The organism is Asanoa ishikariensis, from assembly GCF_900107455.1.
Lineage (GTDB): Bacteria > Actinomycetota > Actinomycetes > Mycobacteriales > Micromonosporaceae > Asanoa > Asanoa ishikariensis.
In genome coordinates, this window is sequence record NZ_FNQB01000004.1 from 403701 (window position 1) to 457590 (window position 53890).

61 protein-coding genes and 1 pseudogene (2 of these 62 only partly in view) are annotated in these 53890 nt (G+C 71.4%); 29 read left to right on the plus strand and 33 right to left on the minus strand.

The window, feature by feature from the left end:
* The 3 genes from BLV39_RS34425 to BLV39_RS34435 all read right to left on the minus strand — a co-directional run.
* On the minus strand, window positions 1–52 hold the 5' end (the start) of the coding sequence (locus tag BLV39_RS34425) for an FxsB family cyclophane-forming radical SAM/SPASM peptide maturase (protein ID WP_239083535.1). The gene continues 1160 nt to the left of window position 1, outside the view; the window shows 52 of its 1212 coding nt (coding positions 1–52); it begins with the start codon at window positions 50–52; its stop codon lies beyond the left edge, outside the window.
* 65 nt (window positions 53–117) lie between these two features.
* Window positions 118–390, minus strand: coding sequence for a hypothetical protein (locus BLV39_RS34430; protein WP_090801518.1), 273 nt, complete (start codon window positions 388–390; stop codon window positions 118–120).
* 109 nt (window positions 391–499) lie between these two features.
* Window positions 500–1852, minus strand: coding sequence for an ABC transporter substrate-binding protein (locus tag BLV39_RS34435; protein ID WP_090801521.1), 1353 nt, complete (start codon window positions 1850–1852; stop codon window positions 500–502).
* Between the two features lie 175 nt (window positions 1853–2027).
* Here BLV39_RS34435 and BLV39_RS34440 point away from each other — a divergent pair, with 175 nt between their 5' ends.
* On the plus strand, window positions 2028–2918 hold the full coding sequence (locus BLV39_RS34440; protein WP_090801525.1) for a M15 family metallopeptidase: 891 nt from the start codon (window positions 2028–2030) through the stop codon (window positions 2916–2918).
* A gap of 6 nt (window positions 2919–2924) precedes the next feature.
* Here BLV39_RS34440 and BLV39_RS34445 read toward each other — a convergent pair whose 3' ends face one another.
* Genes BLV39_RS34445 through BLV39_RS34455 form a run of 3 tightly spaced genes read right to left on the minus strand, consistent with a single transcriptional unit; the run spans window position 2925 to window position 4818 of the window.
* The gene (locus tag BLV39_RS34445; protein ID WP_090801528.1) at window positions 2925–3536 is read right to left on the minus strand and encodes a DedA family protein; all 612 of its coding nucleotides are present in this window, start codon (window positions 3534–3536) and stop codon (window positions 2925–2927) included.
* The gene (locus BLV39_RS34450) at window positions 3533–4054 is read right to left on the minus strand and encodes a phosphatase PAP2 family protein (protein WP_090801531.1); all 522 of its coding nucleotides are present in this window, start codon (window positions 4052–4054) and stop codon (window positions 3533–3535) included. Before BLV39_RS34450 ends, BLV39_RS34445 begins: the two co-directional genes overlap by 4 nt.
* A 32-nt stretch (window positions 4055–4086) precedes the next feature.
* Entirely contained in the window at window positions 4087–4818 is a 732-nt protein-coding gene (locus tag BLV39_RS34455) for a class I SAM-dependent methyltransferase (protein WP_090801534.1), read from the minus strand.
* Window positions 4819–4923: 105 nt separating this feature from the next.
* Here BLV39_RS34455 and BLV39_RS34460 point away from each other — a divergent pair, with 105 nt between their 5' ends.
* From BLV39_RS34460 to BLV39_RS44495, 3 genes and pseudogenes are all read left to right on the plus strand, one after another.
* Window positions 4924–5301 carry a BlaI/MecI/CopY family transcriptional regulator gene (locus BLV39_RS34460; protein WP_090801537.1) on the plus strand — a complete coding sequence of 126 codons (378 nt, stop codon included), beginning with the start codon at window positions 4924–4926 and terminating at the stop codon, window positions 5299–5301.
* Window positions 5298–6170: a M56 family metallopeptidase gene (locus BLV39_RS34465; RefSeq protein WP_090801539.1), complete on the plus strand. Its 873-nt coding sequence runs from the start codon at window positions 5298–5300 to the stop codon at window positions 6168–6170. The genes BLV39_RS34460 and BLV39_RS34465 overlap by 4 nt, the downstream gene beginning before the upstream one ends.
* Before the next feature lie 68 nt (window positions 6171–6238).
* Window positions 6239–6481: pseudogene (locus tag BLV39_RS44495) on the plus strand (ATP-binding cassette domain-containing protein); the annotation flags it as partial.
* A 134-nt stretch (window positions 6482–6615) separates the two neighbouring features.
* Here BLV39_RS44495 and BLV39_RS44500 read toward each other — a convergent pair.
* Window positions 6616–9180: a DUF4062 domain-containing protein gene (locus tag BLV39_RS44500; protein WP_239083534.1), complete on the minus strand. Its 2565-nt coding sequence runs from the start codon at window positions 9178–9180 to the stop codon at window positions 6616–6618.
* Window positions 9181–9291: 111 nt separating this feature from the next.
* Between BLV39_RS44500 and BLV39_RS34480 the strand changes: the two genes are divergently transcribed.
* The 4 genes from BLV39_RS34480 to BLV39_RS34495 are packed head-to-tail and all read left to right on the plus strand — an operon-like array spanning window position 9292 to window position 13424.
* Window positions 9292–10185 carry a hypothetical protein gene (locus BLV39_RS34480; RefSeq protein ID WP_090801546.1) on the plus strand — a complete coding sequence of 298 codons (894 nt, stop codon included), beginning with the start codon at window positions 9292–9294 and terminating at the stop codon, window positions 10183–10185.
* Between the two features lie 19 nt (window positions 10186–10204).
* Entirely contained in the window at window positions 10205–11698 is a 1494-nt protein-coding gene (locus BLV39_RS34485) for a serine/threonine-protein kinase (protein WP_090801549.1), read from the plus strand.
* A complete protein-coding gene (locus tag BLV39_RS34490; protein WP_090801552.1) occupies window positions 11695–12282 on the plus strand; it encodes an FHA domain-containing protein in 588 nt (195 codons plus the stop codon). Before BLV39_RS34485 ends, BLV39_RS34490 begins: the two co-directional genes overlap by 4 nt.
* Before the next feature lie 41 nt (window positions 12283–12323).
* Window positions 12324–13424: a threonine aldolase family protein gene (locus BLV39_RS34495; RefSeq protein WP_239083533.1), complete on the plus strand. Its 1101-nt coding sequence runs from the start codon at window positions 12324–12326 to the stop codon at window positions 13422–13424.
* Here BLV39_RS34495 and BLV39_RS34500 read toward each other — a convergent pair.
* From BLV39_RS34500 to BLV39_RS34520, 6 genes are all read right to left on the minus strand, one after another.
* Entirely contained in the window at window positions 13411–13593 is a 183-nt protein-coding gene (locus tag BLV39_RS34500; RefSeq protein ID WP_090801555.1) for a hypothetical protein, read from the minus strand. The two genes, BLV39_RS34495 and BLV39_RS34500, sit on opposite strands and share 14 nt — an antisense overlap.
* A 39-nt stretch (window positions 13594–13632) precedes the next feature.
* The gene (locus tag BLV39_RS42640; RefSeq protein ID WP_143050017.1) at window positions 13633–13842 is read right to left on the minus strand and encodes a hypothetical protein; all 210 of its coding nucleotides are present in this window, start codon (window positions 13840–13842) and stop codon (window positions 13633–13635) included.
* A gap of 135 nt (window positions 13843–13977) precedes the next feature.
* Window positions 13978–15024, minus strand: a complete 1047-nt coding sequence (locus BLV39_RS34505) for an alpha/beta hydrolase (protein ID WP_090801558.1) — start codon at window positions 15022–15024, stop codon at window positions 13978–13980.
* Between the two features lie 18 nt (window positions 15025–15042).
* Complete coding sequence (locus BLV39_RS34510) at window positions 15043–16239, minus strand: MFS transporter (protein WP_090802826.1); 1197 nt, start codon at window positions 16237–16239, stop codon at window positions 15043–15045.
* A 26-nt stretch (window positions 16240–16265) separates the two neighbouring features.
* A complete protein-coding gene (locus BLV39_RS34515) occupies window positions 16266–16820 on the minus strand; it encodes a TetR/AcrR family transcriptional regulator (protein ID WP_090801561.1) in 555 nt (184 codons plus the stop codon).
* Entirely contained in the window at window positions 16817–17395 is a 579-nt protein-coding gene (locus BLV39_RS34520; RefSeq protein WP_090801564.1) for a sugar O-acetyltransferase, read from the minus strand. The genes BLV39_RS34515 and BLV39_RS34520 overlap by 4 nt, the downstream gene beginning before the upstream one ends.
* A gap of 64 nt (window positions 17396–17459) precedes the next feature.
* Here BLV39_RS34520 and BLV39_RS34525 point away from each other — a divergent pair, with 64 nt between their 5' ends.
* Window positions 17460–17795, plus strand: coding sequence for a cupin domain-containing protein (locus BLV39_RS34525; protein ID WP_090801567.1), 336 nt, complete (start codon window positions 17460–17462; stop codon window positions 17793–17795).
* On the opposite strand, the gene BLV39_RS34530 is transcribed toward BLV39_RS34525, so the two are convergent.
* Window positions 17792–18361, minus strand: a complete 570-nt coding sequence (locus tag BLV39_RS34530; RefSeq protein ID WP_090801570.1) for a TetR/AcrR family transcriptional regulator — start codon at window positions 18359–18361, stop codon at window positions 17792–17794. The genes BLV39_RS34525 and BLV39_RS34530 overlap by 4 nt on opposite strands.
* Window positions 18362–18466: 105 nt before the next feature.
* Between BLV39_RS34530 and BLV39_RS34535 the strand changes: the two genes are divergently transcribed.
* Complete coding sequence (locus BLV39_RS34535; protein ID WP_090801572.1) at window positions 18467–19189, plus strand: MBL fold metallo-hydrolase; 723 nt, start codon at window positions 18467–18469, stop codon at window positions 19187–19189.
* 141 nt (window positions 19190–19330) lie between these two features.
* Here BLV39_RS34535 and BLV39_RS34540 read toward each other — a convergent pair whose 3' ends face one another.
* The gene (locus tag BLV39_RS34540) at window positions 19331–19954 is read right to left on the minus strand and encodes a hypothetical protein (protein ID WP_204082696.1); all 624 of its coding nucleotides are present in this window, start codon (window positions 19952–19954) and stop codon (window positions 19331–19333) included.
* Between the two features lie 113 nt (window positions 19955–20067).
* Here BLV39_RS34540 and BLV39_RS34545 point away from each other — a divergent pair, with 113 nt between their 5' ends.
* The 5 genes from BLV39_RS34545 to BLV39_RS34565 are packed head-to-tail and all read left to right on the plus strand — an operon-like array spanning window position 20068 to window position 24501.
* On the plus strand, window positions 20068–20763 hold the full coding sequence (locus BLV39_RS34545; protein ID WP_090801575.1) for a 4-carboxy-4-hydroxy-2-oxoadipate aldolase/oxaloacetate decarboxylase: 696 nt from the start codon (window positions 20068–20070) through the stop codon (window positions 20761–20763).
* Window positions 20760–21803 carry a PrpF domain-containing protein gene (locus tag BLV39_RS34550; protein ID WP_090801578.1) on the plus strand — a complete coding sequence of 348 codons (1044 nt, stop codon included), beginning with the start codon at window positions 20760–20762 and terminating at the stop codon, window positions 21801–21803. Before BLV39_RS34545 ends, BLV39_RS34550 begins: the two co-directional genes overlap by 4 nt.
* Window positions 21800–22771 carry a VOC family protein gene (locus BLV39_RS34555; protein ID WP_090801581.1) on the plus strand — a complete coding sequence of 324 codons (972 nt, stop codon included), beginning with the start codon at window positions 21800–21802 and terminating at the stop codon, window positions 22769–22771. Before BLV39_RS34550 ends, BLV39_RS34555 begins: the two co-directional genes overlap by 4 nt.
* Window positions 22764–23531, plus strand: coding sequence for an NAD(P)-dependent oxidoreductase (locus BLV39_RS34560; RefSeq protein ID WP_090801584.1), 768 nt, complete (start codon window positions 22764–22766; stop codon window positions 23529–23531). Before BLV39_RS34555 ends, BLV39_RS34560 begins: the two co-directional genes overlap by 8 nt.
* Entirely contained in the window at window positions 23521–24501 is a 981-nt protein-coding gene (locus BLV39_RS34565) for an amidohydrolase family protein (RefSeq protein ID WP_090801587.1), read from the plus strand. The genes BLV39_RS34560 and BLV39_RS34565 overlap by 11 nt, the downstream gene beginning before the upstream one ends.
* Here BLV39_RS34565 and BLV39_RS34570 read toward each other — a convergent pair.
* From BLV39_RS34570 to BLV39_RS34580, 3 genes are read right to left on the minus strand one after another with little or no spacing between them, the layout of a single operon-like run.
* The gene (locus tag BLV39_RS34570; RefSeq protein WP_090802830.1) at window positions 24485–24769 is read right to left on the minus strand and encodes a DUF427 domain-containing protein; all 285 of its coding nucleotides are present in this window, start codon (window positions 24767–24769) and stop codon (window positions 24485–24487) included. The two genes, BLV39_RS34565 and BLV39_RS34570, sit on opposite strands and share 17 nt — an antisense overlap.
* A 10-nt stretch (window positions 24770–24779) precedes the next feature.
* Window positions 24780–25493: a DUF4386 family protein gene (locus BLV39_RS34575; RefSeq protein WP_090801590.1), complete on the minus strand. Its 714-nt coding sequence runs from the start codon at window positions 25491–25493 to the stop codon at window positions 24780–24782.
* Window positions 25490–25819 (minus strand): hypothetical protein, encoded by a 330-nt coding sequence (locus BLV39_RS34580; RefSeq protein ID WP_090801593.1) that lies wholly within the window; start codon window positions 25817–25819, stop codon window positions 25490–25492. The genes BLV39_RS34575 and BLV39_RS34580 overlap by 4 nt, the downstream gene beginning before the upstream one ends.
* A 65-nt stretch (window positions 25820–25884) precedes the next feature.
* Here BLV39_RS34580 and BLV39_RS34585 point away from each other — a divergent pair, with 65 nt between their 5' ends.
* Complete coding sequence (locus BLV39_RS34585; RefSeq protein WP_090801595.1) at window positions 25885–28761, plus strand: AfsR/SARP family transcriptional regulator; 2877 nt, start codon at window positions 25885–25887, stop codon at window positions 28759–28761.
* Here the strand turns inward: BLV39_RS34585 and BLV39_RS34590 are convergent.
* Genes BLV39_RS34590 through BLV39_RS34605 form a run of 4 tightly spaced genes read right to left on the minus strand, consistent with a single transcriptional unit; the run spans window position 28736 to window position 32011 of the window.
* Window positions 28736–29617 carry a hypothetical protein gene (locus BLV39_RS34590; protein WP_090801598.1) on the minus strand — a complete coding sequence of 294 codons (882 nt, stop codon included), beginning with the start codon at window positions 29615–29617 and terminating at the stop codon, window positions 28736–28738. The two genes, BLV39_RS34585 and BLV39_RS34590, sit on opposite strands and share 26 nt — an antisense overlap.
* A 52-nt stretch (window positions 29618–29669) precedes the next feature.
* The gene (locus tag BLV39_RS34595; protein ID WP_090801601.1) at window positions 29670–30113 is read right to left on the minus strand and encodes a hypothetical protein; all 444 of its coding nucleotides are present in this window, start codon (window positions 30111–30113) and stop codon (window positions 29670–29672) included.
* Between the two features lie 9 nt (window positions 30114–30122).
* Entirely contained in the window at window positions 30123–31382 is a 1260-nt protein-coding gene (gene aroA / locus BLV39_RS34600; RefSeq protein WP_090801604.1) for a 3-phosphoshikimate 1-carboxyvinyltransferase, read from the minus strand.
* Window positions 31383–31393: 11 nt separating this feature from the next.
* Complete coding sequence (locus BLV39_RS34605) at window positions 31394–32011, minus strand: TetR/AcrR family transcriptional regulator (RefSeq protein WP_090801607.1); 618 nt, start codon at window positions 32009–32011, stop codon at window positions 31394–31396.
* Between the two features lie 120 nt (window positions 32012–32131).
* Here BLV39_RS34605 and BLV39_RS34610 point away from each other — a divergent pair, with 120 nt between their 5' ends.
* Complete coding sequence (locus BLV39_RS34610) at window positions 32132–33172, plus strand: aldo/keto reductase (RefSeq protein ID WP_090801610.1); 1041 nt, start codon at window positions 32132–32134, stop codon at window positions 33170–33172.
* Here the strand turns inward: BLV39_RS34610 and BLV39_RS44900 are convergent.
* Complete coding sequence (locus tag BLV39_RS44900) at window positions 33169–35559, minus strand: family 20 glycosylhydrolase (protein ID WP_090801613.1); 2391 nt, start codon at window positions 35557–35559, stop codon at window positions 33169–33171. The two genes, BLV39_RS34610 and BLV39_RS44900, sit on opposite strands and share 4 nt — an antisense overlap.
* A 70-nt stretch (window positions 35560–35629) precedes the next feature.
* Entirely contained in the window at window positions 35630–36505 is an 876-nt protein-coding gene (locus BLV39_RS34620; protein WP_090801616.1) for an RNA polymerase sigma-70 factor, read from the minus strand.
* 169 nt (window positions 36506–36674) lie between these two features.
* On the opposite strand from BLV39_RS34620, the gene BLV39_RS34625 reads away from it, so the two are divergent.
* Window positions 36675–37160, plus strand: coding sequence for a carboxymuconolactone decarboxylase family protein (locus BLV39_RS34625; protein WP_090801618.1), 486 nt, complete (start codon window positions 36675–36677; stop codon window positions 37158–37160).
* A 39-nt stretch (window positions 37161–37199) separates the two neighbouring features.
* Here the strand turns inward: BLV39_RS34625 and BLV39_RS34630 are convergent, their stop codons facing one another.
* The 3 genes from BLV39_RS34630 to BLV39_RS34640 form a co-directional block, all read right to left on the minus strand.
* Window positions 37200–38705, minus strand: coding sequence for a flotillin family protein (locus BLV39_RS34630; RefSeq protein WP_090801621.1), 1506 nt, complete (start codon window positions 38703–38705; stop codon window positions 37200–37202).
* Window positions 38706–38717: 12 nt separating this feature from the next.
* On the minus strand, window positions 38718–39242 hold the full coding sequence (locus tag BLV39_RS34635; protein ID WP_090801623.1) for an NfeD family protein: 525 nt from the start codon (window positions 39240–39242) through the stop codon (window positions 38718–38720).
* Window positions 39243–39314: 72 nt separating this feature from the next.
* Window positions 39315–40079, minus strand: a complete 765-nt coding sequence (locus tag BLV39_RS34640; protein WP_090801626.1) for an SDR family oxidoreductase — start codon at window positions 40077–40079, stop codon at window positions 39315–39317.
* A 69-nt stretch (window positions 40080–40148) separates the two neighbouring features.
* Here BLV39_RS34640 and BLV39_RS34645 point away from each other — a divergent pair, with 69 nt between their 5' ends.
* A complete protein-coding gene (locus BLV39_RS34645) occupies window positions 40149–40727 on the plus strand; it encodes a TetR/AcrR family transcriptional regulator (RefSeq protein ID WP_090801629.1) in 579 nt (192 codons plus the stop codon).
* Window positions 40728–40740: 13 nt separating this feature from the next.
* Window positions 40741–41268: a GNAT family N-acetyltransferase gene (locus tag BLV39_RS34650; RefSeq protein ID WP_090801632.1), complete on the plus strand. Its 528-nt coding sequence runs from the start codon at window positions 40741–40743 to the stop codon at window positions 41266–41268.
* Here the strand turns inward: BLV39_RS34650 and BLV39_RS34655 are convergent.
* Together BLV39_RS34655 and BLV39_RS34660 are read right to left on the minus strand one after the other, a co-directional pair.
* Window positions 41255–41911, minus strand: coding sequence for a Type 1 glutamine amidotransferase-like domain-containing protein (locus tag BLV39_RS34655; RefSeq protein WP_090801635.1), 657 nt, complete (start codon window positions 41909–41911; stop codon window positions 41255–41257). The genes BLV39_RS34650 and BLV39_RS34655 overlap by 14 nt on opposite strands.
* A 14-nt stretch (window positions 41912–41925) precedes the next feature.
* Window positions 41926–42888 (minus strand): golvesin C-terminal-like domain-containing protein, encoded by a 963-nt coding sequence (locus BLV39_RS34660; RefSeq protein WP_090801638.1) that lies wholly within the window; start codon window positions 42886–42888, stop codon window positions 41926–41928.
* A gap of 129 nt (window positions 42889–43017) precedes the next feature.
* Between BLV39_RS34660 and BLV39_RS34665 the strand changes: the two genes are divergently transcribed.
* The 7 genes from BLV39_RS34665 (at window position 43018) to BLV39_RS34695 (ending at window position 47989) form a co-directional block, all read left to right on the plus strand.
* Entirely contained in the window at window positions 43018–43452 is a 435-nt protein-coding gene (locus BLV39_RS34665) for an SRPBCC family protein (RefSeq protein WP_090801642.1), read from the plus strand.
* A complete protein-coding gene (locus BLV39_RS34670; RefSeq protein ID WP_090801645.1) occupies window positions 43439–43777 on the plus strand; it encodes an ArsR/SmtB family transcription factor in 339 nt (112 codons plus the stop codon). Before BLV39_RS34665 ends, BLV39_RS34670 begins: the two co-directional genes overlap by 14 nt.
* A gap of 2 nt (window positions 43778–43779) precedes the next feature.
* Window positions 43780–44454: a DUF899 domain-containing protein gene (locus BLV39_RS34675; protein ID WP_204082695.1), complete on the plus strand. Its 675-nt coding sequence runs from the start codon at window positions 43780–43782 to the stop codon at window positions 44452–44454.
* 27 nt (window positions 44455–44481) lie between these two features.
* Window positions 44482–45183, plus strand: a complete 702-nt coding sequence (locus BLV39_RS34680; RefSeq protein ID WP_090801651.1) for a DUF6891 domain-containing protein — start codon at window positions 44482–44484, stop codon at window positions 45181–45183.
* A complete protein-coding gene (locus BLV39_RS34685; protein WP_090801654.1) occupies window positions 45180–45503 on the plus strand; it encodes a nuclear transport factor 2 family protein in 324 nt (107 codons plus the stop codon). Before BLV39_RS34680 ends, BLV39_RS34685 begins: the two co-directional genes overlap by 4 nt.
* Before the next feature lie 74 nt (window positions 45504–45577).
* Window positions 45578–46495, plus strand: coding sequence for a CDP-alcohol phosphatidyltransferase family protein (locus tag BLV39_RS34690; protein WP_090801658.1), 918 nt, complete (start codon window positions 45578–45580; stop codon window positions 46493–46495).
* Between the two features lie 51 nt (window positions 46496–46546).
* On the plus strand, window positions 46547–47989 hold the full coding sequence (locus BLV39_RS34695; protein ID WP_090801661.1) for an MFS transporter: 1443 nt from the start codon (window positions 46547–46549) through the stop codon (window positions 47987–47989).
* Here BLV39_RS34695 and BLV39_RS34700 read toward each other — a convergent pair.
* Entirely contained in the window at window positions 47976–49370 is a 1395-nt protein-coding gene (locus tag BLV39_RS34700; protein WP_090801664.1) for an FAD-binding oxidoreductase, read from the minus strand. The genes BLV39_RS34695 and BLV39_RS34700 overlap by 14 nt on opposite strands.
* A 107-nt stretch (window positions 49371–49477) precedes the next feature.
* Between BLV39_RS34700 and BLV39_RS34705 the strand changes: the two genes are divergently transcribed.
* Entirely contained in the window at window positions 49478–50392 is a 915-nt protein-coding gene (locus BLV39_RS34705; RefSeq protein WP_090801668.1) for a LysR family transcriptional regulator, read from the plus strand.
* Between the two features lie 96 nt (window positions 50393–50488).
* Here BLV39_RS34705 and BLV39_RS34710 read toward each other — a convergent pair whose 3' ends face one another.
* The 3 genes from BLV39_RS34710 to BLV39_RS34720 all read right to left on the minus strand — a co-directional run bounded on the left by BLV39_RS34710 (window position 50489) and on the right by BLV39_RS34720 (window position 53249).
* Window positions 50489–51124, minus strand: a complete 636-nt coding sequence (locus BLV39_RS34710) for a DUF3159 domain-containing protein (protein WP_239083532.1) — start codon at window positions 51122–51124, stop codon at window positions 50489–50491.
* A 195-nt stretch (window positions 51125–51319) separates the two neighbouring features.
* Window positions 51320–52204 (minus strand): arginase family protein, encoded by an 885-nt coding sequence (locus BLV39_RS34715; protein ID WP_090801673.1) that lies wholly within the window; start codon window positions 52202–52204, stop codon window positions 51320–51322.
* A gap of 16 nt (window positions 52205–52220) precedes the next feature.
* Entirely contained in the window at window positions 52221–53249 is a 1029-nt protein-coding gene (locus BLV39_RS34720) for an iron-siderophore ABC transporter substrate-binding protein (RefSeq protein WP_090801675.1), read from the minus strand.
* An 82-nt stretch (window positions 53250–53331) separates the two neighbouring features.
* Between BLV39_RS34720 and BLV39_RS34725 the strand changes: the two genes are divergently transcribed.
* A protein-coding gene (locus BLV39_RS34725) for a FecCD family ABC transporter permease (protein WP_239083531.1) crosses the window boundary here: on the plus strand, window positions 53332–53890 show its 5' portion. It continues 491 nt past the right edge of the window; only the first 559 of its 1050 coding nucleotides appear in the window; it begins with the start codon at window positions 53332–53334; its stop codon lies beyond the right edge, outside the window.

The window sequence follows — 53890 nt, forward strand, 5'->3', positions numbered from 1 at the left end:
CGCGTACCGAGGCCATCCACGAGTCGGTCGGCCACTGGACCGGAACTGTCATCTGCCCTCCACGATGGAATGGTGGGCCGCGGAGAGCCACGGCCCAGCCGCTCGGCGGTTGGTCCGTCAGCTTCCGTGGGCAGCGAAGCCGAGGGTTGCCGTCCGGCCCATGTTTCGGGCGGCCTGGACCGCGGTGGCGAGGACCGAGTCATCCGACGTCATCAGCTCGACGAGGTCGGCCTGCTCGATGACGGGCAACGCGGATGCGAAACTGGCCACCTTGGCGGCCACCTCGGTGGGCGCGAGTTGCTCACCCGCGATGGTGACTCCGGCGACCGCGGCGGTGACGGCCAGTGCGGCACCACCGACGGCGACTGGCTTCTCGATGTGCGACCTCATGGAGAACCTCCTCATAGTCCTGTGCGTACGGGACATCGTGAAGTCGATGATCGCCGCCCAGGGTTGTGAGGCCGTTGTGAAGCCGTTGTCGCCCGCCAGCTCGAAGGAACTATGAGACTCCGTGGTGGATCTGGACGCCGGCCTCTGCCATCGCCTTGATGATCTGGGCGGACTCGCCGAAACCGATGAGGAGCACGCCGTCGGGCTTGGTGGTCTTGATCTGGCTGGCGCCGGTGCTGAAGTCGATGTCCGGCGCACCGGGCGTCGGCGGCTCGTACTCCATCGTCTCGACCTTGTCGGTCGGGAACCCGGCCTTCTCCAACTCGGAGATGACGTTCTCCTGGAGGCCGGTGCCGTACGAGTCGTCGCGCGCCACGATCGCGAGCTTGTGCGGGCCGTCGCGGAGGATGACGTCGGCCAGCGCGCGGCCTTGCAGGATGTCGGACGGCGAGGTGCGGAAGAACAGGCCCTTGTCGTCGATCGTGCTGAGCCCGGCGTCGGTGTTGCAGGGTGAGAAGAGGATCAGGCCGGCCTTGACCACGTCGGGCAGCACCTCGCGGGAGATGCTCGACGCGCCGGCCCCGATGATCACGCTGACCTTGGCGGCGACGTGCTTGGCCACGGTCTCCTTCGCGACGTCCGGGTTGGTGCCGTCGTCGCCGGGCACCCACTGCACGTCCTTGGCGAACACACCGCCGGCCGCGTTGACCTCCTGGATGGCGAGCGCCGCGCCGGCCTCCATCGGCGGGTTGGCCAGGGCCAGGTCGCCGGTCTCCGGCAACAGCCCGCCGATCTTCAGCGCCTGCACGTCGCGCGCCGGCACCGCTCGCGGCGGCTTCTTCGTGGAAGTGGTCGACTCGTCGCCCGCGCCGACGTACTCCGTCTTGCTGTCGTCGAGCTTGTCCTCGGGTCCGAAGTGGAGCGTCGCGTAGCTCGCGGTGGACGGCTCGCCCGCGTCGGTGAACCCGCCGCGGGTCAGCGAGATCCCGCGGTAGTTGAGGTCGGTGCCCGCACGCGCGAGCGCCAGGCAGTCGGCCACGGCCGTGCACTCGGTGCCGCCGGTGGTGATCGAGTTGATCTGGCGGGCGATCGTGCGCGGGTCGTTGCTGCCGGCCTGTTCCGCGGCGAGCGTGCTGATCACCACGGCGTCGTAGGTCTCGCCCGCGAACAGGTAGTCGGTCAGGCCGGGGTGCACCGCGTTGAGCCGCGACTTGAAGTCCTCGGACAGCGGGGTGAGCGGGGTGGTCCCCTTCATCCCGGCCAGCAGTCCGGCCTGGTTCGAGAACTCGTCACCGAACGTGTTGATCATATTTCCGTCGGTGCCGTACAGCCGCGTGAGGCCGGCGGTCGTGCCGCTGTCGGCGCCCTGCGGCGGCGTTCCCTGCTGGCAGGCGGCGACGGTCAAGAGCAGCGTGGCGGACATGGCGGTGGCCAGCCCGCGCGCTCCGGTGGAGACGTGCATGGGGTTGTGTGTCCTTCCTCCCCCAGGTCAGAACCGGGAAAGCCTGCCACATTCAATATGTTGCATGCCGTTCGCGGAGGTACTGCCGCGTAACAAGGACCCGCAGGTCAGAGCGCGTACGCTTGCCCGCGGTTCGGGACGGTGCACCGCGTGATCGGGACGGAGGCGGACGGAGATGCCGAAAGCTGGCGCCAGGGCGGCGCTCCTGCTGTTCCTGGTCGGCTGCATCAGCCTGGCCTTGGGCGCCTGTTCCAGCGTCAAGGCCGCGCCGACGGACCGCCAGGCGGCCGTGACGCCGTCGTTGGCCCCGTCTCCGTCGAAGTCGCCGGCCGCGCACACCCCCTCGCCGAGCCCCACGGTCATCCGGGTCGGGAACGCCACTCCCGCACCACGCTGGCTGGGAACGCGCGTCCTCACCACGGGCGTGGCAAAGCCCACACCGCCCGAGCTCCGCAACCGTTCGATCATCACGGTCGACGACCTGCCACCGCCGGCGGACGGCCGCTTCCACGCGACGAACCGCGCCGTCCCGGCCGACGTCCTGGCCAGGTCCACCTGGACCAAGGGCTGCCCGGTGGCCGCGACCGACCTGCGCTACCTGACGGTCGGCTTCCGGGGCTTCGACGGCCGCGCCCACACCGGCGAACTGCTGGTCAACGCCAAGGCGGCCAACGACCTGATCAAGGTGTTCCGCCAGCTCTTCGCCGCGAACTTCCCGATCGAGCGCATGCACATCTCCAGCGCCGCCGACCTGAACGCGCCGTCGACCGGTGACGGCAACACCACGGAGGCGTTCGCCTGCCGGCCGGTACGGGGTCAGAGCGCGTGGTCGCAGCACTCGTACGGGCTCGCCGTGGACGTCAACCCGTTCCAGAACCCGTACCAGAAGGGCAAGGTCGTGCTGCCGGAGCTGGCCACCTCGTACCTAGACCGGGCCAAGTCCCGGCCCGGCATGGTGGCCCACAGCAACGCGGCGGTGAAGGCGTTCGCCTCGGTCGGCTGGCAGTGGGGCGGCGACTACCGCTCGCTCAAGGACTACATGCACTTCTCCGCGAACGGCGGCTGAACCCGGTCAACCGACGCGTGAACGGCGGCGGGACCGGGCGAGCGAGACGGCGACCGGCGCGAGCGACAGCGCGACGATGCCGACGAGGATGAGCTCGATGTGGTTGTGGACGAACGCGACCTGGCCGAGGAAATAGCCGACCACGGTCACGCCGCAGCCCCACAGGACCCCGCCGAGCACGTTGAACAGGACGAAGGTCCGGTACGGCATCCGGCTCGCGCCGGCCACGATCGGCGTGAAGGTGCGGACCACCGGGATGAACCGCGCCAGCACGATCGACCGGCCGCCGTGTCGCTGGAAGAAGGCTTCAGCCCGGTCGAGATTCTCGCGCTTGAACAGGCGAGAGTCCGGGCGGCGGAAGATCCGGGGTCCGGCACGCCTGCCGAACAGGTAGCCGACCTGGTCGCCCGCGATCGCGGCGACGGCGATCAGGACACAGGCCAGCCAGAGCGACAGGTGCAGGTAGCGGCCGTCGGCGATCAGCAAACCGACGGTGAACAGCAGCGAGTCGCCGGGCAGGAAGAAGCCGATCAACAGGCCGGACTCGGCGAACACCGCGCCGAGGACGCCGGCGACGCCCAGTGTCGAGATCAGCCACTCGGGGTTCAGCACGTTCATCGCGGGACCCTCCGCCCAAGTCGGGTGCCGGCAGCGACGACTCCGACGGCGGCCACGGCCACCAGGAAGCTGGCCAGCACATCGGCCGGATAGTGCACGCCGACCCAGATGCGAGCGAGTCCGACCAGCGCCGCACCGACGAGCAGCACCGCGCCCCAGGTCCGGTCCAGGAACCAGCCGATGGCCAGCGCCAGCGCGAACGCCGCGGTCGCGTGGTCACTCGGCAAGGACGTGCCGGGGGCGTGCGCGATCAGTTGGTGCACCTGGTGCGACTGGAACGGACGTTGCTCGAGGCCGAAGCCGGACAGGACGGCGCCCAGAAGAAAGGCGACGACCAGCACGGCACCGACCTGACCCACCTGCTGGTATTCGCGCCGGCGCAGCGCCAACCACGCCCGGGCGGCGCCGGCCGCGAACAGGAGCACGATCAGCCAGATCGCGGCAAACTCGATGGGGTCGTCAACGGCGTCGACGCGGCCGGCCATCGAGTTGATCGCCTGGAAGAGCGTGTAGTTCACACCAGCAAAGCTCCTACAAGTTGTAGGTGCTGTCAACTCCGCCGCGCGACGTAGACGACGTCCGTCGACACCGCCGCGTGCGGCACGAGCCGCGTCGCCGTGTCCAGCGCACGAGCCAACGGCCGGGACCAGCCATGGCGGTACGCGCCCGCGGGCGCCACTCCGAAGCCGAATCGGTCGATGACGGTGAAGCCGTGTCGTTCGAGGAGGTTTCCGACGTCCCGATGCGACAGCTCGGCGAACCACCGCTCGCCGCGGTGCCGGCGTCGGCCCAGCGCGCGCAGCGACCCGCTCGGCCCGTGGTTCTCGACCAGCACGAAGCCGCTCGCGCGGTGGGGCAGCGCCCGCACCGCGAAATCGAGTGCCGCGGCGCGACCCTCGGGCGGTGCGTTGAGGAGGAACCGGAACAGGGTCACGAGCGCCGGTGTGCCCGTCGCCGCCGGCGTAGCGGGGACGCCGTCCTCGACCAGATGGAACTCCGCGGCGGGCAGGCGTGCCCTGGCGCGGGAAAGCATCGTCACCGAGGTGTCGTAGCCGTGCGCGGACGCCGTCAGGCCTTCGAACATCGCCAGCGACCGACCCGAGCCACAGGCGAAGTCGTGCTGGGTCGGTCGCGCGTCCCCGAACGCCTCGCGAACCCACCTCCGTAGGCGCGATCGCTGGCGTCGGTCGACGCCGGCCGCCCAGCCTCCCGCCGCGAACACCTCCTTGTCGTAGCGGGCCGCCGCGGCGGCGTCGTGGAACACGTTCGCGTAGTCGCGCATGGTTAGCACCCTTTCGACAGCTTCCTCCTACAACGTGTAGGTGCTAGGTTCGTTACGGACAGGCCCACCAACCGTTGGGCACACCGTGACGACAGAGGTGGATCGATGGCGGTGACCGCAGGCGCGGGCCGGCGACCCCATGGCTCGCTCGAAGCGGAGGTGCTGGCCACGCTCGCCGCCGCGTCCGAGCCGATGAGTGCCTCCGACGTCCAGCGGGCACTGCCGCACGATCTGGCGTACAACACGGTCCAGACGATCCTGATCAGGCTCCTCGAGAAGGACGCCGTGCAGCGCCGGCCGGAGGGGCGCGGCCACGTCTACTGGCTCCGGCACACCGAGGCCGCCGAGGCGGCGCGCACGATGCGGTCGACCCTCGTGGGCCGGCCGGACCGCGCCGCCGTGCTCCAGCAGTTCGCCGCCGGCCTCGACGACGCCGACGCCGAGGTGCTGCGCGCGTTGCTCGCCGAGCCGGAGTCGCCGTGACCTTCGCCGTTTACCTGCCCGCCGTGCTGTCGCTGCTGCTCGTCGCGGTGTCGAAAGCCGCAGCCCGGCATACGTCACCCGCGGCGGTGGCCCGAGGGCTGACGTTGGCCGCCGCCGGGGCGGCAGCCGCGTACACCTTCTGCCTCGGTCTGCTGGCGCTGACCCTGCTCGATGACCTTCCGCCGTTGGCGGCCTTCGACCGCGTGCCCGGCCTGCCGAAGCCGGTGCCCGGACCGATCGCGCTGGTCGCCGCCGCCCTGGTCGCCTGGGGTGCCCTACGGCTCTTCCGAGATGTGCGAACCCGACGCGACACCTACCGCCGGCTCCGGAAAGCCGGCGCGCCAGGCCCGGCCGGCCTGGTCGTCGCCGACTGGGAGGCGCCACACGCCGTCGCCGTGCCCGGCCGGCCAGGGCACGTGCTGATCACGACCGGGCTGCTCCGCGGCCTCGACGGGCGGGAACGCGAGGTGGTGCTGGCCCACGAGCACGCCCACCTGCGGCACGGCCACCACCGCCTGATCGCGCTCGCCGCCGGTGCCGCCGCGGTCAACCCGCTGCTGGTGCCGTTGCGAGAGGCGGTGGCCCATCACTGCGAGCGCTGGGCCGACGAAGAGGCCGTGCGGAGGGTCGGCGATCGCGGCCTCGTCGCGCGGTGCGTTGCCAAGGCCGCTCTGGCGACCAGGCCGGTGCTCGCGCTCGGTGGGTCGAGCGTGGTCGGGCGTGTGCGCGCGCTGCGGAGTCCCGAGCCGAGCGGCCGTTGGACCCGGTTGGCCGGTCCGGCCGCGATCCTCGTCGTCATCGCGGCCGTCACGGCGACCGCGGCGGTGGAGTTCGCCGCCGTTGCCGTCGCGTGGCTCAACGTCGTGTGACTCCCAGCGCCACCGGACGAATCCGGGCCGGCCACGGCCAGGGTGACGCTCACCTGGCCGGCCACCGCGTGCCGGGTGAGCTGACCGCGCTGCTGGGCCGGTCCGGATCCGGGAAGACCACTCTGCTGCGGATCATCGCCGGCTTCGAACGGCCCGACACCGGTGCCGTCGTCCTCGGTGACCGACCGGTGGTCGGCGTTCCACCGGAGCGCCGCCGGATCGGCTATGTCACCCGGGACGGCAACCTCTTCCCGCACCTCACCGTCACGGGCAACATCACCTTCGGGCTGCCCTGGCGGTCCGGCAGGAGGGCCCGCCGAGTGCGGCCCGATCCACCTCACGGCCCGCTGGCCCACCGACCTGCTGCCGGAGGAACGAGCCGCCATCCGCGTGCGCGTGCGTGGCGCCGCCGTGTCACATCAGGTCTGGAGGAGACCGCTGGGACTCAGCCGGGCGGTTCGTGCGCGCTGGCCACCGCTTCCGGGCGGGTGAGTCGGCCGCCCTTCGCGAAGACCGCGTCGAAGGCCGCCCCACCCAGCGCCTCCCGCAGCAGCCCCGTCAGCACGGCCTCCCGCTGGCGCAGCGACGGATACACCCGCAGCCCGGCCCGCCGCCGCAACCCGTCGGCCGCGCCGGCCAGCAACGCCGCCCGCTCGGGATTGCCTTCCGCGAACACCAACTGCGCGAACGTCGCCAGGCACAACGTCACGAGCTGCGTGCTGTAGGCCGCAAGGCTCAGCTCGAGCCCGTCGTCCAGCAGCATGCGCGCGTTCTGCTTCTCACCGCGCACCAGGGCGAGGCCGGCCAGCAGAACCTGGGCCGTCGCCGCCAGCCAGGCGTTGTCGAGCCGCATCGCCCAGTCGTACGCGTCGCGCAGGTGGCCCAGCGCCTCGTCCTGACGGCCGGTGCTCGTCTCCAGCGAACCCGCGGTGAGCGCCGACGACGCCGTACCCAATGGCTCGTCCTGGGGTTGGAACTCCGCCAGCGCGGCCAACGCCTCCCGCAGCGCGCCCTCGATGTCGCCCATCATCGTCGACGTCCATGCCATCGACAGCAGGGTCGCGGCATGCAGGTACGGGTCCTCGATCTGCGGCAGCAGCGGCGCGAGCTGGGCGCGGTGGGCCAGGGCCGCCTGGTCGTCGCCCACCTCCCGGGCCGTCACCGTGGCGGTCCACAGCAGCTCCGCCCGCGCCTGGGGATCCAGCGACTCGGCGGTCGGCAGGAGCTGGTCCACCCAGGCGCGGGCGTCGGCCAGGTGGTCGCGCTGCGACCAGAACGGCCACAGGACCCGGTAGAGGTGGGGGAGTGGACGTTGGTCGTGGGCCAGGTGCCAGCGCACCGCGGCGGCCAGGTTGCCGGCGTCGGCCTGGAGCCGCTCGACCCAGTCCCGTTGCCCGACACCGCGCAGCGGGCGGTCGGCGCTCATGGCTAACGCCGCGTACGTCTGCGCGTGCCGGCGCTGGATGTCGGCGGCGTCGGGGCGGGCCATCAGCCGCTCGGCGACGAACATGCGCACGGTCTGGAGCATCCGGCAGCGCGTGCCGACGTCGGCGTGGTCGAGCTGCACCAGGCTGTGCCGGACCAGCGCGTCGGTCAGGTCGAGCGCCTCGTCCTCGCTGATGCCGGCCACCTCGGCCGAGGCCGCGATGGTCCAGCCGTCCACGAAGACGGCAGTGCTCTCCAGCAGCGAACGCTCGGCGGCGTCGAGCAGGTCCACACTCCACTCGACGGCGGCCCGCAGGGTGCGCTGCCGCTCGGGCAGGTCCATCGCGCCCGTTCCCAGCGCGTCCAGCGAGGTTTGCAGGCGTTCCAGCAGGGCAGCGGGACTGAGCAGCCGGGTACGCGCGGCGGCGAGCTCGATCGCCAGCGGCAGGCCCTCCAGCCGGCGGCAGATCTCGGCCACCGCCACCGCGTTGTGCGGGGTGAGGGCGAAGTCGTAGCGCACCGCCCGCGCCCGGTCGACGAACAGCCGCACGGCCGGCGATTCGGCCAGCTCCTCGATCGGCATGGCGGCGGGGTCGGCGGGCAGCTCCAGCGGCGGCACCGCGTACTCGCGTTCGGCCCGCAGCTCCAGCACGGTCCGGCTGGTCGCGACGATCGTCAGGCCGGGGCACCGGGTGAGCAGGTCGCCGAGGTCGGCGGCCGCGCCGACCACCTGCTCCAGGTTGTCGAGGACCAGCAACCAGCGTTCGTCGCCGAGCTGGCCCGCCAGGGCGGTCGTCGGTGACGCCGCGCCCGCGAGGTCCGCGCCGACCTGCCGCGCGATGCCGGCCACCACCTGGTCCGGCTCGGTCACGTCGGCCAGCGGCACGAACACGACGCCCGCGCTGAAATGGTCGCGGAGCCGTTCGGCGGCCGCGACCGCCAGCCGGGTCTTGCCTACCCCGCCCGGACCGGTCAACGTCAGCAGCCGCACGTCCGGCCCTTCGAGCAGGCCGGCCACCTCGTCGATGGCCAGTTCGCGCCCCACCAGCGACGTCCGCCCCACCGGCAACGGCTGCGCGCCGCCGCGGGCGCCCGGGGTGGTCTTGGCAGCGGCGAACCGCTCGCTCAGCAGGACCGCGAGGTCGATGCTGACCAACCGGTTGAGCTCGTCAGAGGTACGGAATTGGCGGAAGGTGACCAGCGCCTCGTCGCCGATGCGGGTGATCAGCTCGGCGAGCCGGGGGTCGCGGTCCGGCGCGGGGACCTTGACGTAGACGAGCCGCGGCATGTCCCTGGCGAGCTCGAACTCGTCCTCCAGCCCCGAGACGTCCATCTCGGGCCCCATCCATCCGTACTGCTCCCAGTAGAGGCCGACGAAGATGTCACTCTGCGCCAGATAGGCCTGGTAGACCGCTCTGGGCGGATGCGGGCGCGCGCCCTGCTCGAACATGACCGGGATGAGCCGCAGCGCCTCGATCGCCCGGCCCACGACCACGCGCTCGGCGGCCAGTTCGCTCAGCGTCGAGCTGACGAAGACCCGTACACGCTGATCCGGGGTGCGGATCACTGAGTCGGACTGCCCCACCGACCCAGTCTCGTGCCTTACCGGAAGGTAAGAGCGGCCTTTCCGTACAGTCCGGTAACCGTCACCTCGGGACCATGTCTTCGGACATCGACCGGACGCCATATTGGGCGCATGAGGAGTTCGCGGATACTGGTCGCCGCCACAGCGACCGCGTTGGCCCTGGCGGGCTGCGTTCCACGGTCGTCGCAGAGCGAGCGGGAGACGGAGCCCGACGCTCCCGCGCCGGCGGCGGTCACCGAGATCCAGATCAACAAGTCCTACTGGTACGCGGGTTTCAAGGTCACGTTGAACACCGCGCGGGTCGTCGCGTCGTCCTCGGGCGGGGGCAAGTCGGTGACGATCGAGGGCGTCTTCCAGAACCTCAGCCCTGAGAACGAGGGCTCGCCGACCGAGGAGGCGTTGCTGACCGTCGGCGACCGCACCTATGCCGAGCTGGACAACCCGTTGCTGGACCTGCCCGAGGTCCCGGCGCAACGCAGCCAGCCCGGCACGTACGCCTTCGCGGTCGACGAGCACTTCGTCCTCCCCGAGGCGGTGCTCATCGTCGGTCAGCCGACGAACCGGCAGGCGACCGTGCCGTTCAGCGGCCCTGACGGGTTGGTCGCGCTGGAGCCCGTGCCGGTGCCGGTCACGGGGAAGGTCCAGCGGACGAAAGCCGGCAGCGTGTTCATGAGCGTGTCCGGGGTGGAGGTGCGGTCCGACGAGCCGCTTCTGCACCAGCAGGCCCCGACCGGCCAGGAGTTCCTGCGGCTGGCCTTCTCGGCCACGAACAACACCGCCGCCGGCTTCGCCTGGGTGTTCGACCGAGACCTGCAGCTCAAGCTGCCCGATGGCACCTCGGTCGGCACCGACAACAACTGCAGCCGGGCCCAGATCTACCCGCCCCCGTACGCCACGGCCGACGGTGGACTCGCCTGCTTCCTGGTCCCCGCCCCGGCGAACGGCACGTATTCGCTCAGTTGGGACCGGTACGAGAAGGGCGCGCTGCGCGTACCCGTGGATTGACGATCGTTAGAATGCGTCGATGACGCTGGACGCCGGTGGCGCGACGCAGCGGACCGGCGCGCCGGCGCCGGTCCTGCAGCCGGGCGACCCGCGCCGGGTGGGCGGGGTCCGGCTGCTCGGGCGCCTCGGCGAGGGCGGCATGGGTGTCGCGTTCCTCGGCCGGCTCGACGACGGCCGCCTGGTGTGCGTCAAGCTGATCAGGGCGGAGTACGCCCGGGACGCCCGCTTTCGGGCCCGCTTCGCCGCCGAGGCCTCGGCCGCCCGTCGCGTGGCGCGCTTCTGCACCGCCCAGGTTCTCGACGCCGGTGTGGACGGCGACCTCGCCTACCTCGTCACCGACTACATCGAGGGGCCGACGCTCACGGCGGCCGTGCGGCAGGACGGCGCCATGCGTGGGTCCACACTGGACAGTCTGGCGATCGGGATCGCTGCCGCGCTCAATGGCATCCACGCCGCGAGCGTCGTCCACCGGGATCTGAAGCCGAGCAACGTCCTGCTGTCGCGGGTCGGCCCGAAGGTCATCGACTTCGGCATCGCCCGCGCGCCGGACGCGGAGGAAAGCCTGACCGAGTCCGGACACGTCGTCGGCACGCCGGCCTACATGGCGCCCGAGCAGTTCCGTGGTGTGGTCACCACCGCCACCGACGTCTTCAGTTGGGGCGCGGTGGTCGCCTTCGCGGCGAACGGTCGGCCGCCGTTCGGTTCCGGTGCTCCGTTGGAGCTGATGCACCGCGTCGTGTCGGATCCGCCCGCGTTCGGCGCGCTGGAGCGGCCGCTGCGCGACCTCGTCGCCCAGGCCCTCGACAAGGAACCGGCGCGGCGGCCGACCGCTCGGGCGCTCCTGCTCGCGCTCATCGGCGACGCCGGCGACCCGATCGACGCGAGCTCACGGATCCTCTCGACACAGTGGACACCGCCGACGCGGGTCGATGACAGCGGCGTGGCCGGGCCGCTGCTCGATCGCCCTCTGGTCGAGCGGGGGCCGTCCCGTCGGCGTCTGCTGGTGGGGTTGGTCGCGGCGGGGCTGGTCGCCGCCGTCGCCGTCACCGTGGCCCTGTCGGTGCGGGACGACAACGGCGACAAGAATCGCGGCCGGTCCAGCGGTCCGTCGGTCTCGGCGTCGAACGCGCCCACCGGCTCGCCGCCCGCAGGCTCCGCGCCCACGGGGTCCTCGCCCACCGGCTCCGCGCCCACGGGCTCCGACCCGGTTGCCGAGCCCACGGAGATCGAGCTCGGCGCACGGCTCCCGGCGCAGGGTTTGGTCGCACTCGGGGTGGGCGAGCGGCGCGCTTACCGCCTCCACGTCGACACCGCCGTCGACGTGTACGTCACGGGCGAAAGCTGCTCCGACCTCGTTCCCTGGGGTCTCTTCAACTCAGAGCGCGGCATCGTCAGCTCCGGCACCCTCTGCGGGCAGCGCGGCCCCTACGCGCTGACCCCGGGCGACTACGAGCTTCGCGTCGGAGGCGACGGCGTCGGTGGCAAGTTCGCCGTGCGGTTGACCAGCCGATGAGCGCCTGGCTGGAGGTGTGGGGCACCGCCGGCGCCTCGATGGTCCCGCTCGACGGTGACCGGATCACCCTCGGCAGCGCCGATTCCAACGACCTGGCCGTGCCCACTGACCGCCGCCTCTCCAGGCTGCACGCGGTGTTCGAGCGGTACCCGGCCGGCTGGTCAGTGCGCGACCTCGGCTCCCGCAACGGCACCTTCGTCAACGGCCAGCGCGTCTGGCACGAGCGCGTACTCGCCGACGGTGACGAGATCCGCGCCGGCGGTTCCCGGTTCGTGCTGCGCTCCGGCCGCGTGCCAAAAGCGCAGGCCACCGAGGCGGGTGCACCGGCGCCGGAGCTGACCAACCGCGAACGGGACGTCCTCGTGCAGCTCTGTCGACCGTTGCTGGCCGGCGCGATGTTCACCGAACCCGCCTCCAGCCGGGAGATCGCCGCCGCGCTGGTCGTCACCGAGGCGGCGGTGAAGCAGCACCTGCTGCGCCTCTACGACAAGTTCGGCATCGTCGTTGACGGGGAGAAGCGGCGCGTACGCCTGGCGAACGAGGCGATGGCCCGCAACGCCATCACCCGCGCCGATCTCTCTTGACCGGTGCCCACGGGATTTCGGGGCTCTGCGACGATCAGCCGGTGGAGGACAACACACGGCAGCGGCGGACGGCCGCGCTCCGGGGCTGTGACCGCATTCTTTCCGGCATCCGGCCCCCGACGATGCGGGAACACCTGGCGGTCCTGGACGAAACCGGCCTGCTGGACGACGAGCCCGACTTCTACGGCGGCGGGCCGATGGCCACGCTCGAGGAACGGGTGGCCGAGCTCCTGGGCACCGAGGCCGCCGTGTTCTTCCCGACCGGCACGATGGCCCAGCAGGTCGCGCTGCGCTACGGCGCCGACCACAGTGGTCGCGATGCTGTCGCGCTGCACCCGCTCGGTCACCTGGAGAAGCACGAGCGGCACGCGTACAACCAGCTCACCGGCCTGCGCGCCGTCTGGCCCACGACCGAGCCGCGCAACCCCACCGCCGACGAGATCGCCGCGCTGGCCGAGCCGGTCGGCACCGTCCTGCTCGAGCTGCCGATGCGCGACGCCGGCTTCGTGCTGCCGTCGTGGGACGAGCTCGTCGCCGTGGCCGCCGCGACCGGGGCCGCCGGTGCGCGGCTGCACCTCGACGGCGCCCGCCTCTGGGAGTCGACCGTTCACCTCGAGCACCCGCTGCACGAGATCGCCGGCCTGGCCGACAGCACGTACGTCTCGTTCTACAAGACGATCGGCGCGATCAGCGGCGCGGCGCTGGCGGGCAGTGCTGACCTCGCCACGTACGCCCGCGTCTGGCGACACCGTTACGGCGGCATGGCTTTCCAGCAGTGGCCGGCCGTGCTGACCGCCCTCGCCGGTCTGCGGCGCGAGCTGCCGCTCATCCCCGGCTACGTGGCGCACGCGCGGACCGTCGCCGCCGCCCTGGCCGCGTTGCCCGGCGCGCGGGTCTATCCGGAGCCACCACACACCCAGCGGTTCCGCCTCTGGCTGCCCGGCACGGCCGAAGCGCTCAACGAGGCCGCGGTGACCCTGGCCGAGGAGGAGAAGATCTGGTTCGCCGCCGGCTGGCAGGACGCGGACGTGCCGGGGCTGGCGATGACCGAGATCACGGTCGCCGCACCCGGGCTCGACTGGACCGCCGACGACATCATCGAGGTCGGCGGCCGCTTCCTCGCCCGGGTCAGCCCTTCGTAGGCTGTTCGACGGCGGGCAACGTACTCAGGTCGAGGTTGAGCAGTTTGAGCAGGCCGTCGTTGCGGCGCGAGTCGACGATGTCCGGAAGCGTCCGGTCCACCCAGTCGGCCCGGTCGTCCTGACCCCGGGCGCGCAGTGCGTCGATGATGTCGCGCTTGTGGATCTGCATGGTCTGCTCCTCGGTGCGGAGTCGTGCGCGGATCCTGAGTCAGTTGGACCCGGACTGTTCCTGTCGCGAGGGTGCTATGGAAACGCGGACCCCACCGTGGATTTCCGTGACGATGAAACGCTCGCCGCCGCCCGTATCAGGCAGCATCGCGTCGTAGATCTCACCGTTGGTCACTTCAACGGTACCGCCGATGCGACCCAGGAGAACAATCAGCACGGCTCGTAAGTTGGTGTCGCTGAGGTATGCCACGGGACGCTCCTAGGGCTGGAGGGGCAGAAGCTGCGGCCCCCGGGAGCGCGGAGCAAGGCTTAGGCTCATCGTACGCCTGTTCGGCGCAGGTTGACCCCGGCCAGCGCGGGGGTGCGCCGGCCGGGGGATCGTCCGTCAGCTCTCGCGGCGCAGGCGTTCGGCGAGCCAGGCGACCGCCTGCGGATAGCGGTAGTCGATGCCGCCGTGCGCCGCCGGGAACAGCTCGAAGGCGATCTTTTCCGACGGGACGCCGACCCGCTCCAGGCCGTCCTTGAACGCCTCGGCACCCAGGTCGAGGAACCACTCGTCGCGGGTGCCGGCGTCGATCCAGACCGCGCGCAGCGAGCGAAGCTCGTCGGCGTACTTGTCGACCATGCGGATCGGGTCCCAGTCCAGCCAGCGCTGCCACAGCTCCGGGATGATCTCGCCGGAGCGCGGGTCGACCGGCAGCCGAGGTGTGCCGTCCGGGTCGGGGGAGAACGCCGCCGCACAGCCCAGGGTCAGGATCAGCACCATGTCCTCCTCCTTGGTGAAGGAGACCCGGCCCTGGAAGTCCTTCCACCACTTGAGGATGTCGTGGTCGTAGGCCCGCAGCGCCCGCACGGCCTTGGCGAACTCGTTGAGATAGCAGTACTCGTAGAGCGCGTCCCCGGCGTGCGTGGCCAGCGCCCCGAACAGGTCCGGACGCAGCATCGGCGTGATCATCGCACCGAAGCCACCGGACGACTTGCCACTGATCGCGCGCGACTCGCGGTCCGCGATGGTGCGGTAGTGGGCGTCCACCCAGGGCACGACCTCGTCACAGAGGTACGAGTGGTAGTTCCCGGTGCCGACCGAGTCGACGAACTGGGAGCCGCCGTACGCGGTCCACGCGTCGACGTAGACCAGGATGCAGCCGGGTGCCTGCCCACCGGCGAAGACCTGGTCCGCGGTCTCGACGAACGGCTGCCGGAACGGGGTCCGGTTGCCCCACATGGCCACCTGACCGGTGTAACCCTGGATCACATAGATGCTGGGATACCGCTCGGTCGACTCCTCGTACCCGGGAGGGGTGTAAACCCACAGCGGCCGAACGTGCGGGTCACCGAGCGGGTTGCCCCGCAACAGCTCCGACTCGATCGTCTCCTGATGGAGTGTCCCCGCAAGCTCACCGAACGTGACTGAAGAACTGGGCTGGCTCATGCCTTCTACTAGTAGCAGCTAGGCCCGGTTCACCAGGACTCGGGCGAGGACGAACGTGACCAGGCCCGCGACCACCACCGTGAGCAGGCCTACGCGCAGGCTGGCCTGGTCGGCGACGAGACCGACCAGTGGTGGCGAGAGCAGGGAGCCGCCGCGCAGGAGCCAGCTCACGATGGTCAGGCCCGTACCCGGTGGGAGCCCTGGCAGTTCGTCGGCCGTGTGCATGGCCGCCGGGATCAGGGTCGCGACGCCGAGCCCGGCGAGGGCGAAGCCGGCCAGTGTGGTGCCGACCGACGGCATCGCCAGCGCCGCGCCCATGCCGAGTGCGGCCAGCGCCCCGCCGGTGCGGACGACGGTGCGCTGCCCGAAGCGGTCGACGAGACGGTCACCGGCGAGCCGGCCGACCGTCATGGCGACCTGGAGGGAGACGACGGCCAGGCCGGCGACGGCGGCGCTGGTGTGCAGGTCGCCGCTCAGGTAGATCGCGCCCCAGGACGCCCCGGCGTCCTCGACGAGTGCGCCGCACGCGGCGAGCACGCCGAGCACGGCCAGCATCTTGACCGCGACGCCGGTGTAGGACCGTCCACCGTGGACAGGGGTCGGGTCGCGGTGCTCGTCGGGACCCGGCAGCAGGAACCGGTAGGCGACCAGGGCGACGGCGCTGAACAACGCCGCCGAGATGCTCAGGTGCGCGGCCAGCGGCAGGTGCAAACCGGCGGCCGCCGCACCCATCAGGCCGCCCAGCACCGCGCCGATGCTCCACAGCCCGTGAAGCGAGTTCACGATGGATCGTTTGTAACGGCGTTGCACACGCAGGCCGTGCGCGTTCTGCGCGACGTCGACGATCGCGTCGAGGGCGCCGACGACGAAGAGCACGGCGGCGAGGGTGAGCCAGTTCGGCGCCACGGCGACGGCGAGCGTCACGATGGTGGTGATCACGATGCCGTAGGCGGCCACCCGCGAGGACCGGAACCGGCGGATGGCGGCACCGGCGAGCAGCCCGGCGAGCAGGGCACCGATCGGGTACGCCGCCAGCGCGGTGCCGAGGACCGTGTTGCTCAGGCCCAGGTCGGCCTTGAGCTCGGGGTAGCGCGGCACGACGTTGAAGAACACGGCGCCGTTGGTGAGGAACAGCGCGGCCACGGCGGCGCGGGCGTGGCGGTCCTGCCGGGTGGGTGCGCCGGGCAGGGTGGGGCGGGCGGTGACAGCGGACATCGACATCCGATCGGGGTGCGGCGGGCTCAGCGCAGGAGGCGGTGGATGGCGTGCCGGATCTGCTCGGGCGTCATCGGGTCGGTGGACAGGGCGCTGTGCAGCACGAGCCCCTCGATGAGGGCGTCGAGCTCGCGGGCGGTGGTGGCGTCGAAGTGGCGTTCCAGCGCCCGGCGGCTGCGCCCCATCCAGGCCTGGGTCACGGCCTTGAGAGCGGGGTTGCGCGCGGCCGCCACGTATAGCTCGACGGTGAGCACCAGGTCGTGCGCGGAGCCGAGCAGGTCGTCGGCGACCAGCGAGATGACGGCCTCGACCGCCGCGTCCCGATCCGGTGCGGCGCCGAGCCGCTCGTCGAAGACGTCGGCCACCGACGACGCGTGCCGGGTGAACGCCTCGGCGAGCACCTCGTCCAGCGACGCGAAGTGATAGGTCATCGAGCCCAGCGGCACGTCCGCGGCACGGGCGATCTCGCGGTGCGTCGTGCCGGCGACGCCGCGCTCGGCGATGACGGCGATCGCGGCGTCCACCAAGCGGTCGCGCCGCCCGGGATCGTGCCGCCGCGGCCTTCGTGCGGTGCCGTTCACGTCGGGATCGTCCGGATCACGCGGGCGGGGTTGCCCACCGCGACCACGTTGGCCGGCAGGTCGCGGGTGACCACGGTGCCGGCGCCGACCACGGTGTTCGCGCCGATCGTGACTCCGGCCAGCACGATGGCGCCGCTGCCGAGCCACACGTTGTCGCCGATCGTGATCGGCTGGGCGGCCTCCCACTTGGCCCGGCGCAGCTCCGGGTCCACCGGGTGCGTCGGCGTCAGCAACTGCACGTTCGTGCCGATCTGCACGTCGTCGCCGATGGTGATCGGCGCGACGTCCAACGCGACGAGGCCGAAGTTGGCGAACGACCGCGCACCGATCCGGATGTGGCTGCCGTAGTCCACCCGCAGCGGCGGCCGGACCACCGTGTCGGCGCCGACCGCACCCAGTAGCTCGGCGAGCAACCGCCCGCGCGCTCCAGGATCCCGGGCCGAGGTCGCGTTGTACGCGTCCATCAGGTCCATCGCCCGCAGGTTGTGCTCGGCCAGTTCTGGGTCGTCGGCGATGTAGAGGTCACCGGCGAGCATCCGCTCCCGCATGGACCGGCCGTCGTTCTCGAGCGCCATGCGTACGAGCGTACATATGATGTGTACGGATGTACATAGCGGTCGGGTGGGCTAACGTGCGTCAATGGCCACCCACATCCAGAACCACGACCTGCCAGGCAACGCGACCTCTCGGACGTTCCTCGGGCGCGACCACGGCGGAGTGCCGGTCTCGTTCTTCATCCAGGCAAGCCCCACGGGCCACGGCCCGGAGCCGCACACCCACCCGTACGCGGAGGTGTTCGTCCTGCACGAGGGTTCGGGAACGTTCCTGGCCGGCGAGGAGACGATCGAGGCCGAGGCGGGCTCGGTCGTCGTGGTGCCCGCCGGGGAGGTCCACGGCTTCAAGGCGTCGTCCACCGGCCCGCTGCGAATGACCTGCATCCACACGAGCGACGCCATGACGACGCAGTGGGTCTAGACGAGCTCTGACCGGTTGAAGGCGGCCGCGAGGTGGGCGATGCCGTACTCGAAGGCGTCGTCGACCGAGCCCCCGAGCTTGAAGGCGCCGGCCAGTTCCATGCTGACGAAGCCGTTCGCCCAGGCGGTGATCGTGCGCGCGGCCGACAGGGCGTGTTCCGGCCCGGCCAGTTTCTCGGCGATCCGGAGCAGGGGAGCGACGGCGCTGGCGAACGCGTCCTGCCGCGGCTGGCCCGCGTCCGGCCCCCAGCCGAAGATCAACCGGTAGCCGGCCGGGCGTTCGTGCGCGAACGCCCGGAACGCCCGGGCCAGTGAAGCCAGGTCGGCCCGGGCGTCGGCGTTGCCGTCCAGGGCCTGGAGCCGCGCCCCGAGGTCGAGGATCGTGGCCTCGGTGACCAGGCCGATCAGGTCGTCGCGGCTGCGCACCCGCTTGTAGAGCGACGGTGCGCGCACGCCGACCCGGTCGGCGACCGCCTGCATGGTCAGCCGGGCGAGTCCCTCCGACTCCAGGATCTCGCGGGCGGCCGCGACGATCTGATCAAGGGACGTCCGTTCAGGCGTCGGCATCGGCGATCTCCAAGATCTTTCGTGATAGCTATTGCTCGTAGCCATGATGGCTATGTATCGTAGCTATCGTAAACGACGTACCCGATCATCTGGAAGGGGTGGACCGTGAAGCTCGGTTCTCACCTGCACCGCATTGGCAACGACATCGTGGCGGTCTACCTGATCGACACCGACGAGGGCGTGACGGTCATCGACGCCGGGCTCGCCGGGCAGTGGAACGAGCTGACCGCCGAGCTCGCGACCATGGGTCGGTCACTCGCCGACGTCCGCGGCGTCATCCTCACCCACGGTGACACCGACCACATCGGCTTCGCCGAGCGGCTCCGCCGTGAGCGCGGCGTCCCGGTCTACGTGCACGGAGCCGACGCCGCCCGCGCCCGTGGCGAGTTCAAGTCCAAGGCGAGCTGGGGCAGCTTCAAGATCGGCGCGCTGTCGAAGTTCCTCTGGTACGCGAGCACGCACGGCGGCCTCCGCACCACCTACCTGACCGAGGTGGTCGAGGTCCAGGACGGTCAGGTGCTCGACCTGCCCGGCGCGCCGCGGATCATCGGGCTGCCGGGTCACTCGCCGGGCAGCATCGCGGTCTACTCGCCGGTCGCCGACGCGGTCTTCGTCGGGGACGGGCTCACCACCCGCCACGTGCTCACCGGCCAGAACGGACCGCAGCCGGCCCCGTTCACCGACGACCCGCAGGAGGCCGCCGCGTCGCTGAGCCACCTGGAGGGCCTCGACGCGACCTGGGTGCTCCCGGGCCACGGCACGCCCTGGAACGGCGGCGTCAGGGAAGCGATGCGCCAGGTCAAGGCAGCCGCCGCGGCACGCGGTTAGTGCCCTGTCTCGTGGATCATGCTCGAAGGAGCCGACGTGTTCTCCCATATGCGTACATGGAAGAGCATGTGGGCTCCCGGGCGATGATGCCAACCTCGCGCGCCGCCACTCGGGCGACGATCCGCAGGGCGGCGCTCTGGGTCAGGCGGCCGGGAGGTCGAAGCCGGAGGCGACGTTCAGTGTCGTGGCGAAGGTCAGGTACATGAGCCACAGGCCGACCAGGATGTGTACGGCGCCCAGCGCCCGCTCGCCCAGGTTCGCCGACTCGCGCCCGTCCGCGTCCACCCGAACGCCGATCTTGAAGCTCGCGAAGAACTCGCAGATGTACACCGCGGTCAGTCCGCCGAAGAGCACACCAAGGGGCCAGGCGCCCGCGTCGAAGAACACCACCACGCCCAGCACCGAGACGATGATGAACGGGATCGCCATATAGCCGTTGGGCCTAGGGTCGTTGCCCCGCGCCCGGTTCCAGCCCAGCGCGAACCAGTGGATCCCGTACGCGCTGAACGCCAGCGCCGCCATGTACTGGCCCGGGTTCGTGGTGAAGACCGGGAACCAGGTCAACCCGATGAACAGCAGGATGCCGACCAGGAACTGGCAGAACCCGGGCATCAGGATGCCCCAGACGCCAGTGGCCCGATCGTCCTCCCGGCTGCGCCGTGGGTAGCGGAACAGCTCCTGCGGACCCCAGATCAGGTAGCCGGTGCCGAGCCCGAAGAACCCAAGCACCACGGGCGCGAACAGCGAGGCGGGAAACAGGGACACTCAGGCAGTATCCGGCAAATCGCTCCGGCGATTGCCCTCTTTGGACTGATCGAGGTGGACATTGACTGCGATCTTGGTGGTCGTTACCGTCGATCCGTCAGGGAGGAGCCGGCATGGCAGCCCATTACGTCGTGCGCCACGTCGACCGCGCCGATCCGGCCGTCATCGCCGCGCTGGGCGACGCGGGCGTCGCCACGGTCCACGAGGCGGCCGGGCGGGTCGGGCTGCTCGGACCCGCGATCCAGGCCCGCCAGGCCGGCGTCACCATCGCCGGCTCGGCGATCACGGTTTCCTGCCACCCCGGCGACAACCTGATGATCCACGCCGCGGTCGAGGTCTGCCAGGCCGGCGACATCCTGGTCGTCACGACGACGTCGCCGTCGACCGACGGCATGTTCGGCGATCTGCTGGCCACGTCGCTGACGGCCCGCGGGGTGCTCGGGTTGGTGATCGACGCGGGCGTACGCGACCTCGCGAGCCTGCGCGCCATGGGCTTCCCGGTCTGGTCGGCCGCAGTCCACGCCCAGGGCACCGTGAAGGCCAGCCCCGGCTCGGTCAACGTGCCCGTCGTGGCCGCCGGTCGGCTCGTCCGGCCCGGCGACGTCGTGGTCGCCGACGACGACGGTGTGGTCGTCCTGCCCGCCCCGGCGGGTGAAGCCGTGGCCGAGGCCGCCGCCAAGCGGATCAGCAACGAGGAGGCCAAGCGCGCCACGCTCGCCGCCGGCACGCTCGGAGTCGACCTCTACGGCCTGCGCCCTCTGTTGCACGACCTGGGCGTGGAATACGTCGACCGGCTGCCGGACCGATGAGCACCGACGGCGTCCGCTGTATGCAACTACGCGGCGGAAGCTCCAAGGGCGCGTACTTCCTCGCGGCAGACCTCCCCGACGACCCGCGGGAGCGCGCCGACCTGCTCCTGCGGATCATGGGTTCGCCCGACGAGCGGCAGGTCGACGGCATCGGCGGCGGACACCCGTTGACCAGCAAGGTCGCCGTGGTCAGCCGCTCGACGGACGCCGCCGCCGACGTCGACTACCTGTTCCTCCAGGTGGTGCCGGACCGGTCGGTCGTCACCGACGCGCAGACCTGCGGCAACCTGCTAGCCGGCGTGGGACCCTTCGCCATCGAGCGGGGCCTCGTCCCGGCGGCAGGAGAGACGACCGAGGTGCGCATCCGGATCATGAACCCCACGGTGGCGTACGCCCGAGAAAGGGTACGCACGCCGGGCGGCCGGGTGACCTACGCCGGTGACACCACGATGGCCGGCACACCGTTCCCGGCCGCGCCGATCGAAATCGAGTTCCCGGGCAGCGACCGGACGGTGTTCCCGACAGGCAACCTCGTCGACCGGTTCGCGGGCCTCGAGGTCACCTGCGTCGACGCCGGCATGCCGGTCGTCCTGGTGCGCGCCGGCGCCCTCGGCCTCGACGGCACCGAGACACCGGCCGCGCTGGAGGCCGACGCCGCGCTCAGGACCAAAGTGGAGACGCTGCGCCGCGAGGCCGGCCCCGCGATGGGCCTCGGCGACGTCACCGACAGCACGGTCCCGAAGATCACCATCGTCTCGCCGCCCAGGCACGGCGGCACGGTCACCACCCGGACCTTCATCCCGCACCGGGTCCACCCGGCGATCGGCGTCCTGGGTGCGGTCTCGGTGGCCGCCGGGGTGACCTCGCCGGGGCCGCCACGACTGGTGCGGATCGAGCACCCGACCGGCACGTTCGACGTGACCGTCGACCTCGAAGGCGAAGGACCGCTGACCCGGCTGCGGTCCAGCGCTGTCGTGCGCACCGCCCGCAAGCTGTCTGACGGCCTGGTCTGGCCCCGCGATGGAGAGGCAACCACATGACCGATGACCCGGACCGGCGCCGCGACCTCGCCCATGTCGGCCCGGTCGAGCTGTACACGCCCGTACTCGAAAAATCCCGCGACTTCTTCGTCAACCAGATGGGCCTGCGCGAGGTCCACCGCGACGCCACCTCCGTCTACCTGCACACCTGGGACGACTACCAGTCCTGGACGCTGCGGCTGATCCAGCGCGACACCGCCGGCGTCGGCCGCACCTACCTCCGTGCGGCCAGTCCGCAGGCGCTCGATCGCCTGAAAGACGCGGCGAAGGCCGCCGGCCTGCACCGAGGCGTGGTCACCGACGCGCGAGATCTGGGCGAGGTGCACCTGATCGCCGACCCCGACGGGCACGAGCTCGGCCTCTACTGGGACGTGGATTGGTACGCGGCGGACGACACCGACCGGCCCGCGCTGAAGAACCAGGCCGCGGCCTATCCCGGCCGGGGAGCCAACCTGCGCCGGCTCGACCACGTCAACTACCTCACCGCCGACGTTCCGCGGACCGCCGCGTTCCTGCGCGACACCCTCGGCGCGCGCTGCACCGAGCAGATCGTCAAGGATGACGGCAGCCCGCAGGCGATCTGGTACTCGCTGGGCAACAAGAGCTACGACCTCGTCTACACCGAGGACTGGACCGGCACCCGGGGCCGCCTGCACCACCTGGCGTTCGCCACCGACACCCGCGAGGAGATCCTGCGGGCCGCCGACGTCTGCCTCGACGCCGGCGTGCACATCGAGACCGGGCCACACAAGCACGCCATCCAGCAGACCTTCTTCCTGTACGTGTGGGAGCCCGGCGGCAACCGCATCGAGCTGTGCAACGCCGGCGCGCGGCTGATCCTCGCCCCCGACTGGAAGACCATCAGTTGGACCCGCGAGGAACGCGCCAAGGGCCAGGCCTGGGGCCTGAAGACCATCGAGTCCTTCCACACCCACGGCACCCCGGTCGTCCCGATCCAGAATGGATAGTCAACTGAGGGTCGCCGTGCTCGGGCTGGGCGAGGCCGGCAGTGAGCTCGCCCGGGACCTCGTCGCCAAAGGCGTCGACGTGCGCGGCTTCGACCCACTCGTCGCACCACCGTCCGGTGTGGAGGGCCGGAACGACGACGCCGACGCCGTCCGCGACGCCGACCTCGTGCTGAGCGTCAACAGCGCGCACGACGCCCTGCCGGCCCTGGAGAGCTCGCTAACCGCCCTAGCGCCAGGCACCATCTGGGCCGATCTCAACACCGCCGCACCCGCGGTGAAAGCAGCGTTGGCCGCACGGGCGACCGGCATCGAGGTCGTCGACGTCGCGCTGATGGCGCCCGTGCCCGGCAACGGCCTGCGCACCCCGATGCTCGTCGCCGGGCGGGCCGCCGAACGCTATGCCGACCTCCTCACCCCGCTCGGCGCCGACGTCACCGTCCAACCCGGACCGGCGGGCGCCGCGATCGCCCGCAAGCTCCTGCGCAGCGTCTTCTACAAGGGCCTGGCCGCCGCCGTGGTCGAGGCCCTCACCGCCGCCGAAGCGGCCGGCTGCGCCGATTGGCTCCGCGGCAACATCAGCGCGGAGCTGGCCGGCTTCGACTCGCGCACGATCGACCGCCTGGTCGACGGCACCCACCGGCACGCGAGAAGACGGGCCGACGAGATGGCCGCGGCGGCCGAACAGTTGCGCGCACTGGGTGTCGAGCCCCGGATCACGAACGCCGCCCGCGACCTGCTCCGGAGCCTCAATGATCATTGACTGTCATGGTCACTACACGACGGCACCGACCGCCCACACGGCCTGGCGCGACGCGGGGCAACCCCCGCCGTACCCGGAGATCTCCGACGACGAGCTAAGCGAGTCGATCGAAGGCAACCAGCTCAGGCTGATGGCCGAACGCGGCATCGACCGCACGCTGTTCTCACCGCGCGCGTCGGCGATGGGCCACCATGTCGGCGACGAGACGGTCAGCGGAGCCTGGGCCAGGGCCTGCAACGACCTGATCGCCCGCGTGGTCCAGCTCTACCCCGACAGTTTCGCGGGCGTCTGCCAGCTTCCGCAGTCACCCGGCGTGCCGATCGCCCACTCGGTGGCGGAGCTCCGGCGCTGTGTCGAGGAGCTCGGGTTCGTGGGCTGCAACCTCAACCCCGACCCCAGCGGTGGCCACTGGACCGCACCGCCGCTGACCGACCGGAGCTGGTACCCCTTCTACGAGGCCATGGCCGAGCTCGACGTGCCGGCCATGGTGCACGTGTCGGCGGTCACCAACCCCAGCTTCCACGCCACCGGGTCGCACTACCTCAACGCCGACACGACCGCCTTCATGCAGCTACTGCAGGCGGACCTGTTCACCGACTTCCCGACGCTGCGCCTGGTGATCCCGCACGGCGGGGGAGCGGTGCCGTACCACTGGGGTCGGTTCCGTGGCCTGGCCGACATGCTGGGTCGGCCACCGATCGAGGAAGCCTTGCTGGGCAACGTGTTCTTCGACACCTGCGTCTACCACCAGCCGGGCATCGACCTGCTCTTCGGCGTGGTCCCGGTGGACAACATCCTGTTCGGGTCGGAGGTGCTCGGTGCGGTGCGTGGCATCGATCCACGCACCGGCCACCACTTCGACGACACCCGCCGCTACGTCGACGCGCTGCACCTGGACGCCGACGACCGGTCAAAGGTGTACGAGCGCAACGCGTACCGCGTCTACCCGCGGCTCAGTCGACGACCTTGACGTCCTTCCAGAAGGCCACCCGGTCGCGGACCATCTCGGCGTCCGGCTTCGGCTCGGGGTAGTACCAGACGGCGTCGGCGCTGGACTGGCCGTCGTGCTGGAGGGAGTAGTACGAGGCCGTGCCCTTCCAGGGGCAGATGGTGTGCGTGGCGGATTCCTTGATCAGGTCGTCCCGCAGCGCCGCGCGGGGGAAGTAGTGGTTGCCCTCGACCACGACGGTGTCGTCGGACTCGGCTATGACCAGGTCGTTCCAGATCGCTTTCGGCATGAGACCCAACCTATGTCGGGCGTCGCACGGTCGCCAGGCGAGCGGCGGCCGTCACGTCCTCGGCGCGCGGACGGCGCAGCAACAGCACCGCGAAGGCCAGCAGCCACAGGCTCCAGAGGACATAGCCGGCGAAGTTGGCCAGGTCGACGAGCGGCAGGTCCAGCGGCGAGAGCACACCGGCCAGGACGAGGACCGCCGACACCGCGCCGAGGACCGAGAACCAACGTCCGGCGAGGGTACGACCGAGAGCGGCCAGCACCAGCAGCGTCCACGCGGCGGTCAGCAGGTAGCCGAGGGTCTCCCCGATGATGTTGCCGAGGACCAGGTGGGCGGTGGCGAACGAGTCGCGGGCGCCGGCGGCGACGGCCGGGTCGGCGCTGGTCGCGTCGGCGGCGTACCCGGGCACCAGCAGCGGCCAGCGGGCCAAGCCGATCACCTGCACCACCGCGGCGGCGATGCCGACCGGCACCGCGACCCGCATGAGTCGACTGGTGGAGAGCCGCCCGACACCGACGGCGATCGGCGCGAACAGCGCGGCCGACAGGGCCAGCACGGTGAACCAGCCGGTGACCGCACCCTGGTGGGCGCGGAACGACGCGAGTACCGCGTCGACCGGCTCCTTGAGCACGTCCGGGTAGTTGAAGACACTGCCCAGTGCCGTGAACGCCACGTTGGTCAGCACGGCGGCGGCGATCAGCAGCGCTGCGGTGAGCTTGCGGTTCATGAGTCCTCCCGGTGGTGGTGTGCGCCCGCGATCCAGGCGACGAGGATGTTGTCGGGGTGGTCGGCGAGGTGGTCCCGGGCCAGGGTGTGCACCCGGTCGTGGTCGCCGTCGAGATGCGCGGCCGCGATGGCCACGAGTTGACGGTCGCGGGTGCTCGCCGCCCGCCGCGCGGCCCGCGCGAGCAGGCCCGGCGTGGCGGGGGCGGCCAACACGGCCGCGACCAACAGGACCGGCTCCTGGCTGGTCCGGGCCTGTTCGACGAGGCGGGCGGCCGCCGCGGCGTCGCCGCCGATGAACTGCCGGATCAGCCGGTCGGTGTCGGTCATGCCTCGAAGGATCGACGCGGGCGCTGACGCCGCGCTGATGCCCGGCTGACGCCTATGCTCGACCCGTGCTGACCGTGGCGGTCTTGGGTCCGGTCGAGGTGCGACGCGATGGTGTCCCGCTGGCGATACCGGCCGGCAAGACCACCGAGGTGCTGGTTCGGCTCGCCCTCGACGCCGGTGAGCTCGTGCGGACCGAGCGGTTGATCGAGGATCTGTGGGGCGGCGGCGCCCGCAACACGGTGCAGTCGAAGGTGTCCGCGCTCCGCCGTGCGCTGGGCGATCCCGCGCTGGTCCAGGGCGGCCCGGCCGGCTACACGCTGGCGATCGGCCGCGGCCAGGTCGACGCGCTGGAGGTGCTCCGGCTGGCGGAGGTCGACGGCGACACCGCCACGGCATTGGCGATGTTCCGCGGCGATCTCCTCCTGCCCGGCGCGGGCGACGGCGCCTGGGTCGCACCGCACCGCACCCGGCTGCGGGAGGCACGGCTGCGCCTGACCGAGGACAGCCTCGCCGCCCGGATCGACCTCGGCGCCGCCGGTGAGCTGGTCGGCGACCTGGAAGGGCTGGTCGAGGCCCATCCCCTCCGCGAGCGCCTGTGGGCGCTGCTGATCACCGCCCTTTACCGGTCCGGCCGGCAGGCCGACGCCCTCACCGCGTACCGCCGGGTCCAGCGGCGCCTCGCCGACGAGTTGGGCGTCGACCCGGGCCGGGAGCTACGCGATCTGGAGCAGCGGGTCCTGCGCCAGGACCACGGCCTGGACGCGCCAGCCCCGGGAAACCTGCCGGGGGTCTCGGCGTCGCTGGTCGGCCGCGACGCGGAGCTCACCGCCCTCACCCGCGCGACGCGCGACCATCGGCTGGTGACCGTGGTCGGCCCGGCCGGGGTCGGCAAGACCCGCCTCGCCGTCGAGGTGGCGCGGTCCGCCCGGCCGGCGGGCGGCGCGTGGCTGGTCCGCCTGGACGGCGTGCGCCCCGGAGCGCCCCTGTGGCCCGCGGTGGGCGAGGCGTTCGGCGTGAGCGCGGCGACGCGGGCCATGGTCCTGGACCGGCTGCGCGGCATCGACCTGCTGCTCGTGCTCGACAACTGCGAGCACCTGCTGGACGAGGTCGCGGACCTGGTCAGCACGGCACTGAGCGCGGCGCCCGGGCTGCGGGTCCTCGCCACGAGCCAGGTTCCGTCCGGTGTGGATGGTGAGGTCGGCTTCCCGCTGGAGCCGTTGACGCTCGCCGACTCGATCACGTTGTTCACCGAGCGCGCCACACAGCAGCGCCGGTCACTCGTGGTCGACGCGGACACGCGACGGTCCATCGCGCAGGTGTGCCGGGCACTCGACGGCCTCCCGCTGGCCATCGAGCTCGCCGGTGCCCGCGCCAAGGCGCTGTCGATCGACGAGATCGCCCGGCGCCTCGACGACCGGTTCGCGTTGCTGGTCGACCCGACCAGCCGCCGCCCGGAACGCCGGCGCACCCTTCGCGCCGCCATCGCCTGGAGCTACGACCTGCTGTTCCCCGACGACCAGCGCGGTCTCTGGGCCTTCGCGTGCTTCGCCGGGGGTGCGCCGCTAACCGCGTTCGAGCACGTCCTCGCCGCCCTCGACGTGCCGGCCACCGCCGCCGTCGACATCGTCGACCGGCTCGTCGACCGCTCACTCGTCGCGGTCGACGGCGACGCGACGCGGTACCGGCTGCTGGACAGCGTCCACGCGTACAGCCTGGAGCGCCTGCGTGCGGCCGGTCTGGCCGACGTGGCCCAGGCCGCCCACGCCACGTGGCTGGCCGAGGCGGCCGACCGGGCCGCCACCGGCGCGCGGGGCGCGGACCAGGCCACCCACCTGGCGACGGTACGGGCGGAGGGCGCCAACACCGACGCCGCGCTCTCCTGGACCGCCGACCACGACCCGTTGCTGGGCCTGCGGATCGCCAACGGGTTCGGCTGGGCCTGGTCCGTCCTCGGCGCCGGACCGGACGGTGCCCGGCGCGTCCGCGCGGCCCTCTCCGCAGCCGACTCCCGCGCCTCCGAACAGGACCGGGCGACGGCGCTGCTGCTGGCCGGCTTCCTGGAGGCCTCGGGCGGCGACCTCGACCGGGCAACGGCGGACCTGGAGGAGGCCGGCGGCAACGGCCTCTACCTCGCGTTCGTCCGCAGCCAGCAGGGTCGGGCACCGGAGGCGCTCGCCCTGCTGGCCGACTGCCGGTCGGCGTTCCACCGCGACGGTCAGGTCTGGGAGGAGGGCGTGAGCTGGTTGCTGGAAGCCTGGGCCGGGATCGCCCTGGGCGACGTCGCACAGGGCCGGGCCGCCTGCGCCGAGGCGCTGCGCCTGCTCGAACCGGTCGGCGACCAGTGGGCGCTCAGCCACGCCGAAGCCCTGCTGGGTGAGCTCGCCCAGGCCGAACAGCGGTTCGGTGCGGCCGCCGCGCACCTGCGCCGAGCCGCCGACGCGACACACGCGCTCGGGTTCGCGGCCGCAGAGGCACACCACCTGGCCAACCTCGGCCGCGTCCAGCACCGCGACGGCGACCGGGAAGGGGCCGTCGCCACCCTCCGGCTGGCCCGCGACACCGCGCGTGCCACCGGCGACCCGCGCACGGCCGCCCTCGCGGGCGTACGCCTCGGTTGGGTCCTGCGCGCGCTCGGCCGCGGCGACCAGGCCCGCACCGCCGTCGAGCCCGCGTGCCGGTGGTACGCCGCCGCCGGTGGGGGAGACGCGGCCCTGCTCGCTGACTACCTGCTGGCCGCCCTCGACGCGGACGACGGTGCGCCGGACGCCGGCCGGCGCCTCGACGACGTGCTGGCCGCCGCTCGCCGCGACCACGCCGTCGACGTCGAGGTGCTGGCCCTCGACACCCTGGCCCGGCTGCGCGCCGACGAGGGACTGCGCGCCGCCGCCGACGCCGTCCTGCCGGCGGCGCGGCACCTCATCTCGGATCGGGACCGGGACTGAGCCGCCCGTAGGAGACCAGGGTCCGCAGGCTGCCCAGGGTGACGATGCCGCGCCACTCGCCGAGCGCGGCCTGGCCCGGCGGCTCCCAGGTGACCGGCCAGCCGCCGTCGTCCTGCTGGTCGCGCTCCAGACGGTCGAGGTGGGCCTGGATGACGTCCTCGCCGAACAGACCGCGCCAGGGGCTGTCCGCGGACGGAGCGACGCTGAGCGGCGAAAGCCCATAGGCGTCGTCGTCCGGGTCCAGGCGGAACCACGACGCCTTGGTGAGTGCGTCACGCACCCGGTCCGCCGCCGCGATGGCCCGGCCCCGCTCCGGCGTGTGCTCCAGGAAGCCCAGGACCTCGCTGAGCGCGTGCGCGTCGGCGGGCAGGTCCACAGTGTCCAGTGTGGTCCAGACGTAGGCCGACGCGGTGGCGGTCCACGGGTGCTCGACGCCGAGCTCGTACAACAGACCGACGATGCCCGCGGTGGGGTTGAGGCCGGGCTCGTAGGTCCAGTCCGACCAGTGCTCGGCCCTCGGGTAGTCCTCGATCACCGGGAAGGCCAGCGGCACGGCGCCACCGACAGTCACCGTCGCGAGGTAGTCGCACGCGTCGCGAACCAGTGCCGGGTCGACGGTCCGCGCCGTGACCATGGCCTGGAGCGCGCACTCGACGTCGATGGGCAGGCTGGCCGGGCAGCGCTTGTCGGGCTCGAGCCCGTGGCCGAACCCGCCGTCGTCGTTGCGGTAGCCGCGCAGGGCGTCGAGCACGCCCGTGCCGGGCGCGGCCTCGAAGCAGGTGGCGAACAGCCGCCGCTCCAGGAGCCGGCCCGCGCACCGGATGAAGTCGCGCCCGTCGACGAATCGCTTTTCCATTCCCGAGACCGTACGCGCGGGCGCCGGGCATGGCTTGAAGGAATCGGACCCGTCAGCGGTTGCGGGCTTCGATCGCCTTGATGGTGCTCGCGAGCCCCTTGGCGAACATGCCGGTGCCGACGACGCCGAGCAGGGCCCCGATGGCCTTGCCCTTGAAGTTCTTGCCCTCGCGCACCACGACCACGTCCACATCGGTCGTGCCGTCGGGCTGCGGCGTCAGGTTGTAGGTGTGGCCCGACCGACCGCCCCAGGTGTTGGAGTCCGTCGTCGTGAGGACGACGTGGTTGATGTCGGACCAGTCGTAGTTCAGGCGTTCCCAGATGCCACCGGAGCCCTCGGTGACATCAGCGTGATCAGTGCTGCGCTCGTGCACCTTGAGGTATCCGTCGTCACTGCGGCCGAAGAGCTCTGACCGCCCTGGACCGAAGTCGGTGAGCCCGGCGACGAACTGCTCAGGCGTCGCGGTGGTGGTCTGGTGAAGCCGAATGGTGGCCATGCCCAAACCCTAGAACAGGAGTCGGTCCAGATCCTCGAAGAATTCGGGGTACGTCTTGGTGACGCAGCCGGGGCCGGCGATCTCGATGCCGGGCACGCGCAGGCCCAGCAGCGACAGGCTCATCGCCATCCGGTGGTCGTCGTACGTCGCGAACCGGGTCGGTCGGGGCTGACCGGGGCGGATCGTGAAACCGTCGTCGTCCTCGGTGGCGTCGATGCCTGCCCTGCGCAGTTCGGTGACGATCGCCGCGAGCCGGTCGGTCTCCTTGCGGCGGATGAAGCCGATGCCGCGCACCCGGGTCGGCGAGTCGGCGAAGACGGCGACCGCGGCCAACGTCTGCGCAGTGTCGGAGATGTCGGCCATGTCGACGTCGACGCCGGTCAGCGGGCCGTCGACGCTGACCGTCAGCGAGTCGGCCGTGCGCAACACGTGTGCGCCCATCTCGGCGAGGACGTCGGCGAAGCGGACGTCGCCCTGCAGGCTCCCGGTGCCGAGCCCCTGGACGGTCACCGTGCCGCCGGCCACCGCGGCCGCGGCCAGCAAGTAGGAGGCGGCACTCGCGTCCGGCTCGACGGCGTAGTCGGTCGCCCGGTAGGAACCGGGCGCCACCCGCAGCCCGTCGACCGTGACACCGAACGCGGCCATCACGGCCTTCGTCATCTCGACGTACGGCACGGAAACCAGGGGAGAGGTGACCTCCACCGCCAGGCCGTCGGTCATCAGCGGGCCGGCCAGCAGCAGCCCGGAGAGGAACTGGCTGGAGATGTGGCCGCTGACCTGAACCGGGCCGCCAGGCAACGGACCCCGCACGGTCGCGGGCAGGAAGTCCTCCGCCGAGACCTCGCCGCCGAGGTCGCGCAACGCGTCCAGCACCGGCCCGAACGGCCGGGCGCGCAACTGCGGTGCGCCGTCGACCACCGTGCGACCAGGCCGCGCCGCCGCGACCGGCAGGACGAACCGGGCCGTGGTGCCCGACTGGCGGGCGTCGACGACGGCGTCCGACGTGCCGGCGCGCAGGTCGATCCCCGTCACGGTGACGCGGGCGGCCGCCGGATCAGCGTCCACAGTGGCGCCGAGCGCGGCGATCGCACCCAGCATCGCGCGGGTGTCGTCGGCGAACAGGACGCCGCTCAGCGTCGAGGTGCCTGGCGCGAGGGCGGCGCAGAGCAGCGCTCGGTTGGTGATGCTCTTCGAACCCGGCGGGCGCACGACAGCGTCGAGCGGCCCGCGCGACGGGGAAACGGCCAGGACGTCCGGGAAGTCACGCACGAGGGTGGATTCTAGGCGGGGCGCCGGTAGACCCCGTACCACCAGGTCTGGGCCAGCTCACGGGCGAATGCCGCGTCGTCGGTGGGTGGCGCGGTGGTGACCTGGTCGAAGATGGCCCGCTCGCCGCCCTGGACGATCACCCGCGCGGCGCTGACCAGGTTGACGTCGGCGGGGGTGCGACCCGCGGCCTGCTCGGCGCGCAGCGCCGCGATCGTCCGGTCGGTGAACTGCGCGAGGCCCTGGCTCCAGAAGTCGCGCACGGTCAGGTCGTAGGTGGCGACCTCGCCGACCGCTCGCAGGACGGCGGCGTGTTCCCGGTAGACACCCAGGATCCGCAGGAAGTCCTCGGCGAGCTTGTCGAGGCCGTCGGTCGGCTCCCAGGCCGAGGCGACGTCGAAGGACGTGGCGAGCATGTCGGTGGCCAGCCGCAGGAGCAGGTCGGTCTTGTCCCGGAAGTGGGCGTAGAAGGTCGAGCGGGCGACGCCGGCCTCGACGGAGATCTGTTGCACACCGAGATCGGTGAAGCTCGCGCCGCCGGTCAGGATCCGGCGCGTCGCGGCCAGGATCTCGTCCTCGGCCGAGACGGGCCGCGAAACCTTCGGTGCGCGTCGCCGGGTGATCGAGGCCATGGTGGGAATCCTATGGGCTGGGCCGGATGTCGATCATCACACTACACCGTGTCCGGACGCCGTGTAGCGTTGCGCCGGACATAGTGTCCGGACGAGCTGACCGCGTAAAAGGGGTAAACGGTGAAATACCGTCTGTTGGGACGCACGGGGGTATGGGTTTCCGAGATCTCCCTAGGGGCGATCACCTTCGGTGGCGCGGACCACCCGATCTACAAGAACCTGGGCGCCCTTGGGCAGGACGGCGTCGATCGGCTGGTCGGCATGGCGCTCGACGCCGGGGTCAACTTCATCGACACCGCCGACATCTACGCCGACGGCGAGAGCGAGCAGTTGCTCGGCCAGGCGATCAAGGGCCGCCGGCGCGACGTGCTGATCGGCACCAAGCTGCTCGCCGCGGTCGGGCCGGGGCCGAACGACCAGGGCCTCACCCGGATGCACATCATGCGGTCCGTGGAGGACAGCCTGCGCCGGCTGGGCACCGACTACATCGACCTCTACCAGCTCCACAACTATGACCATGTGACGCCGATGGAGGAGACGCTCAGCGCGCTCGACGACGCCGTGCGCCAGGGCAAGATCCGCTACATCGGCTGTTCGAACTTCTTCGCCTGGCAGATCAGCAAGGCGCTGGGCATCTCCGCGCTGCACGACCAGGCCCGGCTCGTCTCCAACCAGACGCACTACTCGCTGGTCTCCCGAGACGCCGAGCGCGACCTGGTGCCGATGGCCGAGGACGAGGGCGTGAGCCTGACGGTCTGGGCGCCGCTCGCCGGCGGGTTCCTCTCGGGCAAGCACGACCGCGGCGGCGTGAGCACCGAGCAGGACTCCCGCCGGGTCCAGGCCGGCGGCGACTTCGTGCCGTTCGACGAGGAGGCCGGCTTCAAGATCCTCGACGTGGTCCGGGCCGTCGCGGCGCGGCACGAGGTGAGCCCCGCCCGGGTATCGCTCGCCTGGCTGCTCGCCCAGCGGGCGGTCACCAGTGTCGTGGTGGGTGCCCGCAAGCCCGAGCAGCTCGCCGACAACCTGGCCGCCTCCGACCTGACCCTCACCGAGCAGGATCTCGCGGAGCTCGACGAGGTCAGCCGGCCGCCGGTCGCGTACCCGAACTGGATCCAGGCGGCCTTCAACCCGATGCGGATCCCCGCGGCCAACCTGGCCTAGGCGGCGTACGCCTCGAGCTCGTAGATGCGGGCGGCCTGGTCGGACGTGCTGGTCGGCGAGATCACGTTGAGCCGGAGGTAGCGCGCCGCGACCGGGCCGAACGTGCTGGTCGTGACGTTGGCCGTGTTGCCGCGGACCTGCGCGGCGGTGGTCCAGGTGGTGCCGTCGCCGCTGGTCTGGATGTCGAAGTCCCGGGTGTTGAACCCGGCGCTCTCGCCGCCGGCGCCGGCATGGCGGACGACGACGCGGCCGACGGCGGTGCTGGACTGCAGGTCGACCCGCAGCCACTTGGTGGCGCCGACGGAGCACCATTTGTCGGCGTTGCCGCCGTTGGTCGTCCCGTTGACGGCCTTCTCGGGTCCTTCGTTGGTGGCGCACCGGCTGTCGGCGGTGGCGGGTTTGTTCAGGGCGAGGTTCGTCGCCGGCGGGGTGGTGCCGGTGAGGGCGAAGTCGTCGATGTCGAACAGCCCGCCGCCGCTGCCGGTGAAGACCAGGAACAGCGACCCCGACCCGGCGGTCAGGCTCGTGCTGACGTCGGCGTAGGTGCCGTAGCCGCCGGTGTTGGGCACCGCGACCGAACCGAGCAGCGGCCCGGTGGCCGAGCCGGAGCGCACCTGGATCGTGCCGCCCGTGCCGCCGGACGCGATCCGGGCGGTGAAGCCGGTCCGGCCGGCCACGGAGACGCCGGAGAAGCCGATCCAGTCCCCGGCGTCGATGTAGCCGACGCGGTTGCCGCCGTGCGCCGCCGCGTCGGCGACGATCTGCACACCCGACTGCGACGTGTACGACTCCGCCTCGACGCGGCCGCCGGTCGGTGGCGCCGTCGCCCACGGCACCTGCGGCGAGCGGTAGAACGAGATGCCCTGGGTCGTCCACCGTGGACCCTGCGCACCCAGGCGCACCTTGAACGTGTCCCAGTTGCGGGCCGACTGGGGCGACCAGGCGAGCTCCGCGATGGCGGGCATGCGCGGGAACGCCATGAACTCGATGTGCGCGAGCTGGGTGAGCGTCTCGCTCCACATCGGAGCCTCGACGCCAAGGATCGCGCTCGCGGGCACGCCGGGCACCAGGGTCGCCGGATCCCAGTTGTACGCGGTCTGCACCTCGATCAGCCCGGCCCAGCTGAGCCCGAGCGGCGTCTCGTTGGTGTACTTCATGTCCAGGTAGGCCTTGTTGGCCGGCGACATGACGACCTTGTCGCCCTTGGCGACCGCCGCGCTCAGGTCGGGGTCGGAGGTCGTGGTGCCCCAGAACTGCGCGATCCGACCGGGCGTGTGGTCGGCCTGGCCGAGCTGGTGCCAGCCCATGACGGTCTTGCCGGCGGCACCGGCGTACGGCTGGATCCGGTTCATGAACGTGCGGTAGTCGGCGTCGGAGGTGCTGTTCGCCTCGTCACCGCCGATGTGCAGGTACGGCCCGGGAGTGAGCGCGGCGAGCTCGTTCAGCACCTGCTGCACGAACGTGTAGGTGAGCTCCTTGCCGACGCACAGCGAGCTGAAGCCGACGGCGGTGCCCGTGTAGAGCGGCGGGGCGACGTTGTCGCAGTTGAGCTCGGCGTACGAGGCGAGGGCCGCGTTGGTGTGCCCCGGCATGTCGATCTCCGGCACGATCGTGATGTGCCGTGCGGCGGCGTAAGCCACCAGGTCGCTGTACTGCGCCTTGGTGTAGAAGCCGCCGGGACCGCCGCCGACCTGCGTGCTGCCGCCGACGCTGGTCAGCCGTGGCCAGGCGTCCACCACGATCCGCCAGCCCTGGTCGTCGGACAGGTGCAGGTGCAGGGTGTTCAGCTTGTACTGGCTGATGTGGTCGATGTAGCGCTTCACCACGTCGACGCCGAAGAAATGCCGAGAGACGTCGAGCATCGCGCCCCGGTACGCGTACCGGGGGCGGTCGACGATCCGGCCGCCGGCGACCTCCCACGGTCCGGGTTGGACGGTCCGCGCCTCGATGGCGCCCGGGAAGAGCTGCCGCAGGGTCTGCACGCCGTAGAAGAGCCCGGCCGCGGTCTGCGCGCGGATGGTGAGCACGCTCGCGGTCACGTCGAGCTGGTAGCCCTCGGCCCCGACGCTCGAGTCGGCCCCGGACAGCAGCAGCGCGATGCCGCTCGACGGGGTGCCGCTCACGGTCGTGACGGGCAGCGCGTAGCCGGTGGAGGGGCGCAGGATCCCGGCGAGGTAGGTGCCGACGGCCGCCGAGCCCGCGTCGGTCTGGATCGCCGCGCCGGCCGGCAACGTGTAGGTGACACCGGTCGCCGGCTGCACGGTCACCGGCACGGGCACGACGCTCTGCAAGCTCACGACGGCCGCGCTGGCTGGTGTGGCACCGGCGACGAGCCCGGCGGCGGCGAGGATGGTGACGGCCGCGAGGGCCAGGGCGCGACGGTGCACGACGTCCTCCAGCGAAACGGTAAAGTTTCCTGCGAGTTCGACGGCAGGCTATGTCTCGCCGGCGGTGGTGTCAACGGCTCACGGTCGTCTCCCGCTCCACGCGCGAGAGCTTCTCGGGGTTCCGGACGATGTAGAGACCGGTGACCAGGCCGTCGTCGATCCGCACCGCGACGACGTTGTCGATCTCCCCGTCGATCCGGATGATCAGCGCGGGCCAGCCGTTGATCTGCGCCGGCTCGACGGCAACGAGGCCCGCGACGCGGGGCAGGCCGGCGGCCAGCACGCGGGACACCTTGGCGGCGCCGACAACCGGCTTCGGGATGGCCTGGCGGACTCCGCCGCCATCGCCCAGCAGCACGACGTCCGGCGCGAGCACGTCGACCAGGCTCTGCAGGTCGCCGGTCTCGACCGCCCGCTGGAACGCCTCGACGGCACCGCGGGCCTGGTCGGCGGAGACGCCACCGCGCGGGCGGCGCGCGGCGACGTGGGCCCGGGCGCGGTGTGCGATCTGGCGCACCGTGGCCGGCTCCTTCTCGACGGCCTCGGCGATCTCCTCGTATTCCAGGGCGAACACCTCACGCAGCACGAAGACCGCCCGCTCGGTCGGCGTGAGCGTCTCCAGCACCAGCAGCATCGCCATCGAGACGCTCTCGGCGAGCTCGACGTCGTCGGCCACGTCGGGCGCGGTCAGCAGCGGCTCGGGCAACCACTGACCGACGTAGGTCTCCTTGCGCCGGCTCAGCGTGCGCAGCCGGTTCAGGGCTTGGCGGGTGGTGATCTGCACCAGGTACGCGCGCTGGTCCCGCACCGTGTCGAGATCGACGTCCACCCAGCGCAACCACGTCTCCTGCAGCACGTCCTCCGCGTCGACGGCCGAGCCCAACAGCTCGTAGGCGACGGTGAAAAGCAGGTTGCGGTGGGCGACGAATGTCTCGGTGGCGGGCATGGGTGACTCCTGTTCGCCTTTGACCCTGACATCCACCAGACACCGGGCACCGCGGTTCCGTGACAGTGAGCCGGCTATGGCGTGGGTCACCTCGTCACCCTGTCACAGGGTGCGGGCGGCCGGCATCTCATGAGCGTCCGGTACGCGAGACACCAGCGAGGAGAACGTCATGGACGCCCGCTTCAACCTGTTCGAGAGCCCGACCGCCGCCAAGTTCGCCAAGCGGGTCTTCGGCGCCGCTTCGGTCCTGCACCAGTCGACGCTGCCGCTGGCCACCGCCGAGCTGGTGCAGCTTCGGGTCAGCCAGATCAACGGCTGCGCGATGTGCGTCGACATCCACACCAAGGAGGCCACGGCGGCGGGCGAGACCTCGGTGCGGCTCAACCTGGTCGCCGTCTGGCGCGAGGCCACCGTGTTCACGGAGGCGGAGCGGGCGGCGCTGGCGTTGGCCGAGGAGGGCGCCCGGCTCGCCGACGCGCACGAGGGCGTGTCCGACGAGACCTGGGCGCAGGTGCGCAAGCACTTCGACGACGACCAGATCGGTGCGCTGATCTGCGTGGTCGCCATGATCAATATGGCCAACCGGATCAACGTCATCATGCGGACCCCGGCCGGCTCGTACGAGGCCGGGATGGCCGCCAAGTTGCTCGACTGAACCCGGGTCGGCCCGGCCCACCGCGGGCCGGGCCGGCTCCTACTTCTTTGGTTTGCCCTCCACGGCCTTCGTCTCGCCGCCGTTGGCCCGCTCGCCGAGCCGGGCCAGCAGCGCCGGCAGGTCGACACCCGTGAGGTCCGAGCCGAGCTGGAGGCCCTGCGCGACGTTGCCGGCGACGGACTTCGCCAGTGCCGACGCGCCGTCGGTGGAGATGACGGTCATCTTGTCGATCGCGCTCATCGGGCGGCTGGCCGCCTCGACCACCTCCGGAAGCACCCGCACGAGCAGGTCGAGGACGGCGGCCTCGCCGTACGTGGCGAACGCGTCGGCCTTGCGGGCCATCGCCTCGGCCTCGGCGTTGCCCTTGGCCAGGATGGCCGCCGCCTCGGCGGAACCCTCGCGCTCGATCGCGTCCGCGATGGCCGTGCGCCGGCGCTGCTCGGCCTCGCCCTCCTTGGCGCCCTCGATCGCGTTGGCCTCCGCCAGCGCGGCCCGCCGCGCCCGCTCACCCTCACCGGTCAGCCGCGCCTGCTCCGCCTGCGCCTGGGCCGCGGCGATGGTCGCCTGGCGCTCGGCGTCGGCCTTGAAGACGGCCGCGTTGCGGGACGCCTCGGCCTCCTGCTCCAGCTTGTAGCGGGCCGCGTCGGCCGGCTTGCGCACCTCGGTGTCGAGCTGCCGCTGCTTGAGCTCGGCGTTGCGTTCGGCGACCTTCTGCTGCTCGGCGAGGATGGCCTGGTCGCGCTCGGCGGTCGCGAGCGGGCCGGCGGCCGCCGACCGGGCCCTGGCCGCGTCGATCTCCGCCTGGATGCCCGCCTTCTTCAGCGCGAGGTTGCGCTCCGCCTCGGCGATCGCCTCCTCGGCCAGCAGGCGCTCCTGCTCGGCGGACTGCCGCGCGCGGGCCTCCGCGATGGAGGCCTCCTTGAGCACCCGGGCGGCCTCGGGCCGACCGAGATCCTGCAGGTACGAGCCCTCGGCGACGATGTCCTGCAACTGGAACGTGTCGAGCACCAGACCCTGGTTGGTCATCGAGTGCTCGGCCTCCTCGGCCACCGCGGACGCGAAGGCGGCGCGGTCCCGGATGATCTCCTCGATGGTGAGCCGGCCGACGATCGAACGCAGCGAACCGGCCAGCACCTCGCGGGTGAACTCGTCGATCTCGGCCTGCTGGCGCAGGAACCGTTGCCCGGCCGCGCGGATCGCGTCCTCGGTGCCGCCGACCTTGACGATCGCGACGCCGTGCAGGGCGGCGCGGATGCCCAACTTGGTGACCGCGCCGGTGATCTCGACGTGGATGCGCCGGCTCGACAGGTCCAGCGACTGGAGCTTCTGCACCACGGGCACGACGAAGACGGAGGCGCCCATGACGACCTTCTGGCCCGACAGGTCCGTCTGCCGGATGCCGGCGGACGACACGGTGGCCCGCCCCTTGCGGCCGGTCACGATGAAGGCCTCGTTGGGCCCGGCCACCTTGATGCGGGAGAGCACGAACATGACCAGGAGCAGCACCAGCAGCACGGCGCCGCCGAGCCCGATGAGCAGTGGCATCTGACAAGCCCTTCAGGAGAGGGGGTGCACCGGCTCGACGACGACGCTCGTCTCGCTGGCGGCCTCGATGACGAAGATTTCGGCGCCCGCGGGCAGCGGCCGGTCGGCCTTGGCGTACAGCTTGATCGGTTGCCCGCCGAGGCGGACCCGCACTTCGCCGTATCCGGTCGCGCTGATCGGCGTGACCACCACGCCGGTGGTGCCGACGAGGTCGGCCCGGGTGGGCGTGGCGTCCGTGTGCATGTTGCGGGCGGCCCGCGACAGGCGCACCGCGAGGTAGGCGGTGGGCAGTGCGGCGAGCACGCCCACGGCCCCGGCCACCGCCACCGTCTCGGGCGTGTGCCCACCGACCAGCTCGTTGGTGATCGCACCGGCGAACCCGAGCGCGCCCAGGAAGCCCGCCACCGCCTCGATGGAGAAGAAGTCGGGCAGTTCGAGGTGTCCGAAGTGGAGCAGCTCGCCGCCGAGCAGCGAGAGAGCCAGCACCAGCGCACCGGCGCCGCCGATGAGCAGGAAGACAACGGTGGCACCGTCCATCCGACACCGCCCTCCCCGCGTCCTGAGTGCAGGGTAGCTACCACCCGCCAGCGGCGGGATCCGCGCAAAGGGTCAGATCCGTGGCCCGAGGAACAGGCCGCCGCTCGCGTCGACCACCTGGCCGGTGATCCAGCGGGCCGCGTCGGAGGCGAGGAACGCGACGACCTCGGCGACGTCGTCGGGCCCGCCCAACCGGTCCAGTGCCGTGGTGCCGGCGATCAGCCCGGCCAGGCCCGGCGTCTCGAACACGGCCGCGTTGGTCACGGTCCGGGTCGCGCCGGGCGCGACCGCGTTGACGGTGATGCCGCGGACTCCGAGCTCGTTGGCCAGGGTCCGGCTCATCGTCTCGACCGCGCCCTTCGTCATGGCGAAGGACGTCTGGGCGGAGTTGGCCATCCGGGTCGCCACCGACGAGATGGTGATGATGCGGCCGCCGTCGCGGAACAACGGCAGGGCGCGCTCAATGATGAAGTACGGCGCGCGCACGTTGACCGCGAAGAGGTGGTCGAACTGCGCGCGGGTGGTGGTGCCGATCGGGCCGGCGGGCGCGGCCGCCGCGTTGTTGACGAGGATGTCGAGCGGGCGTCCGGCCAGGCCGGCCTCGACGCCCGCGAAGAGCCTCTCGACGTCGCCGTCCACCCCGAGCTCGGCACCGACCGTGAACGCGGTGCCGCCGGCGCGCACGATCTCGTCGACCGTCGCCGCCGCGCCGTCCTGGTCCGTGCCGAAATGGACGATGACCGCCGCACCCCGCGCCGCCAGCCGGGTCGCGATCGCCTGCCCGATGCCGCGCGATGCCCCGGTTACGAGGGCGGTCCTGCCGGTCAGATCAGTCATGGTCGCTGCCTCATTTGTGTTAGTCACTACCAACTTGGTAGACGCTAACACACTGGTAGTCTCTAACGCGTGCCCGAGTCACCGCTGCGAGCGCAGCGCCGAGCCGAGACCCAGCGCGCGATCCAGGCGCACGCGGTGCGGCTGTTCAGCGAGCGCGGCTACGACGCCACGACCGTGACCGAGGTGGCGGAGGCCGCGGGCGTCTCGGCCATGACCGTCTACCGGCACTTCCCGACCAAGGAAGACCTGGTCCTGGTGGACGAGCTAGGCCCGCTCGTCGCGGCCCGGGTGGCCGCGTCCGCCGGCGTGCGCCCGCCGGTGCGTCGGATCGGCCAGGCGCTCGTCGAGTCGGCCACGGCGGTGACCGGTGACCGTTTCCTCCTCGCCCGGCTTCAGCTCATGATCTCGACCCAGGCCTTACGGGCGCGGCATCTCGACAATCACTACGTCCTGCAGCAGGCCATTGTGGACGCTCTCGGCGCCGACGCCGGCGACCCGTTCGATGCCGAGGCGGCGGCCAGCGCCTGCCTTGCCGCGATGCACACCGCCCTGGTGCGGTGGGCCCAGGACGACGGCCGCAGCGACCTGGCCGGCCTGGTCGCCAAGGCGCTCGCCGCGGCCGTCGGCGACCCTGTCCGCGATCACTAGCTAGGGTGTCGTGGTGAACAGCCTGGTTACGCCCCGAATCCTGCTGCGCCGATGGCAGGAGGACGACCTGGACGCCTTCGCCGAGGTCTGCTCCCAGCCGGAAGTGATGCGCTGGATCCGCGATGGCAGCGTTCTGGACAGGGAGGCCACCGCCGAGCGTCTGGCGGCCTTCGAGAGGCACTGGGAAGAGCACGGCTTCGGGCTCTATGCCCTCGTCGTGCGGGAGACCGGTGAGCTGGCCGGGTTCACCGGGTTGGCGGTGCCGACGTTCCTTCCCGAGATCATGCCGGCCGTCGAGATCGGGTGGCGACTGGGGCGGCGACACTGGGGACTGGGGCTGGCCACCGAAGCGGCCCGAGCCGTGGTCCAGCACGCGCGCGACGACCTCGGCCTCGAGCGACTCGTCAGCATCCATCAGGTCGGCAACGAAGCCTCCGCCCGCGTGATGATCAAGATCGGCATGCACCTCGAACGCGAGACGGTCGAGCCTTCCGCCGGGCGGCCGGTCCGGGTCTACGAGCTGGACCTCACCCGCGGTTGAAGAACTTCCACGATCCTTCGGAGACCACCTCCACGGTGCCGTCGGTCACCTTGATGGCCGTGTCGTCGTCGATCGCGTACGCCGGGCCCGCGATGTCGTCCGCCCACCGCTCCGCGGCGGCCATGCTCAACCGCGGGGTGTCGGGGAGATCGAGGTGCGGGAAGATCGAGAAGTCGACCATCCCGAGCATGCCGTCGTCGTCGGTGGGCGAGTCGACGAAGTGCCGCCCGACGCGCGGGGTCAGCACCAGGCTGCCGGCGCTTGATCCGACGTAGACCAGGTCGGCCAGTGACGGCAGGAGGTCGGCCAGCCCGGACTCCCGCATCCAGCGGCGCAGATACACCGTCTCGCCGCCGTTCACCAGCAGGACGTCGGCGTCCCGGACCCACTGGACCCACCGTTCCCGGTCGATGCTGGGCAGCGCGGTGAGCTCCAGGACTCCCACTGACTTCCAGCCGAGACCGACCAACCTCGCGGGCGCCTGCCCGCTGACGAACCTCCACGGCCCGGTCGGGTCGTAGAAGTAGCCCGCGGTGGGAACGCAGAGCGCGTTGGACTCGGCGATCGGCTTGCCCAGCAGGTCGACGAGGGCGTCGTGGATGGCCCGGTTGTTGACGCCGGAGGAACACAGGAGAAGCCGCATGGGGCAACCTAACATCAGCCCAGCGGCACCACCGGGGCCGTCGAGCGGGCGACGTAGAAGCACCCCGTGGTCGGCAAGCTGCTCGCGGCCGGCGGCGTCGCGCCGTCGTACAGAGCGAGCAGGAAGTTCTGCGGGCAGCGCCGCGTGGTGCCGGTCCTGATGCCGAAGTGCAGGTGCGGACCGGTCGAGTTGCCGGTGTTGCCGGTCAGTCCGACCTGCTGGCCGGCGGTGACCGACGCGCCGTTCGAGACGGACCACGACGAGAAGTGGCAGTACGTGTAGATGGCGCCGTCGCTGCCGGTCAGGTTGATGCCGCGGCCGCACGAACTGTCGTCGATGACCACCACCGTGCCGGAGCGGACGGCGTACGCCGGTGTCCCGGTGCCGACCGGCAGGTCGATCGCGGGGTAGTCGTGGTGCGGGTCGTCGTACTCGCTGCGCGGCAGCGCGCCTCGGGCGAGCGGCAAGGTGATCGAGGGGGAACCGGTCGACGAGGTGATCCGGACCGCGTCGGCGACGACGTAGCCGGGCTGGCTGGTCCACCGGCTCACCCCGACCACGTTGTAGTCACCGGCGGCGAGCGTGAACGTGCCGAGGCTGACCCACCGCCCACCGTTGGCGCGCTGGTCGACCACCACACTCCGAGTGCCGCCGGTCGTGGCGACCACGAACGGAGTGGCGCCGTTGTAGCCGGCGTCCGCCGGATACCAGACCTCGACCAGGTGCGCGCCGGCGGCGGCGATGGACGCCTTGAACCAGGCGGCATCGCTCGCGACGGTGTCCGGCGTCGCGAACCGGTAGTCGGCGCCGTACCGCTGAGCCGACCACGCGGACGTGCCCCAGCCGGTGCTGGCGGTGAACCGTCCGGCAGTGCCGTTGTCGACGATGGTGGTCGCCGCGGCCGCGGAGTCGGCCGGACCGAGCAGAACCAGAGCGGCCGCGACGGCGGCGGCCGACCAACGAAGGACGGGCTTCATGAAGATATTCAACCAACATATCGACGACCATGAAAGAGAGTTTCATGAATATGTGCCCTCGGGTTGACGCAACCGCTCGGTTGCTATTAAGTTGGGTAGCAACCAGATGGTTGCTATGAGGAGGTCGACATGGCATTTCCCGATCGGATCGAGCGCACGGTCGAGCTGGCCCAACCCCCGGAGCGGGTGTGGGCGGCGCTGACCACCGCTGACGGCCTGGGCACGTGGTTCGGCAACCGGGCCGAGGTCGACCTGCGGGTCGGCGGCGAGGCCAAGCTCACCTGGGACAGCGGTGACACGGCGACCCTCACGATCGAGCGCCTGGAGCCACCGCACGTCTTCGGCTACACCTGGCCGGTGCACGGCCTGCCGGACAACGACCCGCGACGCACCTATGTGGAGTTCACGCTGGCTCCCCACGGCGTCGGCACCACGCTGACGATGGTCGAGAGCGGGTTCGCGCAGCTTCCGGACGCCGAGCACAAGGCGGCCTTCTCGGGCAACGACCGGGGCTGGACCAACGAGCTGGGCGAGCTCGTCGCATACCTCGATGGCCAGGCCTGACCCGGAGGCGGTGGCGCAGGAGGTGTTCGCGGCCCTGGCCGACCCGAGCCGGCGCGGCATCCTCGCCGCGCTCGCGGCCCGCGGCCCGGCCACCGCGACGGACCTGGCCGCCCAACTGCCCATCACCCGGCAGGCCATCGCCAAGCACCTGGGCCTGCTGGCGGAGGCGGGGCTCGTGACCGCCGAGCCGGGGGAGGGGCGCCGGGTCCGCTACCGGCTCGACTCGGCGCCGATGAAGGTGGCGCAACAGTTCCTGGCCGCCCTGGCCCGCGACTGGGACGGCCCGCTGGCCGCCCTGCGGGAGCGGATGAACGAAGGAGGATGACGATGGGCACGATGCCCGAGGTCGTTTCGCGCGAAGAGTGGCTGACCGCACGCGCGGAGCTGCTGGTGAAGGAGAAAGAGCTGACCCGGGCGCGCGACCGGGTCAACGCCGACCGCCGCCGACTGCCGATGGTCCGCGTCGACAAGGCGTACGAGTTCGACGGTCCCGACGGCCCGGTGGGTCTGGCGGACCTGTTCGAAGGCCGGCCGCAGCTCGTGCTGCACCACTTCATGTTCGCGCCGGAGTGGGAGGCGGCCTGTCCGAGCTGTTCCTCGGCCGCCGACCAGATCGGCGCGGTGCGGCAGTTGCACGCGCGTAACACCACGCTCGTGGCGGTCTCGCGGGCGCCGCACCCGAAGCTCGCCGCGTTCCGGGAACGGATGGGCTGGACGTTTCCCTGGTACTCCGCTTACGGCAATGACTTCAACGAGGACTTCGGCGCCACCGTCGAAGGCGGTGAGATGCCGGGCGTCAGCGCGTTCCTGCGGGTCGGTGACGACGTCTTCCACACGTACTCCACGTTCAGTCGCGGCATCGAAGAGTTCCACAATGGATACCCTTATCTCGACCTGACCGCGCTCGGTCGGCAGGAGGCGTGGGAGGAGCCGAAGGGGCGGGCAGAGCCACTCGGCCTCCAGGCGGGCGGCCCGGCGATGCGGCTGCCCGACGAGTACTGAGGCACCCGCCCATGTGAGGATTTCTCCGTGAGCGCATGGGTCTACAACGAGCGTCCGACGGACGTCAGGTTCCTGACCGACCGGATCACCGAGCCGGGCCGCACCGAGATCGAGAACGAGATCTGGGACTGGGTCGTACGCGGCGAGGACGACGCCAGCGAGTTCGTGGACTTTCTCGACGAGGACGAGGAGCGGCACGGTGCCACGGACGACGAGCTCTCCTCGGCGTACGGGACGGCGGTCGCGGCCCGGCTGGACCAGCAGCGGGGCTTCGGCGACGTGGCGAGCAACCTGAACCGCGCGTTCGCCGAGCTCAACGACGTGGGCGTGCTGGCGCGCGAGAACTTCAGTTGCTGCGGCACCTGTGCGTCCGCGGAGATCCACGACGAGCGCGACGATTCCCGCCACTGGCACGGCTATCTGTGGTACCACCAGCAGGACACCGAGTCGCTGCTCGCGAGCGCGGACGGCGAGGTCTATCTCGGATACGGCGTGTATCCGCCGGAGGACTTCGACGAGGCCGCGTACGAGGCGCTGTCGGAGGACGAGAAGCGCGCGGGCTACCAGGCCGATCTTGAGCGCGTACTGGACGAGATCGCCTTCCCGGTGCTGCGTAAGCACGGCATGCGGGTCGACTGGAACCGCAACCAGTCCAAGCGAATCCGCATCACGGGCGCCCAGTGGTACGCGACCCTGAAGGAGAACGACGACACGAGGGAGCCCGCATGACCGAGCAGCCGCCGGCCGCTATCAGCGCGTTCATCGACACCACGAACGCGGGTGACACCGCGGGCTTCGTCGCCGCGTTCACCGACGACGCGTACGTCCGCGACGGCAGCCGTGAGTTCACCGGGCGTGCCGGTGTCGCCGACTGGGACGGCACCGACAACATCGGGGTCGGGATGCACTTCGACCTGCTGGGGTGGGAAGCCACCGACGTCGACACCTATGTGCTCACGATCCGGGCGACCAGCCGGCGCTTCAACGGCACCGGCGACCTGGTGCTCACCGTGCGCGGTGACCTGATCGCGCGCCTGGAGATTGGCTGAGCAGACACTTCAATTCCACCTTCCGTTCACGGTAAGGTCTCTCGCCTCGGACGGTAGATACAGGGGAGAGAGCCGTGGAACGCATTCCGCTCGACGAGGTGCGGGATCGCACGTACAAGACGCGGGACTCGTGGTGGACGGTGTTGCTCGTCGACCCGGTCGCCAGCCGGCTGACCCGCTGGATCGCTCCCTACCGCTGGTTCACGCCCAACCGGATCACCATGCTCGGCTTCCTGGTCGGGTTGACCGCCGCCGCGTTCTTCGCCCTGGGCGGCGTCCGCGAGAACAACTGGTGGCTCGTCGCCGGTGCGCTGGCGTACCACGTGAGCTTCGTCCTCGACTGCATCGACGGCAAGATCGCGCGACTCAACGGCACCGGGTCGGTGTTCGGCGCGTGGCTGGACTACGTCTTCGACCGCCTGCGGATCGTGGCCTGCACAATCGCCCTGATGGGCGGGCAGTACGCGGCCACGAAGAGCATCGTCTACCTGGTGCTCGGCGGCCTGGTGATTTTCCTCGACATGTTCCGTTACCTCAACGCGCTGGAGAACGCCAAAGTCAACCGGGAGCTGAAGACCCAGCTCGAGGAGGCCGGCCTCGCGCCCAAGCCGCTGCCGCGGACCGCGGTGGCCTCGGACGAGACCGACCCCGACCGGCTCTCGATGCTCGCCATGGTCGACAACTCGACGGTCGGGCTGGGCGTGTTCCACCGCATGCGCACGGCCCTGCGTCGCAGCCGCATCCGGCCGCACCTGGTCGGCGGGATCGAGTTCCAGATGGCCGTCTTCATCATCGCGCCGGTCGTCGGCGCGATCGTGCCGGTCACCCTGGCCGCCGCCGGTCTGATGGTGCTGTTCGAGCTGGCGCTGATCTACATGCTCTACCAGGGCAGCGCGGCGGTCGCGCGGCAGCTCGCCACCGCCCGCCACGGCGCGATCCCGGCGCAGCGCACCCCCGTCGCCGAGCCGGAGCCGGTCGCCGCGCGCACCTGACGACGATCGTTGGTCTGGTGACGCGCCGACACCTCACCAGGGAGCCCGCTCATGCCCCAGACCGACACCGGTGCCCGACGTGCGATCCTGCCGTTGCTCGCGTTCGCGATGCTGATCGTCTCGCTGGACCAGTACATCGTGGTCGTGGCACTGCCCGAGATCGGGCGGGCCCTGGGTTACTCGGCACAGACACTGCAAGCGGTGATCAGCGCGTACGCGGTGGCGTCGGCCGGCTTCCTCCTGCTCGGTGGCCGGGCATCGGATCTGCTCGGCCGCCGGCGGGTGCTGGTCACGGGCCTCGTCCTGTACGGCGCCGGCTCGTTGATCGGCGGAGTCGCGACGGGCCCCGGTGTCCTGCTGGTCGGTCGCGCGGTGCAGGGTCTCGGGGGAGCGTTGGTCTTTCCCGCCACCCTCGCGCTGATCAACACGACCTTTCCCGAAGGCCCACCCCGCAACCGCGCCGTTGCCGTCTGGGGCGGCACCGGCGCCGCCGGCCTCGTCATCGGCGTGCTTCTGGGCGGCGTGCTCACCCAGGCGTTCGGCTGGGAGGCGGTCTTCTTCGTCAACGTCCCGCTCGCGGCGCTCGCGCTGGTGCTGACGTTCGTGCTCGTCCCCGCCGACGGCGAGCGCGAGCATGGGCGCAGGTTCGACCTGCCCGGCGCACTGACCGCCGCCCTCGGCATCACCTTGCTCGTGTTCGCCCTCGTGCAGGGGCCGAACCTCGGCTGGATCTCGCCCGGCGTCATCGTGAGCGCGGTCGGCGCCGTGCTGGCGCTGACCGGCTTCGTGGTGCTCGAGCGCCGCGGAGGCGACCCGCTCGTGCCGCCGCGGCTGCTGGCCAATCGCAACCTCGTCACGGCCTCGGCGATGGCCTTCATGTTCTGGGCCACGTTCGGCTCGGTGCTCTACTTCCTGACCCTCTACTTCCAGGACGTTCGCGGGTACGACGCGCTGGGCACCGGCGTCGCCTTCCTGATCCCGACCGCCGTGGTGGTCGCCGGCTCGACGTTCGCCGGACGGGTCGCGACCCGATGGGGGCTGCGGCCCACGTTGGTCGCGGCGCTGGCGGTCGGCGCGGTCGGCGCGGTCGCCCTCGGCCTGGCCATGTCGCCCGACGCCGCGTATGCCAGCCTGATCCCGGGTCTGGTGCTGACCAGCGTCGGCGACGGCATCGCCTTCACGATGATCTTCATCGCGGCCGGCACCGGGGTCGCCGACCGCGAACAGGGCGTGGCCTCCGGCATCGCCTCGACCAGCACGTCGATCGGCGCCGCCGTCGGGCTCGCGCTGCTGGTGCTGGTCGCGGCCGCCGGCACCGAAGGGCTCGCGGGGGAGTCGCTGCGGGTGGAGACCGCCGCGGGCCTGCGCACGGCGGTGTTCGCCATCGCGGCGGGAATCGGGGCCACCGCGCTGCTCGCCCTGAACCTGCGCCCCGATCCCCGCACCCGCGCGGAGGCTCCCTGCCCCCGCGGCGTCACCGTCAGAGCGGACTAGGGATGACGTTGAGGCTCGGGCGGAACAGGTTGTCCGGGTCGTAGTTGTGCTTGACCCGGGCCAGCCGCGTGTACGTCTCCGGCTCGTACGCCCGGCGTGCCCCGTCCGGTGTCGCATCGTAGGTGCCCATGAAGTTGGCCATCGCCCGTCCGGTGGCCCATGGCGCCAGCGCGTCGAGGATGCCGATCAACGGCCCGCGGAGCTGCTCCTCCGCTCCCGGCTCCGCGGCCGCGCCGGTCAGGAACTGGAAGCCGGCGTCCCGGTTGCTGACCGCGTTGGCCACCAGGGGTTCCCGGCTCAGCGCGCCGCCGAGTTGGCGGACCTCGGCGATCAGCGCCGGCGTGTCCGCGTCGGGGCCGGCCACGGCGATCAGCGCCTTGGCCGCCTCGGCCGGAAACTCGCGCAGCAGCGTCGTGGCCTCGTACCCCGGCAGCGGGTCGATCGGGTCCGCATGGATTTCGGGGATCCCGGTGAACGGCATCTCGGCCACCGTGTCGATGAGGGTGGGTGCCGTCGCGCGTAGGTCCGCCACGAGGCGTTCGCCGTCGGCCGCCGAGCCCAGGTACGCGAATCGCACGTGGACGGTGAAGCGGCCGCGCAGCGGCTCCGGCACGAACGGCAGTGGCGGCAGGCGCAGGAAGGCGAAGGACACGCTGAGCGTGTCCGGGGCCGTGGCGGTCAGGCGGCGGTACGCCTCGACCACGCGCTCCGTGTGCTCGGCCGCGAAGTACAGGCCGCCGCCGTACAGCCGGGTGACCGGAACCAGTTCGACGGTCAGCGCGGTGACCACGCCGAAGTTGCCCTTGCCGCCGCGGACCGCCCAGAACAGCTCGGGTTCGTGCTCCGCGTCGACCTGCCGCAGGGTTCCGTCGGCGGTGACGATCTCGATCGCCCGCACATGGTCGGCCGAGTAGCCGTAGGCGCGGCCCAGCGTCGGGCTCAGGCCACCGCCGAGGGTGTAGCCGACCACGCCGACGTTCGGTGACGAGCCCGCGAGCGGCGCCAGCCCCGCCTCGGCGGCGGCCTCGACCAGCGGTTGTGCCTCGACACCCGGGCCGATCGTCGCCGTACGCGCGGCGGCGTCGATCTGGATGTCGTTCATGCGGCGCACATTGAGCATCACGGCCCCGTCCGAGCCCCGCGCGGCGCCGTGTCCGGTCGCGACGACCACGATGCGCAAGCCGCCCCCGGCCGCGAACCGCACCGCTGCCGTCACGTCTGCCACAGACGTGACGCCGATCGCGACGGCCGGACGCTGGGCCGCGGCCAGGTTCCAGGTGGCGGTCTCGGCGGCGTAGCCCTCGTCGCCGGGCAGGGTGACCGGCCCGGCCACCGCCTGGGCAAGATCCGTCAGGTCGGTGCGTTTGGTGGTGTCAGCCATTTCTCTTACCCCCGTTTGTTGTTTGTGCAAGCAATTGTGTGACGGATGGGGTTGAGCGGCCACACAACTGCACGCTGGGGGTCATCGCGATCCGCGATAGTGAGGTGATGGAGCTCCGCCAACTCGAGTACTTCGTCGCGGTCGCGGAGGAGGGCACGTTCACCGGAGGGGCACGCAGGGTACGGGTCGCCCAGTCGGCCGTTTCCGCGACGATCCGGAAGTTGGAGCGGGAACTGGGCACGGCGCTGTTCGCCCGGGAGCCGCAGGCGACCTCGTTGACGGATGCCGGTCAGGCCCTGCTGCCGGAGGCGCGGGCGGTGCTGGACTCGGCGGTCCGGGCCAGGGACACCGTGGCGCAGGCGCGCGGTGGCCTGCGCGGCACGATCCGGATGGGCACGCTGTCACCCATCGGCACCCGGGAAGGGCTGGCGGGTCCGCTGGTCATCGACCTGCCGGCGATCCTGGGCCGATTCCACGCGACACATCCGCTGGTCGAGTTCCGGCTGCGCGGCGCCTCCAGCGGATCGGCCAGTCACCTGGCCGACGTCGCCGCGGGCGCTCTGGATCTGGCGATGGTCGGCACGATCGAGCGTCCGCCGGGCGTACGGCTGCATCCGATCGGGTCCGTGCGCTGGTGCTTCGTCTGTGCCCAGGGCCATCCGCTGGCCGACGCCCGTTCGGTGACCCTCGACGACCTGCGGGACGAGACGTTCGTCGACTTCCCGCTCGGCTGGGGCAATCGCACGATGGTCGACCGGGCGTTCGCGATCGCGGGGATCGGGCGCAACGTCCCGTTCGAGGCCGCCGACCACGGCAGCGCACTCGGCCTGGTCCGCAACGGCCTGGGCGTCGCCTTCCTGCCGCGATCCGCCGGCGAGACACCGGACACGTCGGTCATCGAGGTGGCCGACGTGAACTTCGACCTGTCCATCGGCCTGGCCACTCCGGCGCACCGACCGCAGTCGGCGGCCACCGCGGCGCTCATCCACGCGGTCCTCGGCGCGGCCCGCTCATCGGCCTGAGCCGTCGGGCGGTCAGGGAGCGGGCCTACCAGTTCGGCCCCGGTCCCAGCGTTGGTCGCTGGGCCGGGGCCGGTGGTCTGGGTTTAGTGCCGGTCGTCAGGCCATCGCGGGTGCCGCGGCCGGGGCGGCGGTCGGCTTGGGTAGGCCGATCCGGAACGACAGGTCCGGCATCTTGCGCAGGGCGCGGAAACCCCAGGCCGCGCAGACGGCCACCATCACCGCAGTGAGGATGCCGCTGAACACGCCGCGGGAGAGCACGGCCGCGTCGAGGCCCATGTGCAGGAAGCCCATGCTCATGCCGGCGTCGACGAGGCGGCCGATGCCCCACAGGGCGGCGGTCTGCACGAAGACCTTGTGCAGGCCCGGGTGGTGGCGCAGGTGCGCCGGCAGGGCGACGAAGTCACGGGCGAGGCGCTTGGTGATCGGTCTGCCGAGCAGGGCGCTGCCGAGGAAGAGTGCGGCCATGAAGACCGAGGCGATCACCGGCTGCACGAAGTAGACCAAGGCGCTGGACAGCGCCAGTGCGACGCTGGCCCGGGCGATCATGGCGCCGGAGCAGACCAGCAGGGTGCCTGGCAGGTGCCGGCCGGAGACCCAACGGATGGTCACCGTGATCACGGACCACCCGATGACCGCCAGGAGCGCGGGCAGCAGGCCCGCGGTGTGCAGCAGGATGTACAGGAGACCGGTCGGTACGAGCACCGTCTCCGCGAAGAGACGGGCGGCGCGCACCAGGGCTGGCTTGATCGCGCCGAGTTCGATGACATGGGGACCTGCGTCGATGCTGATGTGAGACTCCCGAGGGGATTCAGCGTGCCGAGTTACTCACCGTAGCGGGCTTACCTGTGTACGGACTCGCAGGAAAGCCGCGTAGCCCTCGCATCCCCTGCTTATCCCGATATAGGTGGACAAAGCTGGTGGGGGCGATCAGCCCTCGAGTACCCGATCGAGAAGGTCGACGAGCCTGGCCGCGTGTCGACCGTCACCGTCGAGGTCAGGGCGGAAGTCCGCGACGCTTACTCCGAGCAATCGTCCCGACACCGTGAGTGGCCGCAGGGTGGTGGCGAGCTGGCCGAAATCCGGCCCGCCGGCCTGCGGATAGGTCACCGCGGGCAGAACCGCCTCGTCGAGCACGTCCACGTCGATGTGCAGCCACATCGGCAGCCCGAGCCCTTCGCCCCACGCCGAGGCCAGGTCGCCCGCCCCGGCCGGATCCCGAATGACGGCGGGCGCGTCGAGGCGAAACAGCTCGTCGGGCAGCCGGGCCACCTCGGCCGCCGACTCCGGGTCGAGGTCGACGGTCCGGTGCCCGATCAGCGCGACGTGCCGCGCCGCGACCATCGGCACCACGCCACCCAGGCCGACCAGCTCCGGGGGACCGTCGCCGGTCAGCACGGCAAGCTCGAGGTCCGCGGTCTCACCGGTCTCCGAGCCGTGCCCGTCGTAGAAGTCGGGGTGTCCGTCGAGAAACCAGAGCCCGACCTCACCGAGGGCGGCGCGGAGGTGGGCGAACACGCCGAGCAGCAGGCTGCAGTCGCCGCCGACCACGAGCGGCCGGAGCCCGGGACGGTCACGCAGGCCGGCGCCCAACGCCGACGCCAGGGACCGCGCCGCCGTGATGGTGTCGGGCAGCGCGCGTACACCCGTGTCCTGGTCGCGGTGTTGGGTGGAGATGTGGGTGGCCGCGTTGCCCAGGTCGACGTCGACCCGCTCGACCAGGCCCGCCGCCCGCAACGCGTCGGGGGCCGCGGCCTCTCCCCGGCCCGTCCCGGAGCAGTCCCAGGGCGCGCCGAGGAGAAACCAGCCACTCATGGCCCGAGCGTACGGCTCAGGCGGCCCGCTTCACCTCGGTCGCGGGGTTGCCGTCGATGGCCGCGGCCATCTGGGGCACCAGGTTGTCCAGCACGTACGGCAGGCTGAGCGCGGTGACGAACGAGGTCGCGGCGCCGAGCGTCTCGTTGTTCTCGAGGAACACGTCGCGCGCCTCGGTCTTGACGCCGAGGGTGGCGTACAACGGATTGGCCTGGACGCTCGCCTTGTCCTTCGCGTAGTCGTCGATCAGCCAGACGAGCACGTCGGTGTCGATCAGGTTGGTCTTCTCGGGGCTCAGCGTGACGCCGAACTCGGTGCCGGTCAGCGCATCCAGGCCGTCGGGCAGCTTGAAGCCGAGGTCCTTGAGGAACCGGCCACGGGCGTCCTGCGACCCGTACACGTAGATGCCCTGGTAGTAGGTCACCACCGCGGCGACCTTGCCGGCGAACGCGGGGTTGGCCTCGCGGGCCGCCGCGAACTTCGCTTCGACGTCCGAGACGACCTTGTCGGCCTCGGCCTTCTTGCCGACGGCGGTGCCGACGATCCGGGTGACGTCCTGCCAGCTTGTGCCGAAGTCGATGACACCCTTGGGCTGCGCGATGGTGGGTACGCGCGCCGACAGCTTGTCGTACTCCTCCTTGGTCATGCCGGAGTAGGCGCCGAGGACGAGGTCGGGGTTGAGGGCGAGCACCTTCTCGATCTCGATGCCGTCGGTCGGCTTGAGGACCTGCGGCACGGGGTTGCTGCCGAGCTTCTCTTTCGCCCAGGGCCAGAGCGCGCCCGGATGCTCGCCCCACCACTCGGTGGTCGCGATCGGTGTGACGCCGAGCGCCAGCAGCGCGTCCTGCTCGACGAGACCGACGACGACGATGCGCTTCGGCTCGGCGGGAACGGTGGTCGTGCCGTACTTGTGCTCGATCACGGCCGGGAAAGCGGTCGAGCTCGACGCGGCGGCCTCGGGGCTCTTCTCGTCGGCGCAGGCAGAGAGGCCGGACGCGAGCACGAGCAGGCCGGCCACGGCGGCGATATGACGACCCAGACGCATGGGGTTCCTTCCGGTGAAGCATTCCTGGACTCGACCGGGAGCATAGGTTAGCCTTCCCTAACTGTCTACGAGGGAGGCGGGATTGCTGACAGCGGTCTCTCCGGCGCCAACAGAGACCGCACCGCCCCCGCGGTCGGCTCTGCGCCGGCGCTCCACCGTCGGTGTCGCGGCCGCGACCGGCCTGCTGCTGGCGGCCGTCGTGCTCAGCGTCGCCGTCGGTACGCGCTGGATCGACCCGGCCACGGTCTGGCACGTCCTGTGGAATCCCGACGGCTCTCCGGAGTCCGTCATCGTGCACGACGTGCGGATACCGCGGACCCTGCTGGCGATCGCCGTCGGCGCCGCGCTCGGCCTGGCCGGGGCGGTGATGCAGGCGCTGACCCGCAACCCGCTCGCCGAGCCCGGCCTGCTCGGCGTGAACACCGGTGCCGCCACCGGGGTGGTCATCGCGATCGCGTTCGTCGGCACCAACTCCCTGGGCGCGTACGTGTGGTTCGCCTTCGCCGGTGCCGGCCTGCTCTCGGTCGCCGTGTTCGTGCTCGGCGGCGCCGGTCGGGTTCCGACGCCGGACCGGCTGGTGCTGGCCGGGGTCGCCGTCGACGCCGTCCTGGCCATGCTCATCTGGACCGTGCTGATGACCC

What these genes read in the sequence shown, in the direction of transcription:
- BLV39_RS34430 (WP_090801518.1), bottom strand. Translation starts at nt 390, where the DNA reads ATGAGGTCGCACATCGAGAAGCCAGTCGCCGTCGGTGGTGCCGCACTG.
- BLV39_RS34435 (WP_090801521.1), bottom strand. Translation starts at nt 1,852, where the DNA reads ATGCACGTCTCCACCGGAGCGCGCGGGCTGGCCACCGCCATGTCCGCC.
- BLV39_RS34440 (WP_090801525.1), top strand. Translation starts at nt 2,028, where the DNA reads ATGCCGAAAGCTGGCGCCAGGGCGGCGCTCCTGCTGTTCCTGGTCGGC.
- BLV39_RS34445 (WP_090801528.1), bottom strand. Translation starts at nt 3,536, where the DNA reads ATGAACGTGCTGAACCCCGAGTGGCTGATCTCGACACTGGGCGTCGCC.
- BLV39_RS34455 (WP_090801534.1), bottom strand. Translation starts at nt 4,818, where the DNA reads ATGCGCGACTACGCGAACGTGTTCCACGACGCCGCCGCGGCGGCCCGC.
- BLV39_RS34460 (WP_090801537.1), top strand. Translation starts at nt 4,924, where the DNA reads ATGGCGGTGACCGCAGGCGCGGGCCGGCGACCCCATGGCTCGCTCGAA.
- BLV39_RS34480 (WP_090801546.1), top strand. Translation starts at nt 9,292, where the DNA reads ATGAGGAGTTCGCGGATACTGGTCGCCGCCACAGCGACCGCGTTGGCC.
- BLV39_RS34485 (WP_090801549.1), top strand. Translation starts at nt 10,205, where the DNA reads ATGACGCTGGACGCCGGTGGCGCGACGCAGCGGACCGGCGCGCCGGCG.
- BLV39_RS34490 (WP_090801552.1), top strand. Translation starts at nt 11,695, where the DNA reads ATGAGCGCCTGGCTGGAGGTGTGGGGCACCGCCGGCGCCTCGATGGTC.
- BLV39_RS34500 (WP_090801555.1), bottom strand. Translation starts at nt 13,593, where the DNA reads ATGCAGATCCACAAGCGCGACATCATCGACGCACTGCGCGCCCGGGGT.
- BLV39_RS34505 (WP_090801558.1), bottom strand. Translation starts at nt 15,024, where the DNA reads ATGAGCCAGCCCAGTTCTTCAGTCACGTTCGGTGAGCTTGCGGGGACA.
- BLV39_RS34510 (WP_090802826.1), bottom strand. Translation starts at nt 16,239, where the DNA reads ATGTCCGCTGTCACCGCCCGCCCCACCCTGCCCGGCGCACCCACCCGG.
- BLV39_RS34520 (WP_090801564.1), bottom strand. Translation starts at nt 17,395, where the DNA reads ATGGCGCTCGAGAACGACGGCCGGTCCATGCGGGAGCGGATGCTCGCC.
- BLV39_RS34525 (WP_090801567.1), top strand. Translation starts at nt 17,460, where the DNA reads ATGGCCACCCACATCCAGAACCACGACCTGCCAGGCAACGCGACCTCT.
- BLV39_RS34530 (WP_090801570.1), bottom strand. Translation starts at nt 18,361, where the DNA reads ATGCCGACGCCTGAACGGACGTCCCTTGATCAGATCGTCGCGGCCGCC.
- BLV39_RS34545 (WP_090801575.1), top strand. Translation starts at nt 20,068, where the DNA reads ATGGCAGCCCATTACGTCGTGCGCCACGTCGACCGCGCCGATCCGGCC.
- BLV39_RS34550 (WP_090801578.1), top strand. Translation starts at nt 20,760, where the DNA reads ATGAGCACCGACGGCGTCCGCTGTATGCAACTACGCGGCGGAAGCTCC.
- BLV39_RS34555 (WP_090801581.1), top strand. Translation starts at nt 21,800, where the DNA reads ATGACCGATGACCCGGACCGGCGCCGCGACCTCGCCCATGTCGGCCCG.
- BLV39_RS34560 (WP_090801584.1), top strand. Translation starts at nt 22,764, where the DNA reads ATGGATAGTCAACTGAGGGTCGCCGTGCTCGGGCTGGGCGAGGCCGGC.
- BLV39_RS34565 (WP_090801587.1), top strand. Translation starts at nt 23,521, where the DNA reads ATGATCATTGACTGTCATGGTCACTACACGACGGCACCGACCGCCCAC.
- BLV39_RS34570 (WP_090802830.1), bottom strand. Translation starts at nt 24,769, where the DNA reads ATGCCGAAAGCGATCTGGAACGACCTGGTCATAGCCGAGTCCGACGAC.
- BLV39_RS34575 (WP_090801590.1), bottom strand. Translation starts at nt 25,493, where the DNA reads ATGAACCGCAAGCTCACCGCAGCGCTGCTGATCGCCGCCGCCGTGCTG.
- BLV39_RS34580 (WP_090801593.1), bottom strand. Translation starts at nt 25,819, where the DNA reads ATGACCGACACCGACCGGCTGATCCGGCAGTTCATCGGCGGCGACGCC.
- BLV39_RS34590 (WP_090801598.1), bottom strand. Translation starts at nt 29,617, where the DNA reads ATGGAAAAGCGATTCGTCGACGGGCGCGACTTCATCCGGTGCGCGGGC.
- BLV39_RS34595 (WP_090801601.1), bottom strand. Translation starts at nt 30,113, where the DNA reads ATGGCCACCATTCGGCTTCACCAGACCACCACCGCGACGCCTGAGCAG.
- BLV39_RS34605 (WP_090801607.1), bottom strand. Translation starts at nt 32,011, where the DNA reads ATGGCCTCGATCACCCGGCGACGCGCACCGAAGGTTTCGCGGCCCGTC.
- BLV39_RS34620 (WP_090801616.1), bottom strand. Translation starts at nt 36,505, where the DNA reads ATGCCCGCCACCGAGACATTCGTCGCCCACCGCAACCTGCTTTTCACC.
- BLV39_RS34625 (WP_090801618.1), top strand. Translation starts at nt 36,675, where the DNA reads ATGGACGCCCGCTTCAACCTGTTCGAGAGCCCGACCGCCGCCAAGTTC.
- BLV39_RS34630 (WP_090801621.1), bottom strand. Translation starts at nt 38,705, where the DNA reads ATGCCACTGCTCATCGGGCTCGGCGGCGCCGTGCTGCTGGTGCTGCTC.
- BLV39_RS34635 (WP_090801623.1), bottom strand. Translation starts at nt 39,242, where the DNA reads ATGGACGGTGCCACCGTTGTCTTCCTGCTCATCGGCGGCGCCGGTGCG.
- BLV39_RS34640 (WP_090801626.1), bottom strand. Translation starts at nt 40,079, where the DNA reads ATGACTGATCTGACCGGCAGGACCGCCCTCGTAACCGGGGCATCGCGC.
- BLV39_RS34655 (WP_090801635.1), bottom strand. Translation starts at nt 41,911, where the DNA reads ATGCGGCTTCTCCTGTGTTCCTCCGGCGTCAACAACCGGGCCATCCAC.
- BLV39_RS34660 (WP_090801638.1), bottom strand. Translation starts at nt 42,888, where the DNA reads ATGAAGCCCGTCCTTCGTTGGTCGGCCGCCGCCGTCGCGGCCGCTCTG.
- BLV39_RS34665 (WP_090801642.1), top strand. Translation starts at nt 43,018, where the DNA reads ATGGCATTTCCCGATCGGATCGAGCGCACGGTCGAGCTGGCCCAACCC.
- BLV39_RS34670 (WP_090801645.1), top strand. Translation starts at nt 43,439, where the DNA reads ATGGCCAGGCCTGACCCGGAGGCGGTGGCGCAGGAGGTGTTCGCGGCC.
- BLV39_RS34675 (WP_204082695.1), top strand. Translation starts at nt 43,780, where the DNA reads ATGGGCACGATGCCCGAGGTCGTTTCGCGCGAAGAGTGGCTGACCGCA.
- BLV39_RS34685 (WP_090801654.1), top strand. Translation starts at nt 45,180, where the DNA reads ATGACCGAGCAGCCGCCGGCCGCTATCAGCGCGTTCATCGACACCACG.
- BLV39_RS34695 (WP_090801661.1), top strand. Translation starts at nt 46,547, where the DNA reads ATGCCCCAGACCGACACCGGTGCCCGACGTGCGATCCTGCCGTTGCTC.
- BLV39_RS34700 (WP_090801664.1), bottom strand. Translation starts at nt 49,370, where the DNA reads ATGGCTGACACCACCAAACGCACCGACCTGACGGATCTTGCCCAGGCG.
- BLV39_RS34705 (WP_090801668.1), top strand. Translation starts at nt 49,478, where the DNA reads ATGGAGCTCCGCCAACTCGAGTACTTCGTCGCGGTCGCGGAGGAGGGC.
- BLV39_RS34715 (WP_090801673.1), bottom strand. Translation starts at nt 52,204, where the DNA reads ATGAGTGGCTGGTTTCTCCTCGGCGCGCCCTGGGACTGCTCCGGGACG.
- BLV39_RS34720 (WP_090801675.1), bottom strand. Translation starts at nt 53,249, where the DNA reads ATGCGTCTGGGTCGTCATATCGCCGCCGTGGCCGGCCTGCTCGTGCTC.